Origin of the sequence: Curtobacterium sp. MCBA15_008, from assembly GCF_001865065.1 — a bacterium.
Lineage (GTDB): Bacteria > Actinomycetota > Actinomycetes > Actinomycetales > Microbacteriaceae > Curtobacterium.
In genome coordinates, this window is record NZ_MJGN01000008.1 from 1 (window position 1) to 54,685 (window position 54,685).

59 protein-coding genes (1 of these 59 cut by a window edge) are annotated in these 54,685 nt (G+C 71.6%); 27 read left to right on the forward strand and 32 right to left on the reverse strand.

The annotated features are described in order from the left end of the window. Positions 1 to 34 precede the first annotated feature (34 nt). Together BIU96_RS19315 and BIU96_RS03655 are read right to left on the reverse strand one after the other, a co-directional pair. A complete protein-coding gene (locus tag BIU96_RS19315) occupies positions 35 to 211 on the reverse strand; it encodes a CsbD family protein (protein WP_139199762.1) in 177 nt (58 codons plus the stop codon). A 104-nt stretch (positions 212 to 315) separates the two neighbouring features. After that, positions 316 to 1,413 (reverse strand): SDR family oxidoreductase, encoded by a 1,098-nt coding sequence (locus tag BIU96_RS03655; protein ID WP_071291264.1) that lies wholly within the window; start codon positions 1,411 to 1,413, stop codon positions 316 to 318. 121 nt (positions 1,414 to 1,534) lie between these two features. Between BIU96_RS03655 and BIU96_RS03660 the strand changes: the two genes are divergently transcribed. Continuing rightward, positions 1,535 to 2,128, forward strand: a complete 594-nt coding sequence (locus tag BIU96_RS03660; protein ID WP_071291265.1) for a nucleotidyltransferase domain-containing protein — start codon at positions 1,535 to 1,537, stop codon at positions 2,126 to 2,128. Continuing rightward, on the forward strand, positions 2,128 to 2,526 hold the full coding sequence (locus BIU96_RS03665; protein ID WP_071291266.1) for a hypothetical protein: 399 nt from the start codon (positions 2,128 to 2,130) through the stop codon (positions 2,524 to 2,526). Before BIU96_RS03660 ends, BIU96_RS03665 begins: the two co-directional genes overlap by 1 nt. Positions 2,527 to 2,539: 13 nt before the next feature. On the opposite strand, the gene BIU96_RS03670 is transcribed toward BIU96_RS03665, so the two are convergent. Then, positions 2,540 to 2,938 carry a DUF3253 domain-containing protein gene (locus BIU96_RS03670; protein WP_071291267.1) on the reverse strand — a complete coding sequence of 133 codons (399 nt, stop codon included), beginning with the start codon at positions 2,936 to 2,938 and terminating at the stop codon, positions 2,540 to 2,542. Between the two features lie 123 nt (positions 2,939 to 3,061). On the opposite strand from BIU96_RS03670, the gene BIU96_RS03675 reads away from it, so the two are divergent. Next, positions 3,062 to 4,342 carry an alpha-amylase family glycosyl hydrolase gene (locus BIU96_RS03675; protein ID WP_071291345.1) on the forward strand — a complete coding sequence of 427 codons (1,281 nt, stop codon included), beginning with the start codon at positions 3,062 to 3,064 and terminating at the stop codon, positions 4,340 to 4,342. Between the two features lie 80 nt (positions 4,343 to 4,422). On the opposite strand, the gene mmsB is transcribed toward BIU96_RS03675, so the two are convergent. The 3 genes from mmsB to chvE form a co-directional block, all read right to left on the reverse strand. Next, positions 4,423 to 5,604, reverse strand: a complete 1,182-nt coding sequence (mmsB, locus tag BIU96_RS03680; protein ID WP_071291268.1) for a multiple monosaccharide ABC transporter permease — start codon at positions 5,602 to 5,604, stop codon at positions 4,423 to 4,425. Then, the gene (mmsA, locus tag BIU96_RS03685; protein ID WP_071291269.1) at positions 5,591 to 7,144 is read right to left on the reverse strand and encodes a multiple monosaccharide ABC transporter ATP-binding protein; all 1,554 of its coding nucleotides are present in this window, start codon (positions 7,142 to 7,144) and stop codon (positions 5,591 to 5,593) included. The genes mmsB and mmsA overlap by 14 nt, the downstream gene beginning before the upstream one ends. A gap of 103 nt (positions 7,145 to 7,247) precedes the next feature. Next, positions 7,248 to 8,378: a multiple monosaccharide ABC transporter substrate-binding protein gene (gene chvE, locus BIU96_RS03690; protein WP_071291270.1), complete on the reverse strand. Its 1,131-nt coding sequence runs from the start codon at positions 8,376 to 8,378 to the stop codon at positions 7,248 to 7,250. Between the two features lie 179 nt (positions 8,379 to 8,557). On the opposite strand from chvE, the gene BIU96_RS03695 reads away from it, so the two are divergent. Beyond that, on the forward strand, positions 8,558 to 9,607 hold the full coding sequence (locus BIU96_RS03695; RefSeq protein ID WP_071291271.1) for a substrate-binding domain-containing protein: 1,050 nt from the start codon (positions 8,558 to 8,560) through the stop codon (positions 9,605 to 9,607). A 235-nt stretch (positions 9,608 to 9,842) separates the two neighbouring features. Here BIU96_RS03695 and BIU96_RS03700 read toward each other — a convergent pair whose 3' ends face one another. The 4 genes from BIU96_RS03700 to BIU96_RS03715 are packed head-to-tail and all read right to left on the reverse strand — an operon-like array spanning position 9,843 to position 15,101. Continuing rightward, entirely contained in the window at positions 9,843 to 10,793 is a 951-nt protein-coding gene (locus BIU96_RS03700) for a carbohydrate ABC transporter permease (RefSeq protein ID WP_071291272.1), read from the reverse strand. Between the two features lie 3 nt (positions 10,794 to 10,796). Further along, a complete protein-coding gene (locus tag BIU96_RS03705; protein WP_071291346.1) occupies positions 10,797 to 11,765 on the reverse strand; it encodes a carbohydrate ABC transporter permease in 969 nt (322 codons plus the stop codon). A gap of 47 nt (positions 11,766 to 11,812) precedes the next feature. Further along, a complete protein-coding gene (locus tag BIU96_RS03710) occupies positions 11,813 to 13,120 on the reverse strand; it encodes a sugar ABC transporter substrate-binding protein (RefSeq protein WP_071291347.1) in 1,308 nt (435 codons plus the stop codon). A gap of 4 nt (positions 13,121 to 13,124) precedes the next feature. Then, entirely contained in the window at positions 13,125 to 15,101 is a 1,977-nt protein-coding gene (locus BIU96_RS03715) for a glycoside hydrolase family 127 protein (protein WP_071291273.1), read from the reverse strand. 171 nt (positions 15,102 to 15,272) lie between these two features. On the opposite strand from BIU96_RS03715, the gene BIU96_RS03720 reads away from it, so the two are divergent. From BIU96_RS03720 to BIU96_RS03765, 10 genes are all read left to right on the forward strand, one after another. Then, complete coding sequence (locus BIU96_RS03720) at positions 15,273 to 16,286, forward strand: LacI family DNA-binding transcriptional regulator (protein WP_071291274.1); 1,014 nt, start codon at positions 15,273 to 15,275, stop codon at positions 16,284 to 16,286. A gap of 293 nt (positions 16,287 to 16,579) precedes the next feature. Beyond that, positions 16,580 to 18,310, forward strand: a complete 1,731-nt coding sequence (locus tag BIU96_RS03725; RefSeq protein ID WP_071291348.1) for a xylulokinase — start codon at positions 16,580 to 16,582, stop codon at positions 18,308 to 18,310. Then, the gene (locus BIU96_RS03730) at positions 18,307 to 19,017 is read left to right on the forward strand and encodes an L-ribulose-5-phosphate 4-epimerase (RefSeq protein ID WP_071291275.1); all 711 of its coding nucleotides are present in this window, start codon (positions 18,307 to 18,309) and stop codon (positions 19,015 to 19,017) included. The genes BIU96_RS03725 and BIU96_RS03730 overlap by 4 nt, the downstream gene beginning before the upstream one ends. Then, entirely contained in the window at positions 19,014 to 20,531 is a 1,518-nt protein-coding gene (araA, locus tag BIU96_RS03735) for an L-arabinose isomerase (protein WP_071291276.1), read from the forward strand. Before BIU96_RS03730 ends, araA begins: the two co-directional genes overlap by 4 nt. 16 nt (positions 20,532 to 20,547) lie before the next feature. Then, the gene (locus BIU96_RS03740; RefSeq protein ID WP_071291277.1) at positions 20,548 to 21,822 is read left to right on the forward strand and encodes a D-arabinono-1,4-lactone oxidase; all 1,275 of its coding nucleotides are present in this window, start codon (positions 20,548 to 20,550) and stop codon (positions 21,820 to 21,822) included. Positions 21,823 to 21,919: 97 nt separating this feature from the next. Then, positions 21,920 to 22,897, forward strand: coding sequence for a hypothetical protein (locus BIU96_RS03745; RefSeq protein WP_071291278.1), 978 nt, complete (start codon positions 21,920 to 21,922; stop codon positions 22,895 to 22,897). Positions 22,898 to 23,554: 657 nt separating this feature from the next. Further along, positions 23,555 to 25,222, forward strand: a complete 1,668-nt coding sequence (locus BIU96_RS03750) for an ABC transporter substrate-binding protein (RefSeq protein ID WP_071291279.1) — start codon at positions 23,555 to 23,557, stop codon at positions 25,220 to 25,222. Continuing rightward, positions 25,219 to 26,889 carry an ABC transporter ATP-binding protein gene (locus tag BIU96_RS03755; protein WP_071291280.1) on the forward strand — a complete coding sequence of 557 codons (1,671 nt, stop codon included), beginning with the start codon at positions 25,219 to 25,221 and terminating at the stop codon, positions 26,887 to 26,889. Before BIU96_RS03750 ends, BIU96_RS03755 begins: the two co-directional genes overlap by 4 nt. Then, positions 26,886 to 27,824, forward strand: a complete 939-nt coding sequence (locus tag BIU96_RS03760) for an ABC transporter permease (protein WP_083402636.1) — start codon at positions 26,886 to 26,888, stop codon at positions 27,822 to 27,824. Before BIU96_RS03755 ends, BIU96_RS03760 begins: the two co-directional genes overlap by 4 nt. Beyond that, positions 27,821 to 28,819, forward strand: coding sequence for an ABC transporter permease (locus BIU96_RS03765; protein ID WP_071291281.1), 999 nt, complete (start codon positions 27,821 to 27,823; stop codon positions 28,817 to 28,819). Before BIU96_RS03760 ends, BIU96_RS03765 begins: the two co-directional genes overlap by 4 nt. Before the next feature lie 83 nt (positions 28,820 to 28,902). Here the strand turns inward: BIU96_RS03765 and BIU96_RS03770 are convergent, their stop codons facing one another. From BIU96_RS03770 to BIU96_RS03795, 8 genes are all read right to left on the reverse strand, one after another. Beyond that, a complete protein-coding gene (locus BIU96_RS03770; protein WP_071291282.1) occupies positions 28,903 to 29,382 on the reverse strand; it encodes a DUF2087 domain-containing protein in 480 nt (159 codons plus the stop codon). Further along, positions 29,379 to 29,705 (reverse strand): MazG nucleotide pyrophosphohydrolase domain-containing protein, encoded by a 327-nt coding sequence (locus BIU96_RS03775; protein ID WP_071291283.1) that lies wholly within the window; start codon positions 29,703 to 29,705, stop codon positions 29,379 to 29,381. The genes BIU96_RS03770 and BIU96_RS03775 overlap by 4 nt, the downstream gene beginning before the upstream one ends. Then, on the reverse strand, positions 29,705 to 31,024 hold the full coding sequence (locus tag BIU96_RS03780; RefSeq protein ID WP_071291284.1) for a GNAT family N-acetyltransferase: 1,320 nt from the start codon (positions 31,022 to 31,024) through the stop codon (positions 29,705 to 29,707). Before BIU96_RS03780 ends, BIU96_RS03775 begins: the two co-directional genes overlap by 1 nt. Before the next feature lie 146 nt (positions 31,025 to 31,170). Next, on the reverse strand, positions 31,171 to 32,124 hold the full coding sequence (locus tag BIU96_RS03785; protein ID WP_071291285.1) for a helix-turn-helix transcriptional regulator: 954 nt from the start codon (positions 32,122 to 32,124) through the stop codon (positions 31,171 to 31,173). A gap of 66 nt (positions 32,125 to 32,190) precedes the next feature. After that, the gene (locus BIU96_RS03790) at positions 32,191 to 32,787 is read right to left on the reverse strand and encodes a TetR/AcrR family transcriptional regulator (protein WP_071291350.1); all 597 of its coding nucleotides are present in this window, start codon (positions 32,785 to 32,787) and stop codon (positions 32,191 to 32,193) included. Beyond that, positions 32,787 to 32,909, reverse strand: coding sequence for a hypothetical protein (locus BIU96_RS20365; RefSeq protein ID WP_302847712.1), 123 nt, complete (start codon positions 32,907 to 32,909; stop codon positions 32,787 to 32,789). The genes BIU96_RS03790 and BIU96_RS20365 overlap by 1 nt, the downstream gene beginning before the upstream one ends. 12 nt (positions 32,910 to 32,921) lie before the next feature. Beyond that, positions 32,922 to 33,095, reverse strand: coding sequence for a hypothetical protein (locus BIU96_RS19700; RefSeq protein ID WP_175477448.1), 174 nt, complete (start codon positions 33,093 to 33,095; stop codon positions 32,922 to 32,924). Positions 33,096 to 33,219: 124 nt separating this feature from the next. Continuing rightward, positions 33,220 to 34,095: a helix-turn-helix domain-containing protein gene (locus BIU96_RS03795; RefSeq protein ID WP_083402644.1), complete on the reverse strand. Its 876-nt coding sequence runs from the start codon at positions 34,093 to 34,095 to the stop codon at positions 33,220 to 33,222. Positions 34,096 to 34,230: 135 nt separating this feature from the next. Here BIU96_RS03795 and BIU96_RS03800 point away from each other — a divergent pair, with 135 nt between their 5' ends. Then, positions 34,231 to 34,971 (forward strand): SDR family oxidoreductase, encoded by a 741-nt coding sequence (locus tag BIU96_RS03800; RefSeq protein WP_071291286.1) that lies wholly within the window; start codon positions 34,231 to 34,233, stop codon positions 34,969 to 34,971. Positions 34,972 to 34,993: 22 nt separating this feature from the next. Here the strand turns inward: BIU96_RS03800 and BIU96_RS03805 are convergent, their stop codons facing one another. Further along, the gene (locus BIU96_RS03805; RefSeq protein ID WP_071291287.1) at positions 34,994 to 35,746 is read right to left on the reverse strand and encodes an ABC transporter permease; all 753 of its coding nucleotides are present in this window, start codon (positions 35,744 to 35,746) and stop codon (positions 34,994 to 34,996) included. Between the two features lie 167 nt (positions 35,747 to 35,913). Here BIU96_RS03805 and BIU96_RS03810 point away from each other — a divergent pair, with 167 nt between their 5' ends. Continuing rightward, the gene (locus BIU96_RS03810) at positions 35,914 to 36,366 is read left to right on the forward strand and encodes an NUDIX hydrolase (RefSeq protein ID WP_071291288.1); all 453 of its coding nucleotides are present in this window, start codon (positions 35,914 to 35,916) and stop codon (positions 36,364 to 36,366) included. Here the strand turns inward: BIU96_RS03810 and BIU96_RS03815 are convergent. After that, the gene (locus tag BIU96_RS03815) at positions 36,329 to 36,940 is read right to left on the reverse strand and encodes an AAA family ATPase (RefSeq protein WP_071291289.1); all 612 of its coding nucleotides are present in this window, start codon (positions 36,938 to 36,940) and stop codon (positions 36,329 to 36,331) included. The genes BIU96_RS03810 and BIU96_RS03815 overlap by 38 nt on opposite strands. Before the next feature lie 102 nt (positions 36,941 to 37,042). Between BIU96_RS03815 and BIU96_RS03820 the strand changes: the two genes are divergently transcribed. The 4 genes from BIU96_RS03820 to BIU96_RS03835 all read left to right on the forward strand — a co-directional run bounded on the left by BIU96_RS03820 (position 37,043) and on the right by BIU96_RS03835 (position 38,727). Beyond that, positions 37,043 to 37,387 (forward strand): cupin domain-containing protein, encoded by a 345-nt coding sequence (locus BIU96_RS03820; protein ID WP_071291290.1) that lies wholly within the window; start codon positions 37,043 to 37,045, stop codon positions 37,385 to 37,387. A 51-nt stretch (positions 37,388 to 37,438) separates the two neighbouring features. After that, positions 37,439 to 37,843 carry a VOC family protein gene (locus BIU96_RS03825; RefSeq protein ID WP_071291291.1) on the forward strand — a complete coding sequence of 135 codons (405 nt, stop codon included), beginning with the start codon at positions 37,439 to 37,441 and terminating at the stop codon, positions 37,841 to 37,843. After that, complete coding sequence (locus tag BIU96_RS03830; protein ID WP_071291292.1) at positions 37,840 to 38,154, forward strand: helix-turn-helix domain-containing protein; 315 nt, start codon at positions 37,840 to 37,842, stop codon at positions 38,152 to 38,154. The genes BIU96_RS03825 and BIU96_RS03830 overlap by 4 nt, the downstream gene beginning before the upstream one ends. Before the next feature lie 117 nt (positions 38,155 to 38,271). Continuing rightward, on the forward strand, positions 38,272 to 38,727 hold the full coding sequence (locus tag BIU96_RS03835) for a DUF4396 domain-containing protein (protein WP_071291293.1): 456 nt from the start codon (positions 38,272 to 38,274) through the stop codon (positions 38,725 to 38,727). A 35-nt stretch (positions 38,728 to 38,762) separates the two neighbouring features. On the opposite strand, the gene BIU96_RS20055 is transcribed toward BIU96_RS03835, so the two are convergent. Both BIU96_RS20055 and BIU96_RS20060 read right to left on the reverse strand, forming a co-directional pair. After that, positions 38,763 to 39,440: a cation transporter gene (locus BIU96_RS20055; protein ID WP_071291294.1), complete on the reverse strand. Its 678-nt coding sequence runs from the start codon at positions 39,438 to 39,440 to the stop codon at positions 38,763 to 38,765. Continuing rightward, positions 39,437 to 39,790: a helix-turn-helix transcriptional regulator gene (locus BIU96_RS20060; protein WP_071291295.1), complete on the reverse strand. Its 354-nt coding sequence runs from the start codon at positions 39,788 to 39,790 to the stop codon at positions 39,437 to 39,439. The genes BIU96_RS20055 and BIU96_RS20060 overlap by 4 nt, the downstream gene beginning before the upstream one ends. Positions 39,791 to 39,935: 145 nt before the next feature. On the opposite strand from BIU96_RS20060, the gene BIU96_RS03850 reads away from it, so the two are divergent. Then, positions 39,936 to 40,943: a hypothetical protein gene (locus BIU96_RS03850; protein ID WP_071291296.1), complete on the forward strand. Its 1,008-nt coding sequence runs from the start codon at positions 39,936 to 39,938 to the stop codon at positions 40,941 to 40,943. 25 nt (positions 40,944 to 40,968) lie between these two features. On the opposite strand, the gene BIU96_RS03855 is transcribed toward BIU96_RS03850, so the two are convergent. Further along, positions 40,969 to 41,706, reverse strand: a complete 738-nt coding sequence (locus BIU96_RS03855; RefSeq protein ID WP_071291297.1) for an SDR family oxidoreductase — start codon at positions 41,704 to 41,706, stop codon at positions 40,969 to 40,971. 63 nt (positions 41,707 to 41,769) lie between these two features. Here BIU96_RS03855 and BIU96_RS03860 point away from each other — a divergent pair, with 63 nt between their 5' ends. From BIU96_RS03860 to BIU96_RS03870, 3 genes are all read left to right on the forward strand, one after another. Then, positions 41,770 to 42,321, forward strand: coding sequence for a TetR/AcrR family transcriptional regulator (locus tag BIU96_RS03860; protein WP_071291298.1), 552 nt, complete (start codon positions 41,770 to 41,772; stop codon positions 42,319 to 42,321). A gap of 146 nt (positions 42,322 to 42,467) precedes the next feature. After that, the gene (locus BIU96_RS03865) at positions 42,468 to 44,024 is read left to right on the forward strand and encodes an MFS transporter (protein WP_368072964.1); all 1,557 of its coding nucleotides are present in this window, start codon (positions 42,468 to 42,470) and stop codon (positions 44,022 to 44,024) included. Further along, on the forward strand, positions 44,017 to 45,075 hold the full coding sequence (locus BIU96_RS03870) for an alpha/beta hydrolase (protein ID WP_254785940.1): 1,059 nt from the start codon (positions 44,017 to 44,019) through the stop codon (positions 45,073 to 45,075). Before BIU96_RS03865 ends, BIU96_RS03870 begins: the two co-directional genes overlap by 8 nt. On the opposite strand, the gene BIU96_RS03875 is transcribed toward BIU96_RS03870, so the two are convergent. Together BIU96_RS03875 and BIU96_RS03880 are read right to left on the reverse strand one after the other, a co-directional pair. Further along, positions 44,994 to 45,488, reverse strand: coding sequence for a GNAT family N-acetyltransferase (locus BIU96_RS03875; RefSeq protein WP_071291352.1), 495 nt, complete (start codon positions 45,486 to 45,488; stop codon positions 44,994 to 44,996). The genes BIU96_RS03870 and BIU96_RS03875 overlap by 82 nt on opposite strands. A 29-nt stretch (positions 45,489 to 45,517) precedes the next feature. After that, entirely contained in the window at positions 45,518 to 46,423 is a 906-nt protein-coding gene (locus tag BIU96_RS03880; protein WP_071291299.1) for a LysR substrate-binding domain-containing protein, read from the reverse strand. A 69-nt stretch (positions 46,424 to 46,492) separates the two neighbouring features. Here BIU96_RS03880 and BIU96_RS03885 point away from each other — a divergent pair, with 69 nt between their 5' ends. Next, the gene (locus tag BIU96_RS03885) at positions 46,493 to 47,653 is read left to right on the forward strand and encodes a TDT family transporter (protein ID WP_071291300.1); all 1,161 of its coding nucleotides are present in this window, start codon (positions 46,493 to 46,495) and stop codon (positions 47,651 to 47,653) included. 23 nt (positions 47,654 to 47,676) lie between these two features. Here the strand turns inward: BIU96_RS03885 and BIU96_RS03890 are convergent, their stop codons facing one another. The 6 genes from BIU96_RS03890 to BIU96_RS03915 all read right to left on the reverse strand — a co-directional run bounded on the left by BIU96_RS03890 (position 47,677) and on the right by BIU96_RS03915 (position 52,612). Further along, a complete protein-coding gene (locus BIU96_RS03890) occupies positions 47,677 to 48,213 on the reverse strand; it encodes a hypothetical protein (protein WP_071291301.1) in 537 nt (178 codons plus the stop codon). Then, positions 48,210 to 49,538 (reverse strand): DUF58 domain-containing protein, encoded by a 1,329-nt coding sequence (locus tag BIU96_RS03895; RefSeq protein ID WP_071291302.1) that lies wholly within the window; start codon positions 49,536 to 49,538, stop codon positions 48,210 to 48,212. Before BIU96_RS03895 ends, BIU96_RS03890 begins: the two co-directional genes overlap by 4 nt. After that, positions 49,535 to 50,542, reverse strand: coding sequence for a MoxR family ATPase (locus tag BIU96_RS03900; protein WP_071291303.1), 1,008 nt, complete (start codon positions 50,540 to 50,542; stop codon positions 49,535 to 49,537). Before BIU96_RS03900 ends, BIU96_RS03895 begins: the two co-directional genes overlap by 4 nt. 23 nt (positions 50,543 to 50,565) lie before the next feature. Further along, on the reverse strand, positions 50,566 to 51,066 hold the full coding sequence (locus tag BIU96_RS03905; RefSeq protein ID WP_139199768.1) for a hypothetical protein: 501 nt from the start codon (positions 51,064 to 51,066) through the stop codon (positions 50,566 to 50,568). Continuing rightward, positions 51,063 to 51,797 (reverse strand): DUF4129 domain-containing protein, encoded by a 735-nt coding sequence (locus BIU96_RS03910; RefSeq protein ID WP_071291305.1) that lies wholly within the window; start codon positions 51,795 to 51,797, stop codon positions 51,063 to 51,065. The genes BIU96_RS03905 and BIU96_RS03910 overlap by 4 nt, the downstream gene beginning before the upstream one ends. Before the next feature lie 203 nt (positions 51,798 to 52,000). Next, positions 52,001 to 52,612 carry a TetR/AcrR family transcriptional regulator gene (locus BIU96_RS03915; RefSeq protein ID WP_254785942.1) on the reverse strand — a complete coding sequence of 204 codons (612 nt, stop codon included), beginning with the start codon at positions 52,610 to 52,612 and terminating at the stop codon, positions 52,001 to 52,003. Between the two features lie 200 nt (positions 52,613 to 52,812). On the opposite strand from BIU96_RS03915, the gene BIU96_RS03920 reads away from it, so the two are divergent. Together BIU96_RS03920 and BIU96_RS03925 are read left to right on the forward strand one after the other, a co-directional pair. Further along, positions 52,813 to 53,415 (forward strand): hypothetical protein, encoded by a 603-nt coding sequence (locus tag BIU96_RS03920; RefSeq protein ID WP_217642233.1) that lies wholly within the window; start codon positions 52,813 to 52,815, stop codon positions 53,413 to 53,415. A 139-nt stretch (positions 53,416 to 53,554) separates the two neighbouring features. Next, positions 53,555 to 54,202, forward strand: coding sequence for a hypothetical protein (locus BIU96_RS03925; protein WP_071291307.1), 648 nt, complete (start codon positions 53,555 to 53,557; stop codon positions 54,200 to 54,202). A gap of 53 nt (positions 54,203 to 54,255) precedes the next feature. Here the strand turns inward: BIU96_RS03925 and BIU96_RS03930 are convergent, their stop codons facing one another. Further along, on the reverse strand, positions 54,256 to 54,685 hold the 3' portion of the coding sequence (locus BIU96_RS03930; protein ID WP_071291308.1) for a hypothetical protein. 98 nt of this gene lie beyond the right edge of the window; the window shows 430 of its 528 coding nt (coding positions 99-528); its start codon lies off the right edge, out of view — the gene reads right to left on this strand; it ends in the stop codon at positions 54,256 to 54,258.

Genomic DNA, 54,685 nt, shown 5'->3' on the forward strand with positions numbered 1-54,685 from the left:
ACGTCGGGCCGTTGCGGTGTCCACGAGCAAGTGCTCACTTGTCGTCGACGGCGTCCTTGGCCTTCTCGGTCTGCATCCGGGCCTCGCCCATGTGCTGGTCCTTCTTGCCCTGGGCGTGCAGTTCGGCGTCGTCCGTGTGCTCGCCGACCTTCTCCTCGACCTTGCCGACGATCTTCTGGGTGGCGTCCTTGGCCTTGTCTCCGAGCGACATGGGGTTCCTTCCGGTGGTCATCACCGGTGGTCCCGACGATGTGGACCCGACAGTACGGCCGCCCCTGTACCCCGTTCGAAGCCGGAGGACATGTGCGCCGCCGATCAGGGGACGAGCCGCTCCGCACGGTACCGGTCGAACAGGTCGGTGAAGGACCGCTCGGTCCGCCGGAACCCGGTGAACCCGGCCTCACGGCTCTTCCCCATGTCGGTGACGACCTCCATCGTCCGGCCGAGGTCGGCGTCGGTGTGCCACCACGACGCGAGCCGACCGATGTCCGGCTCGACGAGGCCGTAGCGCTCCGCGATGCCGACCCACTCGGACTCGTACGGCGCCATCTGCTCCTCGAGGGGGCGGGGACGGTCCTGGTAGCCGACGACGCGTGCGGGGTCCACGCCGAGGTGTGCGGCCAGCCGAGGCCACATCCACCGCCAGCGGAACACGTCGCCGTTCACGATGTTGAACGGCTCGTCCGCGCCCTCCGGGGAGGTCGCCGCCCAGACCATGTGCTCGGCGAGCAGCCCCGCGTCGGTCATGTCGGTGAGGCCGTTCCACTGCGCCTCGCTGCCCGGGAACACGAAGTCGAGGTCGAGCTCCTTCACGAGCGTCGCCTGCACCGCGAGCGTCAGTCCCATGTTCATGGCGTTGCCGACGGCGTGCCCGATGACCGTGTGCGACCGGTGCACCGACCAGGTGAACCCCTGCCGTTCGGCGGCGGCGAAGAGCTCGTCCTCCTGCGCGTAGTAGAAGTTCGGGGTGTCGAGGCGGGGCTCTTCCTCGTGGAACGGGGTGTCGGGCATCTCGCCGGCGGCGTACGCCTCGAACGGGCCGAGGTAGTGCTTGAGACCGGTGACGAGCGCCACGTGCGCGAGCGGCGCGTGCCCGAGGGCCGCGAGCAGGTCGCGGACCATCCCGCCGTTCACGCGGATGTTCTCGGCCTCGGTGTCCTGCCGCTGCCACGCGGTGAAGAAGACGTGGGTCGGGCGTTCGTCCGCCAGGGCGACGGCGAGGTCCTCCGGGTCGCGGAGGTCGGCGGGGACCGTGCGGACGCCGTCACGGGCGACGGGCCGTCGCGAGAGCGCCGTCACCCGCCACCCGTTGCCGAGCAAGCGATCGACCAGGGCCGAGCCGGTGATGCCGCTGGCACCCACGACGAGGGCGTGGCGGTCGGCGGACTGCTGGGTGGTGTCGTCGAGAGTCATCGGGTTCCCCAACACATGTCGTCTCGCCGGTGTTCCCTCACTGCGGTTGGCGGATGCGGTTGTGTACACAAAAACGCACCACATGTACCGGAAATCGGTACACTTTCCGCGGAGGTCCCCCATGCAACTCGTCACACCACTCGCCACGCTCCTCGGCCCCACGCAGGCCGACGCGCTCCGCGTGCTCGCGCGCACCGATGCCGGCATGACCGGTCGGCAGGTGGCGAGAGTCGCCGGAGCGGCGCAGCACACCGGCATCAAGCGCGCGCTCGACAAACTGGAACAAGCGGGCCTGGTCCGCGTCGATCGTGGGCTGCAGCACTCGGCCTACCGGGTGAACCGTGAACACCTCCTCTGGCCGGCCGTCGAACTCGGGCTCGGTGCCGGGGACGAGCTCGAGCGTCGGATCGGCGACTTCGTCGAGTCCGTGGACGCCGGCGTGCTCTCGGTCTCGGTGTTCGGTTCCGTCGCTCGTGGCACGGCCACCCCCACGTCCGACCTGGACCTCCTCGTCGTCTTCGACGCTGTCGTCGACACCGACGTGGTCGTCCGTCTCGGCGACCTCGTCCGCCGCTGGACCGGGAACGACTGCCAGGTGTTCGACGTCACGCGCGCCGACCTCCGCCGTTTCGTCGCGGAGGGGGACCCGCTCGTCGGGTCATGGCGTGACGAGGCGCGGACGGTCTTCGGGGAAGAGATCAGGACCTTCATCTGATGGACGCGCGCGTGCGCGCCGTCGATCGGCACGCCGTTGAGATGCGACGCGACGAAGCCGTGACGTACCTCGAGGTCGCGCTCCTGTACGTCGAGTCGACGAACCACGCCGACTGGAAAGCCGCCGGCGCGAATGCCGTACTCGGCGGAATCGCCGCGTCGGACGCGATCTGTGGGGCCGTCCTCGGGCACCATCACCTCGGTGACGACCATGCCGCAGCTCGACGTCTGCTGGACCGCGCGTGCTCGCCGGACACTCGTCCTGGAATGCACTTCAAGCGCCTGACCGACGAGAAGACGAACTCCCAGTACTCATCGTCACGGGTGACACAGGAGAAGACCCGCGCGCTTGTGACAGCACTCGAGCGGCTCGTCAGCGTGATGCGCGATCGCATCTGAGACGAGCGGCGCCTCAGCGCGGTCGGCGGATGCGGATCGGCCCCTTCGCGGTGGACGGGTCGACGACGCTGCCGTGTTGCGTGATCTCGACCTCGCCCCGGGCGACCATCCGCCGTGCCGCCCGACGCGCCGGCTCCATCAGCGGCCGCCAGTCGTCCGGGTCGATCGAGCGCGCGACCTCGGACGGGCAGATGCTCGACGTCCGCGCACGCGCCGCGAGCAACTCGTCGATCCGCTGTTCGAGGGCGCGGTCGGTCTCGTCGATCCCGTGCTTGCGGCAGGCTCCGGAACACCACTTCGTCTCGGGGGCGGCCGAGGACGGCATCCGGCGCCCGCACGAGGCGCAGGTCCGCTCGGCGTGCTCCGATTCCGACGCCGCGGCGTCCGCTTCCGTCCTGATCGCCCGTCCCATGGCTCCATCCTCGTCCCACCGCACCCGCCAGCACACAGCCCAGGTACGGCTGGCACCATCGCAGTGGTGAACCCCGACACCGCACCGGTCCGACCGTCCGAACCCGACTGGGTCCAGCACGTGATGTGGTGGCACGTGTACCCGCTCGGCTTCGTCGGGGCCGAGGTCCGACCGGAGACCGCGGTGGCGGACCGCCCCGTCGAGCACCGGCTGGACCGGATCGCCGGGTGGCTCGACCACGTCGTCGACCTCGGGCTGAACGGTCTGCTGCTCGGTCCGGTGTTCGCGAGCTCGACCCACGGCTACGACACCGTCGACCACTTCCGGATCGACCCGCGCCTCGGCGACGACGACGACTTCGACCGCCTGGTCGCCGCGGCGCACGAGCGGGGCGTCCGCGTCCTGCTCGACGGGGTCTTCAACCACGTCGGGCGCGAGCACCCGGCGTTCCGCGCGCTCGCCGCCGACGGGCCGGACGCGGCGACCGCCGACCTGTTCGCGGTGGACTGGGACGGGTGGCAGCCCGGCATGCCGGTGCGCGTCGGTGACTTCGAGGGGCACGACATCCTCGTCGCCCTCGACCACGGGTCCTCGACGACGGAGGACCTGGTGGTCGAGGTCATGACCCACTGGCTCGGCCGCGGTGTCGACGGGTGGCGCCTCGACGCGGCCTACGCCGTCGCCCCGGCGTTCTGGGCGCGCGTGCTCCCGCGGGTGCGCGAGCGCTTCCCAGACGCCTGGTTCAGCGGCGAGGTGATCCACGGTGACGCCGCCGCGATCGTCCGCGAGTCGACGATGGACTCGACGACGCAGTACGAGCTGTGGCAGGGGATCTGGCACGGCATCGCGGACGGCAACTGCCACGAGCTGGCGCACGCGATCGAGCGGCACGACGCCCTGCTCGAGACGTTCGTGCCGACCACCTTCGTCGGCAACCACGACGTCACCCGGATCGCCAGCGCGGTGGGGGAGGGCTTCGCGCCGCACGCCGCCGCGGTCCTGTTCACGGTTGCCGGGACGCCGATCGTCTACGCCGGTGACGAGTACGGCTGGACCGGGGTGAAGGAGGAGCGCCTGGGTGGCGACGACGCCGTCCGCCCGGAGTTCCCGGACGCCCCGCCGGCACCGACGGCGATCACGCACGACCACGAGGCGCTCGTCGCGCTCCGACGGCGCAACCCGTGGCTGCACCGGGCGCACACCGACGTCGTGCACCTGACGAACTCCGCGGTCGTCCTGCGGACGGCGACCTCCGACGCCGCCGTGGTGACCGCCCTGAACCTGGCGGCCGATCCCGTCGACCTGCCCGCAGCGGACGCGACGCAGGTGGAGGCGGGCGGCGGCGATCTCGGGGACGGGACCCTGCGCCTCCAGGCCGGCGGTTGGGCCGTCCTCACGAAGTGAGGGAGCAGGAATCGTCGGGTGCCCGAAGGCGACCCGACGATTTCTGCTCCCTCGATGGGATGGGCAAGCGACCCCGCGCCCTACTTGCGCGCGTACGCCGCCCGGCGCTTGTTGAACACGTCGAACGCGACGGCGGCGAGCAGCACCAGGCCCTTGATGAGGGACTGGAACTCGGTGCCGACACCGAGGATCGACATGCCGTTGTTCAGGATGCCGATGATGAGACCACCGACGATCGCTCCCGGCACGGTGCCGATGCCACCCGTCACCGCCGCGCCGCCGATGAACACGGCCGCGATGGCGTCGAGCTCGAACCCGTTGCCCGCGCCCGGTGCCGCCAGGTTGAGCTGGCCGGTGAAGACCACGCCCGCCAGCGCCGAGATGACGCCCATGTTGACGAACAGCAGGAACGTGACGCGCTTGGTCTTCACGCCGGACAGCTGCGCGGCGAGGGCGTTGCCACCGATCGCGTAGATGTGACGGCCGAAGACCGCGCTCCGCATGACGACCGAGTAGATGACCACGAGGGCACCGAGGATGACGAGCACGATCGGGGTGCCGTTGTAGCTGGCGAGCAGGAGCGCCACGTAGATGACGAGCACCGCGCCGAAGGCCGTCTTCACGATGAACCAGACGAACGGCTCGCTCTCGAGCTGGTACTTCCGCCGCGTGATCCGGCCGCGGAAGGCTGCGACCACCATCACGACGGCCGCGGCGAAGCCGAGGATCATCGTGAGCGGCTCGTACCCGGTGGTACCGAAGGACGGCAGGAAGCCGGAGCCGAGCGAGCGGAAGCCGGCGGGGAACGGCGAGATCTGCTGGTTCTGCAGGACGATCTGCGCGGCACCGCGGAACGCGAGCATGCCCGCGAGCGTGACGATGAAGGCCGGGATCCCGAAGTACGCGATCCAGAAGCCCTGCCAGGCCCCGACGAGCGCGCCGACCACCAGGCACAGCACGACCGCGATCGGCCACGGGATGCCCCACTGCGTGATCATCACGCCGGCCATGGCGCCGGTGAACGCGACGACCGACCCGACGGACAGGTCGATGTGCCCGGCGATGATGACCATCACCATGCCGATCGCCAGGATCAGGATGTAGCTGTTCTGGACGATCAGGTTCGAGACGTTGATCGGGGCGAGGGTGATGCCGTTCGTCGTCACCTGGAAGAAGAGGACGATGACGATCAGCGCGATGAACAGGCCGATCTGTCGGAGCTGCCCGGTGAGGTAGCCGACGGCGGACTTAAGCGCGTTCATTGACAGGGGTCTCCCGTTCCTGGGTCATGTACTGCATGAGGACCTCTGGAGTGGCCTCGGAGCGGGGCACGTCGGCGGTGATGGTGCCCTCGGACAGGGTGTAGATGCGGTCGCAGATCCCGAGGAGCTCCGGGAGTTCGGAGGAGATCACGATGATCCCCTTCCCCTGGTCTGCGAGCTGGTTGATGATCGTGTAGATCTCGTACTTCGCGCCGACGTCGATGCCACGGGTCGGCTCGTCGAGGATCAGGACGTCCGGGTCGGCGTACATCCACTTCGACAGGACGACCTTCTGCTGGTTCCCGCCGGAGAGCTTGCCGGTGATGACGTCGACGTTCGGCGCCTTGATGTTGAGGCTCTTGAGGAACTGCCCCGCGACGGTCGTCTCCTCGGCGGCGTTCACGAAGCCCCAGTTGGCGAGCTTCCCGAGCGCGGACCCGGAGATGTTCCGCTTGATGTCGTCGATCAGGTTGAGGCCGTAGCGCTTCCGGTCCTCGGTGACGTACGCGATGCCGTTGTCGATCGCCTGCGAGACGGTGTGCGTCTTGATCGGGGTACCGCGCTTGTACACGGTGCCGCTGATGCCGGCGCCGTAGGACTGCCCGAACACGCTCATCGCGAGTTCGGTCCGGCCGGCGCCCATGAGGCCCGCGATGCCGACGACCTCGCCGGCCCGCACGTCGAGGTTCGCGTGGTGGATGATCTCGCGGGAGGCGTCGAGCGGGTGGTGGACGGTCCAGTCCTCGATCCGCAGGAGCTCCTCGCCGATCACCGGGTTCTCGCGCTCCGGGTACCGGTTCGACAGGTCGCGGCCGACCATCCCGCGGATGATCCGGTCCTCGGACACGTCGTCGGCGTGCATGTCGAGCGTCTCGATGGTCTGGCCGTCGCGGATGATCGTGACCTTGTCCGCGATCGCCTTGATCTCGTTGAGCTTGTGGCTGATGATGATCGCCGTCATGCCCTCGGCCTGCAGCGACCGGATGAGTTCCAGCAGGTGCGCGGAGTCGTCGTCGTTGAGCGCCGCGGTGGGCTCGTCGAGGATGAGGAGCTTCACCTGCTTCGACAGCGCCTTCGCGATCTCGACCAGCTGCTGCTTGCCGACGCCGATGTCGACGATCTTCGTGACCGGGTTGTCCTTCAGACCGACGCGCTGCAGCAGTTCCGCCGCGGCGAGGTTCGTCTTGTTCCAGTCGATGAAGCCGCCCTTGGACTGCTCGTTGCCGAGGAAGATGTTCTCGGCGATCGACAGGAACGGGCTGAGCGCGAGCTCCTGGTGGATGATCACGACCCCGGACGCTTCGGAGTCGTTGATGTCGGAGAACTGCACGGGCGACCCGTCGAGCAGGATCTCGCCGTCGAACGTGCCGTGCGGGTAGACCCCGGACAGCACCTTCATCAGGGTGGACTTGCCGGCGCCGTTCTCGCCGCAGATCGCGTGGACCTGTCCGCGCTCGACCGCGATCGAGACCCCCTGGAGGGCCTTGACGCCGGGGAACGTCTTGGTGATGTCACGCATCTCGAGGATGGTGTCCGTCACGTCGACCGCCTTCCGTAGTGCACGCTCGCGCGCGCAGGTGGGGACGGACTGGAGGCGCGGTGCGGTCTGGCACCGCGCCTCCAGTCCGTCGGATGGGTTGCGACTACTTCAGGTCGGCTTCGGTGTAGTACCCCGAGTCGACGAGGACTTCCTTGTAGTTGTCCTTGGTGACGACGGTCGGCTGGAACAGGAAGGTCGGGACGACCTTGACCTTGTTGTCGTAGCTCTTCGTGTCGTTGACCTCGGGCTTCTTGTCCGTCAGCAGGTCCTCGGCCATGGTGACCGACTGCTTGGCGAGCTTGCGCGTGTCCTTGTAGATGGTCGAGTACTGCTGACCGGCGATGATCGACTTGACCGAGGCGGCCTCGGCGTCCTGACCCGTGATGGTCGGGAGCGGACGGTCACTGCTGCCGTACCCGGCGCCCTGGAGCGCCGAGATGATGCCGATCGACATGCCGTCGTACGGGGAGAGCACGCCGTTCAGCGTGGTGCCGCCCGAGTAGGACTTGGCGATCAGGTTCTGCATGCGGGCCTTGGCGGTCGCCGGGTCCCACTGCTGCGTGGCGGCCTGCGTGAAGCCGTCCTGGCCGGAGCCGATCTTGATGGTGCCGGCCTCGATGTACGGCTTCAGCGTCTTCATCGCGCCGTTGAAGAAGAACGTCGCGTTGTTGTCGTCCTGCGACCCGGCGAAGACCTCGATGTTGAAGGGGCCCTTCTCGTCGGTCTTCTTGCCGTCCGCGTCGAGCAGACCGAGACCGGTGAGGAGCGAGTTCGCCTGGTCGACGCCGACCTTCTCGTTGTCGAACGACACGTAGTAGTCGACGTTCTTGTTGCCGGTGAGCAGGCGGTCGTAGGAGATCACCTTGATGCCGGCCTTCGCGGCCGCGTCCAGCTGGTCGGAGAGGGCACCGCCGTCGATCGACGCGATGATGAGGACCTTCGCGCCCTTCGTGATCATGTTGCTGACCTGCTGCGCCTGCTGCTGGACCTTGTTGTCCCCGTACTCGAGGTCGACCTTGTAGCCGGCCTTCTCGAGGTCGCTCTTGACGGCGTTGCCGTCCTTGATCCAGCGTTCGGACACCTTCGTCGGCATCGCGACGCCGACCAGTGCACCCTTGTTGTCCCCGCTGCCGCCACCGCTGCCGGTGTCGCCGCGTCCGCCGGCCGAGCATCCGGCCAGTGCGATGGCGATGCCGAGGGCGGCGACGCCCGCGACGATCTTGCGCTTCATCATCGAAGTACCTCTGTTCCTGCGCGACGACGTCGACGCGCTCGGGTGACGGGGCTGCTGTGCCCCCGGTGAGTGCTCGTGTGAGCGCTCACATACTGAGGGTTCCGTGACGGGGTGTCAACTCGTCGTGACCGTTTCGCGATCTTGCGGCGGCGGACCGACCGCGCGGTACGGTTGGCCTCGTGACCACCACGACCGCCCCAGGGGGCAAGGGCGGCAATCGCCGGAAGGCGCCCACGATCTTCGACGTCGCCGAGCGCGCCGGGGTGTCGCACCAGACCGTCTCCCGGGTCATCAACGGCGACCCGACGGTGCGCGAGCAGTACCGCTCGCAGGTCACCGACGCCGTCACCGAGCTCGGGTACCGCCCGCGCGCCGCAGCCCGGGCGCTCGCCGGGGGGCGCAGCCGGGCGCTCGGCATCATCACCGCGGGCGACGCGCTGTACGGCCCGTCGAGCACCGCGATCGGCTTCGAGCGGGCAGCCCGTTCGGCCGGGTACCACGTGCTTCTGTCGACCCTGCCGGACGACCCGCGGCCGGGCGACCTGTCCGCCGCGATCACGACCCTGCTCGCGCAGGACGTCGCTGCGATCGTCCTGGTCGCCGCCGACAACCGGGTGCTCGACGCCCTCGCCTCGTTGACGGTCCCGGTGACCGTGCCCGTCGTGGTGTCGAACGCCGTGCAGCGTGACGCGGCCCGAGCGCCGGTCGCCCCGAGCGTCGCCGCCGTCGCGATCGACCAGGTCGCCGGGACGTCGCTCGTGATGGAGCACCTGTTCGGTCGCGGACACCGGCGCATCGTGCACATCGCCGGGCCGGGGGTCTCGCAGGAGTCCGAGGTGCGCCGCGAGACCTACGTCCGGATCATGCGCGAGGCCGGGCTCGACCCGGTCGTGCTCGACGGTGACTGGACCCCGGCGAGCGGGTTCGCCGCGGCCCGGACCATCGACGTGCACACCGTCGACGCGGTCTTCGCGGGGAACGACCAGATGGCGCTCGGGGCGCTGCACGCCTTCGCCGACGAGGGACTCCGGGTGCCCGACGACATCGCCGTGGTGGGGTTCGACGACGTCCCCGAGGCGGCGCACTTCACGCCGCCGCTGACCACCGTGCGGCAGGACTTCCGGGCGATGGGGGAGCGGGTGCTCGACACCGTGAAGGCGCTCATCGAGGGGGAGCCCCGCGACGAGACGCTGCTCGCGCCCGAGCTCGTGGTGCGCCGGAGCGCGTAGCGCCCGCGCGCCGCGCGCCGCGCCGCCGCGCCGAGCGCCCGCCGCGCCGTGCCGCCGCGCCGCCGTCGCGCCGCCGAGATCGCACTTCGGCACCCGACGTTCCGGCGGAACCACGCCGAAGTGCGATCTCACGGAACAACACGGAACAACACGGAACAACACGGAACAACACGGAACACCAGGGCGGCGCCCCTCGCACGGTGCGAGGGACGCCGCCGGCGAGCCGACCCGACCGTCAGCCCTTCAGCGCGCCCGACGACAGGCCGGCGACGTAGAACCGCTGCAGCCCGACGTAGAGCGCGATGCACGGGATCATCGCCACCACCGACCCGGCGACCAGGTTCCCGTACGACACCTGCCCGTAGGCGCCGGTCTGCAGGTTGAGCAGCGCGACCGGCAGCGTGTAGAGCGAGTCCTTCGTCAGGAAGGTCAGCGCTCCGAGGAACTCCGTCCACGACGCCAGGAACGCGTAGAGCGCGGCGGTCGCGGCGCCCGGTAGCAGCAGCGGGCGGAGCACCGACACGACGACCCGGAAGCGCGAGGCGCCGTCGACGAACGCCGAGTCCTCGAGCTCGGTCGGGATCGACTCGAACGCGTTCCGCATCACGAACACCCCGAACGGCAGGTTCACCGTCGTGTAGAAGAGCACGAGCCCGAGCAACGAGTTCGTGAGCTTCATCGCGTTCAGCTCGAGGTACAGCGGCGTGAGGATGGCCTGGAACGGCACCATCATCGTCAGCAGCACGAGCCCGAACACCACGCCGGACCCACGGAACCGGAAGCGGGCGAACCCGTACCCGGCCATCGTCGCGATCACCGCGGTCAGGACGGCGGTCGCGATCGACACGATCAGCGAGTTCACGACGCCGGTGAGCAGGTGCGACGACGAGCTGAACACGGCGGCGAAGTTCTGCCAGCCGAGCTGGAAGAACGTCGCCGGGTCGGCGGCCTGCGTGATGACGGCCTCGGACTGGAACGCCCGCAGGATCGACCAGATGAGCGGGACCCCGAACACCAGCGCCGACCCGACGCCGGCGATGACGTAGAGGGTGCGCTTCACGGCGGTGTCCCGCGGGTGCCGGACGCTGCCCTGGTGGTGGCGTCGCCGACCACCGTCTCCGGTGGTGGTGAGCGTGCGGGTGGACAGGTCCGGAGCGAGGCCGGCCCGGGAGGTCGTGGTGCTCATGGCTCAGTCCTTCTCTCGCAGTGCCCAGAACTGGAACACCGTGACGGCGGCGATGACGACGACCAGGGCGATGGACTCGGCGGTCGCGGCGCCGAGCTGCAGGTTCACGAAGCCGCGGTTGTAGATCGCGTTGACGATCGTCGTGGTCTCCGTCCCCGGCCCGCCCTGGGTCAGGATGTAGAACTGGTTGAACGCCAGCAGGGACCCGATCACCGAGATGATGACGCTGAGCGCCACCGTCGACCGGATCATCGGGAGCGTGATGAGCCGCTCGGTCTGCCACCAGGACGCGCCCTCGAGCTGCGCGGACTCGTACACCTCGTCGGGGATGCCCTGCATCGCCGACATGAGCAGCACCATCGTCAGCCCGGAGACCGCCCAGACGACCAGCACGCAGATCAGCAACGTCGCGAGCGGGCCGTTCACGAGCCAGGCCGTGCTGCCGTCGGTGATCCCGAGCCAGCGGAGCACCATGTTCACGGCACCGGAGTTCGGCTGCGCCTCGAGCACGAGCATGAACGACAGCGTGGTCAGGCCCACCACGTACGGCAGGAAGAACACCGTCCGCAGCAGGGTGCTCCCACGCCGCCGTGCCCGGATCAGCACGGCGAGGAAGTAGCCGAGCGCCAGGATCGGCACCGTCACGATCGCGGTGTACAGCAGCGTGTACCCGATGGCGTGCACGAACGTCGGGTCCTGGAACAGGGTGAGGTAGTTCTGCAGCCCGATGAACCGGTACGGGCCGATCAGGGGCCAGTTCGTGAACGAGATGTAGAGCGCGAACAGGAGCGGCACGAGCACGAACACCGCGACGAACAGGATCGCCGGCGCGACGAGGACCGCCCCGGTGCGCGGCGGGTGGGTGAGCGAGTTGCGGGACGGGCCGCGGCCGCGGCCGACGGTGGGCCGGCCGGCACCGGTCCGGCCGGGTGCGGCCCGGCTGGCGGAGCGCCGGGTGGAGATGGTCGACATGACGTGCACCTCTCTGTGCAACAAACGAGCGAACGAGCGACGGACGGTCAGGCCTGGACCTGGTCGAGGATGCGGGTGTAATCCGCCTGCGCCGTCTTCATCGCGGCGGCCGTACCGGACCCGAACACCGCCTCGCGGAACATCGCGAAGTAGGGCGACGACGGCTGGTTGTTGAGCAGGTTGTACGCCAGCGTCTGCGGTGCGTACCCCTTGTCGATGGCGTCGAGCGGGCCGAACGCGAGCGGGTACTTCTTCCGGTACGCCGGCGTTGCGGCATCCGAGCGGGTGGGGAAGTACCCGCCGTCCGGCAGCGCCTGCTGCTGCTGCAGCCCGTTCGCGTACTGCATGAACGCCCAACCGCCGGACGGGTTCGCCGCCCCGTTCGGGATGCACATGTTGTCGCCGCCGTCGAAGAACGACCGCTTGCCGTCCCACGAGGGGATGAGCACGGTCTGCATCTTGGCCCGCATCGCCTTGGTCGCAGCGGGCACGGTCGCGCCGTACGACGTGGGGAAGATCCCGACCTTGCCGGCCCGGAAGTCGGCGCCCCACGTGGTGCCGGCGTCGGAGTACGTCGCCTTCGAGAGCACGCCGTCCTTCCACATCTGCCGGTAGAACTCGAGCATCCGTTCGAGGGCCTCGTTGCCGGTGATGTTCGCCTGCTGCTTGCCGACCTCGCCGGACATCATGTCGACGCCGGTCGCCCAGACGTGCGGCTGGGTGACGAAGCCGATGATGCCCGCCGCGTTGCCGGAGATCGACCACCCGTAGACGTCGTCGCCGGTCTTCCGGATCGCCTTCGCCGCGGCGAGCAGCGAGTCGAGGTCCTTCGTCGAGTCCTCGACGTCGAGCCCGGCCTGCTCGAACAGCTCGGTGTTCACGAACAGCTGCGAGTTGTCGGCCAGGTACGGCAGCCCGTAGTACCGGTCGCGGTACTCGAGCAGCCGCAGGTGGCCGGGGGAGATCGCGTCGAAGTAGTCGAGTCCCTTGACGACGTCGGTCAGGTCGGCGAACGCCTCGCGGAAGATGAACAGCTGCGAGTTGATGTCGTCGATGTCCACGACGTCCGGCGGCTCACCGCCGCGGATCGCGGTCGCGAGCTTCGTCACGTACTGCCCGTCGGGCACCGGGGTGAGCTCGACCTGCAGCTTCGGGTTCGCCTTGTTGAAGCCGGCGACCGCCGCCGTCAGGCCGGCCTGGGTCGCCGACCGGCACCAGACGTGCACGGTGCCGGTCGCGTTCCGGCCGAACGACGCCACCTTCGCGTCCACCTTGGGCAGCGTGCCGGAGCACGCCGTCAGGGTGAGGGCCGCCCCGCCGGCGAGACCGCCGACGAGGAACGCTCTGCGCAGCATCACGTCACCGCGCCAGCGGGAGCCAGACGCGCATCGGCGCGGCTCCGCGGTTCGCCCAGGCGTAGTACGGGACCGCCGTCGCGGTGACGGCCTGGAGGCCCGTGGCGGGGTCCGAAGCGCCAGCCACGTCGTCGACGCTGGTGGCGTCCACGGCGCGATCCGCGCCTCCCGGCCCGTCCAGACGCCGGTACGGCCACGCTGCCTGCGCGTGCTCGGCAGGGGCGTGCCCCTGGATCCGCAACGTGACCACGCCGTCGAGGAGTCCGTCCTGGCGCTCCTCGGTGATCGGCGCGTCCGCGTCGACCGTCAGGTCGTCGACCGTGAAGCCCTGCTGGTCCGCCTGCTCGACCGCGTACACCAGCGGGCCGCGCTCGATCGCGACCTGCCCGCGGGCGGCGTCGATGCGAGTGTCGGCGACGTACCGGTGCGGCGTGGTGTCGAACGCGAGCTCGACGGTGTCGCCGGCGGTCCACTCGCGGTCGATGACGTGGAGCGTGCCCGCTGCAGGACTCGCGTCGCCGCCGGCGCCCGTGACCGTCGTCGTGTCCGACCACGCCGGGATGCGGAGGCCGAGCGCGAGCGGGCCGTCCTCGGTGACCGTGACGACCACGCGGCCGTCGTGCGGGTAGCCCGTCTCGACGCGCACCGGCCCGAGGTCTGCCGTCGCGTACTGGTGGATCTGCAGCCCGCCGTCGGTCGCGGTCGCGAGGTAGCCGTCGAGGCTCGCGAACGTCCGCATGATGTTCGGCGGGCAGCACGCGCAGTCGAACCAGCCGCGACGCCCATGCGCGGGGGAGCGGTTCTCGTCCTGGTGCGCGTGGTCACGCTGCTGGAGCGGGTTAACGTAGAAGTACTCGGTGCCGCCCAGGCTGACGCCCGCGAGGAACGCGTTGTAGAGCAGGCGCTCGATCGCGTCGGCGTAGACCGGCTTGCCGGTCGCGAGCAGCAGGCGCCAGGCCCACTGGACGCCACCGATCGCGGCGCAGGTCTCGGCGTAGCCGCGGTCGGTCGGGAGCTCGTACGGGTCGCCGAACGCCTCCCAGTCCCAGCGTGCGCCGAGGCCGCCGGTGATGAACGCCTTCGTCGCCATCATGTCGGCGAACTGGCCCTCGCTCGCCGCCAGCAGCTCGGTGTCGCCGGTCTCGATCGCGACGTCCACCGCACCCGCCGCCAGGTACACGGCGCGGACGGCGTGCCCCTCGACGGTCGTGGCCTGCCGGCTCGGCACCCGGTCGGAGAAGTACGTCGGCTCGCCGCCGGCGCGCTCGATGATGCCGTGGCCGCGGGCGTCGACGAACCAGTGCGCCAGCTCGAGGTAGTCGCGGTTGCCGGTCTCGCGGTAGAGCTCGACGAGGCCCATCTCGACGACGGGGTGCCCGTCGATGTCGGTCGTCTTGCCGTCGCCCTCGCCGAACGTCCGGACCAGGTGGTCGGCGTTCTTGATCGCGACCTCGAGCAGGCCGGTGTCGCCGGTCGCACGGTGCTGGGCCACGGCCGCCTGGTACAGGTGCCCGGCGCAGTACATCTCGTGGCTCCACTTGAGGTCCGTGTACCGCTCGCCCTTCCCCCGGATCTGCTGCACGGAGTCGAGGTAGCCGTCGTCGGCCTGCGCCTGGGCGTAGAGGGCGGTGACCTCGCGCTGGAGGTCGAGCAGGTCCTCCGACGGCGCGCGGCCGTACTCCCACGCCACGGCCTCGAGCCACTTCGTCACGTCGGAGTCCATGAAGATCGGGCCGGTGGCCTCGCCCTCCTCGAGCCCGGCGGCGATCCGGAGGTTCCGGAAGTTCCCGGCCGTCTCGAGCAGCGCGTACCCGCCGCGGACCGCATCACGGCCGTTGCGCTCCTGCCGGAGGGCCCAGAAGCCGCCGGTGATCCGGGCGTCGCCGGTCGGCAGTGGCCGGAGCGTGAGGTGGGCGTCGGCGGTCGGGAGGACCGGCGTCGCGGTCTGCGCACGGCTGTCGGTCGCGAGCGTGGTGGTCATGTCGCCTCCTTGCGATGTGACTGGGGCCGTTCCGGTGTCCGCCGTTCGTGCAGCGTTCGGAAAACGGTTTCTGCGGTGGACAGTACGACACCGACCGCCGGGGCGCAAGTGTCCGATTGCTGTTGTGCGTATGCTCATCCACACGCCACTCGATCCGGAAAGGAGCTTGCCGTGACCCTCGAACGCAGCTCCCTCGACCGTGCCGCGCAGCCCGTCCGGATCACCGACGTCGCGGCGCTCGCCGGGGTGTCGATCGGCACCGCGTCGAAGGCGCTCAACGGCACCGGCCAGCTCCGCGACGCCACACGACTCCGGGTGAAGGAGGCCGCCGAGAAGCTCGGGTTCGTCGGCGACGCCCGGGCGCGGGCGCTCTCCTCCGGCCGGACCTACACCGTCGGCATGATCACCACCGACTCGTTCGGCCGGTTCTCGATCCCGGTGCTGCTCGGCGCCGAGGACGCGCTGTCCGCCGGCCAGATGGCCGTGCTGCTCTGCGACACCCGCGACGACCACGTGCGCGAGACGCACTACCTCCGCTCGCTCGCCGCCCGCGGGGTCGACGGCATCATCGTCACCGGACGCTCGGCCGACCCCCGCCCACCGATCGACGCGGCGATGCCCGTCGTCTACGCGTTCACGCCGTCGACCTCGGCGTCGGACGTGTCGATCACCCTCGACGACTCGGCGGGCAGCGCGGCCGTCGCCTCCCACCTGCTGACGCTCGGGCGCTCGCGGGTCGCCATCGTGACCGGGCCCGAGCGGCACCGTTCCGCCGAACGTCGAGTCGCGGGGGCGGTGTCGGTGCTCGGGTCGCGGGTCGTCGCTCCGCCGATGTACGGCGAGTGGACGGAGCGGTGGGGGCGCCAGGCGGTCGACGTGCTGGCGCGGGGATCGGTGGACGTCGACGCGATCGTGTGCGGGAGCGACCAGATCGCCCGCGGCGTGTGCGACCGGCTGCGGGAGCTCGGTCGGTCCGTGCCGGAGGACGTCGCCGTCACCGGGTTCGACGACTGGGACGTGATGGCGCTCGCGAGCCGTCCGCCGCTCACCACGGTGGACCTGCGGCTCGAGGAGCTCGGCCGGGTGGCGGGGCAGGCGCTGCTGAGTCTCATCGACGGGGGACCGGCGGCGTCGGCCGCGGTCACCCCGACCCTGGTCGTCCGCGAGAGCACCGTCGGCGCGTAGGCCGGGCCGCGCGAGGTCGTGCGCGGGGCCGTCCGGGCGTCGCGCGGGGTCGCGCCTCGGGTCGAGGTCGCACGACATGCCGCGTGCACGTCGTCGAAGTCGCACGAAGTGCCGCCGTGCGAGCTGGCGGGCGGCACTTCGTGCGACCTCGCGGGACGTGAGCGGCGTTTCGTGCGACCTCGCGGGCTCGGGTGGGCGGCACTTCGTGCGACCCGCGAGCCGCATTGCGGGAGTGAGCGCTCACGTGCCAGGATGTGAGCGCTCACGGGGACGACGAGGTCTGGGAGGACTGCATGAGCGACGACCGCCGACACCAGGTCGAGGACGGCCGCACCACGCTCGGCATCGAGCTCGGCTCCACGCGCATCAAGGCGTGCCTGGTGGACGAGGACCTCGTGCCCATCGCCGCCGGCTCGCACGAGTGGGAGAACGAGTTCGTCAACGGCCGCTGGACCTACTCGCTCGACGCCGTCGAGACCGGACTCCGCGCCGCCTACGCCGCCCTCGTCGCCGATGTCGAGGCGCAGTACGGCGTGACCCCGACGACGTTCCGCGCCGCCGGCGTGAGCGCCATGATGCACGGCTACCTCGCGTTCGACGCCGAGGACGACCTGCTCGTGCCGTTCCGGACCTGGCGCAACACCTCGACCGGCCCGGCAGCCGAACGGCTCAGTGACGCGCTCGGGTTCAACATCCCGCTCCGCTGGTCGGTCGCGCACCTGTACCAGGCCGTCCTCGACGACGAGCCGCACGTGCCGCAGATCGCCGGCATCACCACGCTCGCCGGGTACGTGCACCGCCGGCTCACCGGCCGCGACGTCCTCGGCGTCGGCGACGCGAGCGGCGTCTTCCCGATCGACAGCAGCCCCGCTGACAGCGGCCCCGGCGACCCCGGCACGCGCGACTTCGACACCGAGATGCTCGCCGTCACGCAGGACCTGCTGGGCGACGCCGTGCCGGACCTCCGCGCGCTCCTGCCCGAGGTCCTCGTCGCCGGGGACGACGCCGGCACCCTCACCCCCGAGGGCGCCGCGTGGCTCGACCCGACCGGATCGCTCCGCCCCGGCGTCCCGCTCTGCCCGCCGGAGGGCGACGCCGGCACCGGCATGGTCGCGACGAACGCCGTCGCACCGCGGACCGGCAACGTCAGCGTCGGCACGAGCATCTTCGCGATGGTCGTCCTCGAGCAGCCGCTCGGGTCCGCGCACGAGGAACTCGACGTCGTCACCACCCCGTCCGGTGACGCCGTCGCGATGGTGCACTGCAACAACGGCGCGAGCGAGATCGCGAGCTGGGCACGGGTCTTCGGACGCTTCGCCGAGGCATCGGGCAGTCCGATGGCGACGGACGACGTGTTCCGGGTCCTGCTGGACGAAGCCGAACACGCCGACCCCGACGCAGGCGGGCTGCTCTCCTTCAACTACCTGGCGGGCGAACCCGTCACCCACGTCGAGGACGGCCGGCCCCTGCTGCTCCGCACCCCCGACGCGCGCTTCACCCTCGGCAACCTCGTGCGTTCCGAGGTGCACGGTGCGTTCGCCACCCTCGCGATCGGCATGGACGTGCTGCACGGGGAGCAGGTGCAGGTCGACCGGATGACCGCGCACGGCGGACTCTTCCGGACGCCCGGCGCCCCGCAGCAGCTGCTCGCCGCGGCACTGCGGGTCCCCGTCGCGCTCGAGGAGACCGCGGGCGAGGGCGGTGCCTGGGGCATCGCCGTGCTCGCCGCGTACCTCGAGCACACCGAGCACCACCTCGCCGACTTCCTGGCGGACAGCGTCTTCGGCGGGGACACGGTCCACGTCGCGGACCCCGAGCCGCGCGACGTCGAGGGCTTCCAGACGTACCTCGGCCGGTACCGCGCTGCGCTGCCCGTCCAGACCGTGGCGGCAGCGGCGACCCGACCAGACGCGACCGGAACCGGTGCGGCAGCCGCCCCCGGCGCCGACGCGACCACGACCCGAGGCGAGGGGACGGCGGGAGCCGAGCCGCGCCTCCCGGCAGAGCAGGAAGTGACCAGATGACCAGCGCAACCGACCCCGACACCCAGCGGGCCGTCGCGGCCACCCGTGAACGCGTCGCCCGCCTGCACGGCGAGCTCGTCCGCTACGGCCTGGTCATCTGGACCGGCGGCAACGTCTCCGAGCGCGTGCCCGGCACGGACCTGTTCGTCATCAAGCCGAGCGGTGTGTCGAGCGACGACCTGACGCCGGAGAACCAGGTCGTCTGCACGCTCGACGGCGTGCCCGCCGACGGTTGGGGCAACGAGCACGGACCGAGCTCCGACACCGCTGCGCACGCCCACGTGTACCGGAACATGCCCGAGGTCGGCGGCGTCGTCCACACCCACTCGACGTACGCGACGGCCTGGGCCGCGCGAGCGGAACCCATCCCGTGCGTGATCACCGCGATGGCCGACGAGTTCGGCGGGCCGATCCCGGTGGGACCGTTCGCGATCATCGGCGACGACTCCATCGGCCACGGCATCGTCGAGACGCTGACCGGCCACCGATCCCGCGCGGTCCTCATGCAGAACCACGGCGTCTTCACGATCGGCAAGGACGCGAAGGACGCCGTCAAGGCCGCCGTGATGTGCGAGGACGTGGCGCGCACCGTGCACATCGCGAAGCAGGGCGGCGAGGTCGTCCCGATCGCACCAGCAGACATCGATCGACTCTTCGATCGCTACCAGAACGTCTACGGACAGAACCCCGAAGGAGCCATGCAATGACGCAGGAGACCACCGTCGAGACACTGGCGGGCTACGAGGTCTGGTTCCTGACGGGGAGCCAGGGGCTCTACGGCGAGGAGACCCTCCGCCAGGTCGAGGAGCAGAGCAAGCAGGTGCACGCGGAACTGGCCGCGGCGCTGCCCGTGAAGCTCGTCTGGAAGCCCGTCCTCAAGGACGCCGACGGCATCCGCCGCGCCCTCATCGAGGCGAGCGCCGACGACAAGGTCATCGGCGTCACCACGTGGATGCACACCTTCAGCCCCGCGAAGATGTGGATCGGCGGCCTGCAGGCACTCACGAAGCCGCTGCTGCACCTCCACACGCAGGCGAACGTCACGCTGCCGTGGGCGGACATCGACTTCGACTTCATGAACCTCAACCAGGCCGCGCACGGCGACCGTGAGTTCGGCTACGCCCTCGCGCGCCTCGGCGTCCGGCACGCCACGGCCGTCGGCCACGTGTCCGACCCCCGGGTGCAGCAGCGTGTCGCGAACTGGACCCGTGCCGCCGCCGGTGCCGCCGCCGTCCGCGAGTTGAAGCTGACCCGTTTCGGCGACAACATGCGCTACGTCGCCGTCACCGAGGGCGACAAGACCGAGGCCGAGATCGAGCTCGGCGTGCAGGTCAACACGTGGGCCGTCAACGAGCTCGCGGCAGCGGTGGAAGCCGCCTCGGACCACGAGATCGACGCGCTGCTCGCCACCTACGACGCGTCCTACGACCTCGTACCGGAACTCCAGGAGGGGGGCGAACGCCGAAGCGCGCTCCGCGATGGCGCCGCGATCGAGATCGGCCTCCGCACCCTGCTCGCGCAGAACGGCAGCGCCGCGTTCACCACGAACTTCGAGGACCTCGGCTCGCTCAAGCAGCTGCCGGGCCTGGCCGTGCAGCGCCTGATGGCCGACGGCTACGGCTTCGGCGCCGAGGGCGACTGGAAGACGGCGGTCCTGGTCCGCGCGATGAACGTCGCGGGCGCCGGCCTGCCCGGTGGTGCGAGTCTGATGGAGGACTACACCTACGACCTCACCCCGGGCGCCGAGAAGATCCTCGGTGCCCACATGCTCGAGGTCTCGCCCACGCTCACGACGACGAAGCCGACGCTCGAGATCCACCCGCTCGGCATCGGCGGCAAGGACGACCCGGTCCGCCTGGTCTTCACCGCCGACCCCGGCGAGGCCGTCGTCGTGGCGCTCTCCGACACCCGCGACGGCTTCCGCCTCACCGCGAACGTCGTCGACGTGGTGCCCCCGACCGCGGCGTTGCCCAAGCTGCCCGTCGGCCGTGCCGTCTGGGAGCCGCGTCCGTCCTTCCCGGTCGCCGCCGAGGCCTGGCTCACCGCCGGCGCCGCCCACCACACCGTGATGACGACCGCCGTCGGCCTGCAGGTCGTCGAGGACTTCGCCACCATGGTGGGTACCGAGTTCCTCGTCATCGACGAACACACCACCGCTCGCGGGTTCCGCGACGAGCTGCGTCTCCAGCAGACGTGGCACCGTCTCGACCGCGGCTTCTAGGAGTCAGGACCCCACGATGAGCGACGTGATCGCGGCCGAGCGCACGCGGACGAACTGGGCGGGCAACGTCACCTACCGGGCGTCCGGTCTGGCGCGTCCGACGTCGGTGGCCTCGTTGCAGGAACTGGTCGCCTCGACCCCGCGCCTGACGGCGCTCGGCTCGCGTCACTCGTTCAACACCATCGCCGACACCGACGCGGTCCAGGTCTCGCTGGCAGACCTGCCGCCAGTGCTCGACATCGACACGTCGCGTCGCGTGGTCCGGGTCGCCGCCGGGATGATCCACAGTCAGGTGGCGGCCGGCCTGGAGGCACGTGGCTGGGCCCTCGCGAACCTCGCGTCCCTGCCGCACATCTCCACGGCCGGGGCGGTCGCCACCGGCACGCACGGATCCGGTGTGCGCAACCCGTCCCTCGCGCAGGCGGTGGTCGGCCTCGAGGTCGTCCGGGCCTCCGGCGACCTGGTGCGGGTCGATGCGTCGACGGCGGACGGTGCGCTCGACGCCCACCGTGTGGCACTCGGGGCGCTCGGTGTCGTCACCGCCGTGGAGCTCGCGATCGAGCCGACGTTCCAGGTCGCCACGACCGTGCACCTCGACCTGCCGTGGGAGGCCGTCGCCGAGCACTTCGACGAGATCGTGTCCGACGCGTACTCGGTGTCGATGTTCACGTCGTTCGACGACCGGGGCGCCCGGCAGGTCTGGGTGAAGCAACGCGTCGACGAGCCGGCGCCGGCCGTGGACCTCGTCGCGCTCGGCGCCCGCCCCGCCACCGGCCCCGTGCACCCGGGGGAGAACGACCCCGCCGGCGTCACGGAGCAGGGCGGTGTCCCCGGGCCGTGGTCCGAGCGGCTGCCGCACTTCCGGTCGTCGTTCACCCCGTCGACCGGTGCCGAGATCCAGGCGGAGTACCTGATCCCCGCAGCCTCGGCCGTCCCCGCCCTGCAGGCCCTCCGCCCGCTCCGCGAGCTGTTCGCCCCGATCCTCATCGCAGCCGAGGTCCGGACGATCGCGCCGGACACCGCGTGGCTCGCGCCGTCGTCGGGCCGGCAGTCGGTCGGGATCCACTTCACCTTCCGCCGGGACGCCGAGGCAGTGGCCGCCGCGGTCGCGCGGATCGAGGACGTCCTCGCGCCGTTCGACGCCCGGCCGCACTGGGGGAAGGTGTCGGCGACGAGCGTCGAGCGCCTGCACGAGGTGTACCCGAGGCTGTCGTCGTTCGCGGCGCTCGCGCGGGACCTCGACCCCACCGGGCGGTTCCGGAACCTGTTCCTCGCGCGTGTGCTCGCCTGAGGCCGGAGCGCGGTTCACAGCACATCCGGATGGGATCTCGGGGTGGCACACCGCGTCGTCCCTGAGCGTCCACATGTGAGGACGCAAAGGTCGGGGCATGGCGAACCTCAACCGCATCCTCGGCATGGCCTCGAAGGTCATCGACAAGCAGCTCCAGAAGCGCGGGCAGGGTGACGGCGCGCCTGGCTCCGGTCCGCAGCAGGGTGGCTCACAGCAGGGTGGCTCCGACTGGCGGGACATCGTCCGGACGGCGGCGGACCGGCTGACCGGCGACGACCGTGGGCAGCAGCAGCAGCAGGCGCAGCAGCGGCCGCCGCAGCCGCAACAGCAGTACGGCCAGCCGGTGTCGGGCCACCAGCCGGCGCCCGGCCAGCCCGCGCCCGGCCAGCCCGCGCCTGGTCGGTACGGTCAGTCGCAGTCGGGTGGGTCCGTCGACTCGGACAAGGTCGCCCTGGCGAAGTACGACTACCTCCTCCGCACCTCGTCCCCGGACCAGCTCGAACAGGTCCACCACGACGCCTTCGCCCGCCTGACCCCGGCGCAGCGCCAGCAGGTACGGAACCGGCTCAACTCCGAGCTCCCGCCGCACGAGCACCTCCGCGACGACTCGGCCGGCGGGATGGCCCGCGCGATGACCCGCGGCGAGGTCGCACGTCCGGGACTCATCCGACGCGTCCTCGGCGGCTCCGGCTCCGGCTCCGGTCGCGGCGGCGGTCGTGCCGGCGGCGGTCGCGGTGGCGCGTTCGCCGGCGGTGCCGCGGTCGGTGCCGGAGCGATGGCGCTCGGGGGTCTCGGTGTGGCCGTGGCCGGTGGGGCCGTGCTGAGTGCTGCGGCCGGACCCGTGTTGGCCGAGGCGGCGAACGTCGGTGTCGACTTCGAGGGAATCGCCTCGGGCATCGGCGACCTCGGCCTCGCCGACCTCGGCGGTGGCATCGAGGGGCTGGCGGGCGAGGGGGAGCAGCTCCTCGGGGGCTTCGGCGAGCAGTTCTCCGGGCTGGGGGAGCAGGCATCGGGCCTCGGCGAGCAGGCGTCGAACCTCGGCAACGACTTCCTCGGCGGCCTCTTCGACCGTTGACCTCGGTGGCGGATGGAGCGCCCCCACATCGCTCGTCGCGGTGCGGGGGCGCCCGTGTCCCTAGGCCTTGCGGATCAGGTCGAGCAGGAGCCGGGTGAGGTTCACGAGCAAGCTCGCGATCCCCAACCACAGCGCCTGGCGCCTGGTCCGGCCGTCGTCGTCTCGCGACATCGATGACCTCCTTGTGTCGTCGCCGGCTGACACGAGGAGCTTCGACCGAGGGATGCGGAGCCGAGCGGGCTCGGCTACCATCGGTTCCGAGCGATTGACTCGGGATGGTCACTGCATCCCTTGGCTTCCACTCGGAAGGCAAATCGAGGCCCGGAAACTGTTCCTGCAGTTCCGGGCCTCGCTCATTCGCCCAGGTCGTGCTCCGGCGGGTGACACGACCACGAGCAGCCTACGACGAACTGTTCGCTGGTACGTCGTATTCCACCAGGTGGTTCCTCGCCAAACTCCGTGCGGACGCATCGGGAATAGCGGGACGTCGCCCAGGACTTGGACCGTTACGTCGTGCGACGTCCGTCGCGCGCAGGATTCGGACGGGCGACCACCGCGGTGTCAGGATGGACGCCGCCCGGTGCCCCGAACCCGCGGTCCCGCAGCGACCGTCGCCGGTCGACACCACACCCCTTCCCCACGAGGAGCAGCATCGTCATGAGACGCCCCAAGCGCCTGACCATCACCGCGGCGGTCGCCGCAGCAGCAGCACTGGTGCTCACCGGCTGCTCGGGCGGGGGATCCTCGGACGACGCCTCGAGCGGCACGAGCAAGGGCGGCACGCTCAACGTCCTGACGACCGCCACCGCGGTGCACCTCGACCCCGCGACGAGCCAGAACCTCAACATCACGACGCTCGGCCTCGTGCTGCGTCGTCTGACCGCGTGGGACGTCGAGCCCGGCAAGACGGCGAAGGTCGTCCCGGACCTGGCGACGAACACCGGCGACTCGAGTGACGGCGGCAAGACCTGGACCTACCACCTGAAGAAGGGGCTGGAGTTCCAGGACGGCAAGGCCATCACCACGAAGGACATCAAGTGGGGCATCGAGCGCTCGTTCGCGCCGACCCTCACCGGTGGCCTGAGCTACCACAAGTCGCTCCTCGTCGGCGGTGACTCGTACAAGGGTCCGTTCGACGGCAAGACCCTCGACAGCATCGAGACTCCCGACGACTCGACGATCGTCTTCAAGCTCAACGCGGCCTACGGCGACTGGCCGTGGATCGTCTCGATGCCGGCGTTCGCTCCGGTCCCCGAGGGCGACGGCACCGACACGGGCGCCTACGACACCAAGCCGGTCGCGTCCGGCCCGTACCAGGTGCAGTCGAACACGCAGGGCTCGCAGATCACCTTGGTCCGGAACAAGTCGTGGAGCGCGAAGACGGACGACGTCCGCACCGCCGGCCCGTCGAAGGTCGTCTTCAAGGAGAGCCAGGACCCGTCGACCGTCACGCAGACGCTCATCGCGGACAACGGCGACGCGAAGGACTCCTTCGGCGCGACCTACCTCGGCGCAGCCGAACTGAACCAGGTCCGGTCGAACCCGGCCGCCCAGGACCGCCTCGCCACGTCGAAGGCCGGCCCGATCAACTACCTGGCGATCAACACGCAGAAGGGCTCGCTCAAGGAGCTCAAGGTCCGTCAGGCCCTGCAGTACGCGGTCGACAAGAAGTCGTACCGGATCGCCGCGGGCGGTGCCCTCGCCGGGACCTACGCCTCGACCCTCATCACGCCGGGGATCGCCGGTCGCCAGCAGTACGACCTGTACGAGCCCGGTGCCACGGGTGACGTCGCCAAGGCGAAGAAGCTCCTGCAGGAAGCAGGCGTCTCGGACCTCAAGCTGACGCTCGCCACCCAGAACGACTCGGCGAACCTGGCTGAGGCGCAGGCGATCCAGGCGGGTCTCAAGCGCGCTGGCATCACGGTGACGCTGAAGCCGTACGACATCGACTCGTTCTACACGGCGACCACGGACGGCTCCGACTTCGACCTCGCGATGTTCAGCTGGCAGCCCGACTTCCCGAGCGCCAACGCCAACATCCAGCCGCTCTACGACTCGTCGCAGATCGGAGGGGGCGGCTACAACGTCTCGAAGTACAGCAACCCCGAGGTGGACGCCCTCATCGACCAGGCGAGCGGCACCGTCGACCAGAAGGACGCGCAGAAGCTCTGGGCCGAGGCGGACAAGAAGATCATGGAGGACGCCCCGATCGTCCCGCTGACCTACGCGAAGCAGTCCTTCCTGGCCGGCTCGAACGTGCAGAACTTCCAGATCGCTGACTTCCCGGCGTACCCGAACTACCTCAAGGTCACGCTCGCGAAGTGAGTTCTCCGCTGCTCGAGGTCGAGGGGCTCCGCGTCGCGTTCGGCGACGCGGAGCCCGTCGTCCGTGACGTCTCCTTCTCGCTGACGCCCGGCCGCGTGCTCGCCCTGGTCGGCGAGTCCGGCTCGGGCAAGTCGGTCAGCGCCATGAGTGTGCTCGGACTGCTGCCGCCCGAGGCACACGTCTCCGGCAGCATCCGGTTCCGCGGCGAGGAACTCGTCGGCGCAACCGCCGACCAGCTCCGAGCCGTGCGCGGCGCGGGCATCGGGGTGGTCTTCCAGGAGCCGATGAACTCCTTTACGCCCGTGCTGTCGATCGGCACCCAGATCGCCGAAGCCGTCCGGGCCCACCCGACGGGCCTCCACCGTGCCGAGGTGTCGGCTCGGATCGACGAGCTGCTGCGCTCCGCGGGCCTCACCGATCCGGAGCGGATCCGGAAGGCGTACCCGCACGAGCTGTCCGGTGGGCAGCTGCAGCGCGCGATGATCGCGATGGCGCTGGCGGGCGACCCGGTCGCCCTCATCGCGGACGAGCCGACGACGGCGCTCGACGTCACCGTGCAGGCGGGGATCCTCGACCTGCTGCGCCGGCTCGGCCGCGAGCGCGGCCTCGCGGTGCTCCTCATCACGCACGACATGGGCGTGGTGGCGGACGTCGCCGACGAGGTCCTGGTGCTGCGACGCGGCGACCCGATCGAGCACGGGAGCGTCGCCGAGGTCTTCGCCCACCCCGCGGCCGACTACACGCGTCAGCTGCTGGCGGCCGTTCCGAGCCTGGAGGCGCGTGGCGGGTCCGAGACAGCGACAAACGAACCGTCGCTGGTCGCCGCTGCGGACGCGAGTCGCGCCTCCCGGCCGCTGGTCGCGCAGCTGCGCGACGTCGCCGTCCGGTACGGGCGTCGCGGCGAGCCGACCGTCTCGGGGGTCGACCTCGACCTCCACGCCGGCGGGACCGTCGGCCTGGTGGGCGAGTCGGGGTCCGGCAAGTCGACCATCGGACGTGCCCTCGCCGGCCTCGTGCCGGTGGTCGGGGGCTCGGTCGAGGTGGACGGCAGCGACCTCCGCACCGCTCGTGGCAAGCGCCTCCGCGAACTGCGCAGCCGCGTCGGCATCGTCTTCCAGGACCCGGCCTCGTCCCTCAACCCGCGGCAGACCATCGGGTGGAGCATCGCCGAGCCGCTCCTCGTGCACGACGCCGCGTCGGCGGACTCCCGCGCCGACCACGTCCGCGAGCTCCTCACCGCCGTGCAACTCGACCCGTCGTGGGCCGAGCGGTTCCCGCACCAGCTCTCCGGCGGACAGCGGCAGCGCGTCGCCGTCGCCCGTGCGCTCGCGCTCCGGCCGGCGCTGGTGATCGCGGACGAACCGACCTCGGCGCTCGACGTCACCGTGCAGGCCGCCGTGCTCGACCTGCTCTCCTCGCTGCAGCAGGACTTCGGGTTCGGCATGCTGCTCATCAGCCACGACCTCGCCGTCGTCCGGCAGCTCGCCGACGAGGTGGTCGTCCTCCGCGACGGACGCGTGGTGGAGCGCGGCACGACCGACGCGGTGCTCGACGACCCGCAGCAGGACTACACGCGCATGCTCCTCGCCGCAGCGCCCGTCGCCGACCCCGTGCGACAGGCTGCTCGCCGCGAGGCCTGGCGTGCATGGGAAGGAGTGGCCTCGTGACCGCCAACGTCGTCGACCGTCCGGTGTCGACCGCCGCGGCCCGGAGCACCGGGTTCCGCGCCGTCGTGCGCCGTGTCCGGAAGGACCGCTGGGCGGTCGCGTCCGCCGTCGTGATCGTCGTGTTCGTCGTCGTGGCCGTCGCCGCGCCGCTCATCGCCGCCGTGACCGGGGAGGATCCGTACGGCTACAACATCGACGCGCTGAACTCGTTCGGGGCGCCGAAGGGCGTCGGCGGCGGGATCAGCGCCGAGCACTGGTTCGGCGTCGAGCCGCTGACCGGCCGCGACCTGTTCGCGATCGTCACCTACGGCGCCCGGACCTCGCTCGGGATCGGACTGGCGGCGACCGTCGTGTCGATCGTGATCGGCGTGCTCGTCGGCGTCACCACCGGGTTCTTCGGCGGCTGGTACGACCGCGTGCTCTCCCGCGTGGTGGACGTCATCTTCGGCTTCCCGTCGCTGGTCTTCATGATCGCCCTCACCGCGATCGTGCCGACGTCGTTCCCGAAGCCCGTGCTGGTCGTCCTCGTCATCGGGTTCTTCGGGTGGCCGTCCGTCGCTCGTGTGGTCCGGGGACAGACGCTGTCGCTCGTGCACCGGAACTACGTCGTCGCGTCGACCGCGATGGGCGCCGGCCGGTGGCACGTGATCCGGACCCAGTTGCTGCCGAACCTCGCCGCGACGATCACCGTCTACGCGACGATCTCGATCCCGTCGATGATCGGGGCCGAGGCCGCGCTGTCCTTCCTCGCCGTGGGGGTGACCCCGCCGACGCCGTCGTGGGGCCGCAGCATCGGCGACGCCGTCGGGTGGGTGCAGACCGACCCGGCGTACCTGCTGTTCCCCGGCCTCGCACTGTTCCTGATCACCCTGGCCTTCAACGTGCTCGGTGACGCCCTGCGCGACGCCCTCGACCCACGAGGAGGGAACCGGTGAGCACCTTCCGCTTCATCGCCATCCGCGTCCTCGGCGCCGTCGTCGTGCTGTTCGTCGTCGCCGCCATCACCTACGCGCTGTTCATGCTCCTGCCGACGAACCCGGCACGGGCGATCTGCGACAAGCCCTGCACGCCCGACCGGCTGCGCGAGGTGCAGGCATTCCTCGGCACCGACAAGCCGTGGATCGCCCAGTTCGGCGCGTACCTCGGCGGGATCTTCGCCGGCCGGACGTTCGGTTCCGGTGCGTCCGTCATCGACTGCGCCGCACCGTGCTTCGGGTACTCGTTCCAGCTGCACGACAGCGTGACGAACCTGATCCTGACGCGCCTGCCCGTCACCGCGTCGATCGCGGTCGGCGCGGCCGTGCTCTGGCTCGTCGCCGGGGTCGCCGGGGGTGCGCTGTCGGCACTGCGCCGTGGCACCTTCGTCGACCGGGCCGTGATGACCGTCGCGGTCGCCGGGGTCTCCGCGCCCTCGTACCTGGTCGGGCTGCTCGGCATCCTGCTGTTCGGCTTCGTGCTCGGGATCCTGCCGACGAGCGGCTACGTGTCGTTCGCGGACGACCCGGTCGGGTGGTTCACGCACCTGATCCTGCCGTGGTGCGTGCTGGCGTTCATCAGCGCGGCGATCTACGCCCGGTTGACCCGTGGCGAGATGCTCGAGTCGATGTCGCAGGACTTCGTCCGGACCGCCCGCGCCAAGGGGCTGCGCGAACGCCAGGTCGTCGTGCGGCACGGGTTGCGGACCGCGATCCTGCCCGTGGTGACGCTGTTCGGGCTCGACCTGGGGTCGCTGCTCGGCGGAGCGGTCATCACCGAGAAGGTGTTCGCGATGCAGGGCCTCGGCGCGCTCCTCATCGACGCGGTGCACACGCTCGACCTGCAGGTCGTCGTCGGCTTCACACTGTTCTCGGCGCTGCTGATCGTCACCGCGAACGTGATCGTGGACGTGGTCTACGCGTTCGTCGACCCGCGGGTGCGTCGCCGGGCGTAGCGCTCGGGCCGGACGCGCGCCCGGATACCGCCAGCACAACCGAAGTCACCCCGAACCGTCCGATCGCGCGGTTCGGGGTGACTTCAGTTGTGCCGGACCCCGGTGGCACCGACGAACCGGTAGGCGGCGCCGTCGTCCGTGCGCTCGAGCACGCCGAGGTCGACCGCATCGCGCCGGACGATCGCCACGTCCTCGGCGAACATCGCGATGGCCGCGTTGAGCACGGCCTCGGGCACCGTGCGTGCGACGCCGAGGCGCTCGAACACGAGTCCGACGATCCGCACCGACAGCGGGTGTCGCTCGTCGTCCTTCACGGGCATGCGCGCGATCCGGTCGAAGGCGAGCAGCGCCGACGGTTCCTGCAGTCGTCGGAGGTCCTGCGCGGTCCGTCCGAGCAGCGGGGTGTCCGGCCCGTCGTCCCCGAGCCAGTCGAAGGCGGCGATGGCTGCCCGCGTCCGGTCGTCGAGGTCCGCGCCGCCCACGACCGCCGCGCGCAGCGTCGGACTGGCCAGCACGCCGACGGCCTGTCGTGCCCGCCCGATCGACTCGTGCAGCTCGGTCACGAACCCGCCGCCAGTCGATCGGGGTGCCACTTCGACCACTTCTCGCGGACGGCGTCGTCGATCGGCACCTCGAAGTGCCGGGCGACGAGCAGGATCTGCGCCAAGACGTCGGCGATCTCGTCGCGGAAGTCCTGCTCGAGTTCGTCGTCGGTGCGCCCCTTGCGACGCGCCTGCCCGGCCCGGGCGCGGAAGGCCTGCGTGAGCTCGCCGACCTCTTCCCCGAGCTTCAGGACGAACCACTCGTCGGTGCGGTCGATGCCGTGGCGCTCGGCGTAGAACGCCGAGACGGCCTCGACCTCGTCGCTCAGGTCCCGCACGTCCATCAGAAGTAGGTGATCCCGTGCGGCGTCCGCGGCGGCGTCAGCATCGCGCGGAGAAGCGCCGGCGCAGCCGCGTCCACGGAGCGGAGCAGTCCGGCCGCGGCCAGCGTGACCGGGCTCACCGACCCGATGAGCAGCGCACCCAGGTCGGCCACGTCGAGCTGGAGGTCGGAGCCAGCCACGTCGGCGTCGTCGGCGATGCGCGTGACGCGGCCCCGTGCCTCCTGGACGTCCAACCGGTACGTGCCGGCGGCGAACCCGAGTGCATCGGTGACCGCGAGGGTCAGCGACCCGTCGACGGCGTACGGGCGGGACGCGAGGACGGCCGGGACGTCGAGGACGCGCAGCCAGACGTGGTCCTCCTCGTGGTCGACGTCGTACGCGCGGTTGTCGCCGAGTGCCGCGACGATCGGGTCGTCGAGGCGTGAGCGGCTGTACTTGACGACGTCGTTGAGGTCGACCGAGAGCAGGAACTCCCACAGCGACAGGTAGGCGGCGTCGGTCGCGTAGACAAGGTCGACGACCTCGAGCGTGGTGTCGCCGTCACGGCTCTCCTTGACGCGCCAGGTGACGTAGCCGTCGACCTCGTCCGAGTCGTCGGGGCGGTGGACGGCGGCGCGGACGTCCTTCGCCGGTTCGCCCTCGCCGGTGCGGAGCCCCAGGGCCACGGGCCAGGTGCCGGCGTTCCGCACCATCGACCCGGGGGTGCGTGCGTCGAAGCGGTCGAAGACCGACCGGGCCGGACCGCCTGCGAGCCACGCGGGCGTGACGACGCTGACCGTGCCGGTCGTGGGCGCGAGGAAGGGCAGGGCACGGTCGCGGCGGACGCTGATCGCCCGCTCGCGGATCGCGCTGCCGAAGCCGAAGCGGCGGTAGATGGTGCCCTCGGACGCGGTGAGGGAGGCCATCGCGTACCCCTCGGCGACGCCGCGCTCGAGCGCGTGCGTCATCATCCGGCGGAGGATGCCACGGCGGCGCTCGGTCGGTCGGACCGTCACGGCGGAGATCGCCTGCGTGTCGATCGACGAGCCGTCACCCCAGCTCAGCGGCTTCCGGAACCACGCGAAGGTGCCGGCGGGCCAGGTCTCGTCGACCGAACCGGGAGCGGGCCGACGCACGTAGGCGCCCAGCCAGGTGTTGCCGTCCTCGACGAAGTGCTCGACCATGCGGGCCGCCGCTTCGTCACCGGGGTGCGTCTCGTGGAAGCCGAGTCCGACGGCCTGCATCCAGGCCTCGGTGTCGGCGTCCGGCGCACCCTGGCCGTCCGTGCCGGGCGCGAACTCGCGCAGGTCGTAGCGGTCGTCGAATGCCTCGTTGCTCACGGTCCGACACTATCGGGGAGCGCTGACGTCGTCGACGGATCCGGGTCGGCCGGGAGGCGCGGCTCGCCTCCGCCCGACAGGAGCGCCCCGGCACGGGCTCGCGTCCCAGGCGCCGGGTCGGCCCCGGCGGATCGGCTGACGTCGCGTCAGGCCCGCCGGAGCGTCTCGCTCGGGTACTCGCCGAACTGCTTCGCGTACGCGGCCGAGAACCGTCCGGCGTGCGCGAACCCCCAGTGCCGCGCGACGTCGGCCACGGCCGTCGCCGACGGTTCGCCGCGGACGAGTTCGGTGCGGATCCGGTCGAGCCGGACGGCGCGGATGTAGGCGTTCGGCGACATCCCGAGCACCCGCCCGAACGACGCCTGCAGGGCGCGGAGGCTGAGGTTCGCCAGGGCGGCGAGGTCGGTGCTCGTGATCGGCAGGTGTGCGTGCTCGTGGACGTACTCGACGACGTGCCGGATCCGTGCGTTGCGGGGCAGCAGCAGCGCGGAGGGGAAGTCCGCGGTGGCCTGGGGGTAGAGCTCGAGGAAGGAGACCGCGGCGAGCCTGCCCATCTCGGCCTGCAGCAGCGGCGAGGCAGCGCGGTCCATCGTCGTCGCCGAGATGAGGTGCACCGTCTGGCGCCACTGCCGCATCGCGGTGTCGCTCGGCTGTGCAGTGTGGTCGAAGCGGGTCCCGGCGACCGTGACCCCGCGCTCGGAGGCGACCTCGTCGACGGCGTGACGGTTGACCTGGACGAGCCGCTGGTCGTAGTCCCGGAAGTCGAACCGGAACGCCTGGTTCGGCCACATCTGGGGCCGACCCGCCTGCACGTGGAGCTCCTGTCGGCCGAGGTCGAGGATGCCGCTGCCCCGGGTGATCCACTGCACGACGAAGTCCTCGCCCGCGGGCATCTCGCCGGTCAGGCGTCCGTCGAACTGCACGGCCCGCAGGGTCATCGCGTCGTCGCCGGCCGCGGCGTACCGGTAGGTGAACGGCACGTCCGTGGTGTCCGCCGTCCACGAGATGCCTGCGTACGCGGCGGCCAGGGTCTCGCGGGCGCGCACGACGTCGTCGCCGCGTTCGTCGACGCGGATGCGAGCAGGCGGTTGGTCAGTCATCGGGCACCGCGGATCAGTGTCACATCCCGATGTACCCGAGGACGGTGGCTGTCCGGTAAGCGTCGCTCAGAACCGGTCGGCGCCGTCGTACACGGACATGAGCATCGCGGCCGCCGTCCGGGCCGTGCGCGCGGGGTGGACGACCCCGTGGATCGCGGCCTCGACCTGCGCGCCCTGCACGAGGAGGGTGAGGGCCGGCGCGAGGTGGGCGGGGAGCTCGGCGGCGTCGCAGAGCATCGCGATGTGCTGCTCGCACTGCCCGAGGTGTTCACCTGCGAGCCGGGCGATCAGGGGGTCGACACGACCGAGTTCGCCGTAGCCGTTGATGAACGCGCACCCCCGGTAGCCGTGGTCGGTGAAGCAGGTCTCGAGGTACCCGAACAGGGCGAGGATCTTGTCCCGCGGGTCCTGCTGGTGGGACTCGGCGTGCAGGAGTCCGTCCATCCACTCGCGGTGCCGGTACCGGAGGGCCGCCACGACGAGCTGCTGCCGCGACGGGAACGCTGCCTCGACGTCGGCGACGGTGATCCCCGCGCCGGACGCGATCCGTTCGATGGGCACCGAACCGACCCCCTCGGCGGTGAAGAGTGCGTCGGCGCTCACGACGACGGCCGCCTGCGCCGCGGAGAGCGCCGGAGCCGCGTCGGTGAGGGTCGCCGGCATCATGCGACGGTGTCGGACGACGAGCGGTCGGTCGACAGGGGAGCGGCGAGGGCGATCGTGCGGAAGTACACCAGGCGGTCCCAGGTCGCCCGGTGCTGGGCGGTGAGGGGATGCGGGTCCACGATGAGCACGGGCTAGGCGCCGGCGAAGAAGTCGGCGTACGAGGGGTCGACCGGCAGGCGCGAGCCGGGGGTGTTCGCGACCCGGGCGGCGACCATGGCGTCGAGCTCGGCCGGGGGCGTCAGGCCCCGTCGGCGCCACTCGGTCGGGTGGGCTCGGAGCATCTCGAGGGTGATCGTGTCACGCATCGGTGCGGTCCTGTTCTGCGGAGGGTGGGTCGTCCCGGTCACCCGGGACCCTCCGACCCTACGAGTCGGGACGGACGCGTCCGGCACGATCCCGCGAAGACGACGAAAGGCGGACAGCGTCAGGTCACGGGCCTGGAGGCGCGGTGCCAGCTGGCACCGCGCCTCCAGGCCGACCGTCGTCACCCGTCGGCTGCGCGAGCGACCCGAGGAGCCGCAGCTTGTCCGCCGCGTCGCTGCCCGCCTCCGGGTAGTAGAGGACGAGGATGAGCCCACCGACGGGCAGCTTCTCGCGGTGCAGCCGGAGCGACCCGAGGGCCGGGTGCTCGATCTCGGCGGTGTTGCCCTCCAGCCGCCGGACGTCCTGACGGGCCCACAGCGTGCGGAAGCGAGCACTGGCGAGACTCAGTTCGCCGACCACCTCGACCGCCCGCGGATCGGAGACGTCGTTGCCGATGCTGCGCCGGAACGCGGCGACCATGTCGACGACCGCCTGCTCCCAGTCCGCGTGGAACGCGCGCTCCTCGGGGTCGAGCAGCAGGGAGCGGAGCCGGTTCTGCCCCGGCGTCAGCCGCGGCGAGAGCGCGACGGCCAGGTCGTTGGCGGCGAGGACGTCGAAGTGCCGCCCCTCGACGAAGGCCGGCACCGCGATCGTGGCGAGCAGGTGCTCGAGGCGTGCCGGCACGCGTTCGGCTCGCCGTGGACGTCGGGCCCGTGGGCGACCGCTCGCGAGGGTGATCAGGTACTCCGTCTCGACCTCGTCGAGCAGGAGCACCCGGGCCAGCGCCTCCAGCACCTGCGCCGACGGGTTGTCGTCCCGCCCGCGCTCGAGTCGGAGGTAGTAGTCCGCGCTGATGCCGGCGAGCATCGCGACCTCTTCGCGACGCAGCCCGGGGACGCGTCGGCGTGCGCCGGAGGGCATGCCGACCTCCTCGGGCGAGACCAGCGCCCGGCGTGCGGCGAGGTACTGGCCCAGTCGGTTCGTGTCGGCGCGGTCGTCCATGTCCGTCACGCTAGCGATCCTCCGGCGGCGAGAGGGGGCCCTGCCACTCCCCGGATCACGGGGGCCTCGCCGGCGGTCCGGTCGGCGGCGGACGATCGTCCGGTACCGGCCGCCGGGCCGGATGAAGGAGTCGTCATGGACATCACCGACCGCACCGTCCTCATCGTCGGAGGGACCTCGGGCATCGGCCTGGGCCTCGCCCGCCGCTTCGCCGACGCCGGGTCCACCGTCGTCGTCGGCGGTCGCGACACCGACCGGGTCGAGGGCCTCGAGACCGTCACCGTCGACGTGTCCGACCCGGAGTCCGTCACCCGCGCCCGCGACGAGGTCCTCGCCGCGCACCCCGACCTCGACCTCGTCGTCACGATGTCCGGCGTGATGCTGCTCGAGGACCTCCGCGACCCGGCACACATCGCGCAGACCGAGACCACCATCGCGGTGAACCTGCTCGGGACCATCCGCGTCGTCGACGCCTTCACCCCGCACCTGATCGCACTCGGACACGGCGACGTGATGACCGTCACGTCGGGGATCGCGTTCCTGCCGTTCCCGCTCATGGCGAGCTACGGCGCGTCCAAGGCCGGGGTGCACGCGTACACCGAGGCGCTCCGCGCGCATCTCGCGGGGACCGGTGTCGGCGTCACCGAGCTCGTCCCGCCGGCGGTCGCGACCGCCGGCCAGGAGCAGGTGAACCCGAACGCGCTGCCCCTCGACGCGTTCCTCGACGAGGTCGTCGGCCTGCTCACGCAGACCCCGACCCCGGACGAGATCGTCGTGGAGCGCGCCCGGGCGCTCCGGTGGGCCGAACGGGACGGCACCTACGCCGACCTGCTCGCGCAGCGGTCGCAGGCGCTGGCGTCGTTGCCCGGCCGCTGATCGCCGTCGTCAGCGCTTGTCGTCAGCGCCCGCCAGCGGGGTCCGGTCGTGTCTGCACGGGTGCGAGCCAGCGCGTGAGCAGGACGGCCGTGACGCTGCCGGTCGCCATGATGGCGGCGAGGACGACGATCTGGAACCGACCGGCCTCGAGCGGGGAGACACCGCCGAACACCGCGCCGACGAACGCGCCGGGCAGGGTCACGAGGCCGGTCGTCTTCGTCTGGTCGACCGTCGGGATGAGCGCCGCGCTCACCGCACGCCGCACCAGGTCGGTCGTCGCCCGACGCGGAGCCGCGCCGAGGGCGAGCCAGCCCTCGACCTCGTCCCACCGGTCGTCGACGAGTTCGCGGAACCGCCGCCCGGCGATCGTGGCGATCGACATCGCGTTGCCGATCACGATCCCGCCCACCGCGAGGGCGTAGCGCGGGGAGAGCTCGATGGCTCCGGTGCCGAACACCACGACACCGGTGACGAGGATGCCGGACGCCATCGAGACCGCGACCGGCAGCGCCATCGACCGGAACCCGCCGAGCCGTCGCGCCGAGGTGACGACGGCGACGCTGAACATCACGCCGAGTGCCAACCCGATCAGGACGGGGGAGCGGATGACGCCGGTCAGGACGAGGCTGATGGCTGCGAGCTGCAGGACGCCCCGGGCGATGGCGGCCGCCGGGGCCCACGGCGCCGAGGCCCGTGCAGCGAGGAGGACGCCGGTGGCGATCGCGACGAGCACCAGCACACCGAGCAGGGTGTGGGCGAGCGCGTCACCGTTCACGCATCACCGTGGCCTCCAGCCGTCCCGTGCACCGAGCGTCACAGCACGCTACCGCGTGCGGGCCGGGAGGCGCGGTGCCGGCTGGCACCGCGCCTCCCGGCCCTGGTCGGTGCGGTCCCGGGCCCTGGCCGGTTCCGCGGCGTCGACGCGCGTGGCAGGGTGAGCGGATGCCGAGCATCAGGAACATCGCGGTGGGACTGCCGGTCCGGGACGGCCACGTCCTGGTGTCCGAGTCCCACGACGCCGTCCGCGACCTGGTCTTCTTCCGCGCCGTCGGGGGCGGCGTCGAGTTCGGCGAACGCGCCGACCAGGCACTGCGACGCGAGTTCCGCGAGGAGCTCGCCGTCGAACTCGACGAGGTCGGACTCCTCGGGGTCATCGAGAACCTGTTCACGTTCGAGGGGCAGCCCGGGCACGAGTACGCACACGTCTTCGCGGTGCGGTCGAGCGAGCTCGACGCCGTGCCGCTCGACGCCGAGCTCGTCGTGCTGGACGAGGGCAGCCCGGTGCGGTGGGTGCCGCTCGACACGGGTGTCCCGGTGTTCCCTGACGGCGTCCTGGAGTTGCTGCGGGCGTCCGGCGTCAGCCAGCCGCGGGGTCCGGGTCCGGGCCCGGTCTGAGCCGACGTGTGACGCCCGGTCGGTGCACCGGCAGTCGGAAGCGGTCGCTGGCGATCGCCGCCGCGACTGCTCCGAGGGTCTCCGGCGGTGACTGCGTGGTCGTGTCGATCACCGACGGCTCGAGCCCGCCGAGGTCGGCGAACTGGTCCCAGAGCGCGAGGACCGGGCCCTCGTCGACCAGGGCGTCCGGATCGCTCCGACGTCGGGCGCGGTCGAGCGCGACGGCTCGAGCGGGCCGGAGGACGACGTAGTGCACCGCGACCTGCGGGTGCACGGGCACGGCCTGCCGGTAGCGGCCGAGCATCCACGGACCGACGATGCCGTCGACCACCACGGTGAACCCGCCCTCGGCGTAGGCGAAGGCCGCCGCGACGATCGCCCGGACCACGGTGTGGTTCTGCGCGTCGGCCTCGGGGAGGTACGGCGGCACGGCACCCGAGACGACGGCGTGCCAGAAGTCGTCCGTGTGCAGGTGGACCGCCCGGTCGAACTGCACGGCCAGCTGTCGTGCCGTCGTCGTCTTGCCGGAGCCCGGCGGTCCGGTGAGTACGATGACGGTCCCGGGGGAGTCCATGCGGGAAGTATGCGCCCGTGGCAGCCTCCGTGGCGCACCGTCCGGCGTCGACGAGAGCACCATGTCCGTCACGGCGACACCCGAGCGGAAGCGAGTCCCACCATGACCGCAGACGATCCCATCGAGACGGACCCGCAGCACTACCGGCTGCTGTGGGAGAACGAGCACGTCCGGGTGCTCGACTACTCCGACGAGCCGGGCGACCAGACCCACCCGCACCGGCACCCGAACAGCGTGATGGTCACGCTGACGGCGTTCGAGCGGCAGCTCGCAGCCGACGACCGCAGTGTCGACGTCGCGCTGCCCGCGGGCGCCGCCGTCTGGTTGGCGGCCCAGCGACACTCCGGCCGCAACACCGGCACGACGCCGACCCACACGGTCCTGATCGAACTCAAGGACGTACCGGACGACGGCGCGCCGACGTCCGTCCTCGGTCCGGTGAGGTGACGACGCCACACTTCCTTGACGTGGCACTTGTATTTTGCAAGTGTTGCGCCCATGAGCCTCTTCATCACCTGTCCGGTCGACAGCGTCGAACGCGCGACCGCCTTCTACACGGCCCTCGGCTGGGTCCTCAACCGGGACATGTCCGACCAGAACGTGTCGTGCTTCGCGATCGCGCCCGAGCAGTACGTCATGCTCGGCACCCGTGCGATGTACGCCGCCGTCGGGGGAGTCGAGGACCTCGTCGGCGGGCCCGACACCCCGTCGAAGGTGACGGTCTCGTTCGACCTCCCCAGCCGCGAGGCGGTCGACGAGCTGATCGAACGCGCGGGTGCTGCCGGGGGTCGGATCGGTGACACCGACGACTACCCGTTCATGTACCAGCGCCAGTTCGACGACCCGGACGGCTACCACTACTCGCCGTTCTGGATGAAGCCAGAGGCCGACCCGGAAGCGTGAGTGACCTCGCCGCCGCGCTGGACGTCGTCGGCGCACGGTGGGCGCTGCTCGTGGTCGAACGGCTGCTCGAGGGGCCGCAACGGTACGGCGACCTGCAGCGTGAGCTCGGCGTGCCGACGAACGTGCTCGCCACACGGCTGCGCGAACTCGAACAGGCCGGGGTGCTGACCCGGCTGCCGCTCCGGCACAACACCCGCGCGTACGCGTTGACCGAACGCGGGCTCGCACTGCGCCCGGCGATCGCCGCGCTCGGGCAGTGGGGTGCCGAGCACTCCCCGGACGATCCCGTCGAGGAGGACGAGCGCGCCTGACCACGGGTCGCGCGCCCCGCGGTGCTCGTCCGGGAACACCACACGGCGTCGCGCGTTGCACGGCTGAGGGACCCCGACGTCCGCACGGGGTGCCGACGGTGAGCAAGGAGGAACACGATGGACGCGCACGAGCACCACGGCACGAGCTGGACCGCGGCCGCACAGGCGACGCTGCACTGCCTGACCGGCTGCGCGATCGGTGAGGTCCTCGGCATGGTCATCGGCACCGCCACGGGCCTGCACAACACCGGCACGATCATCCTGTCGATCGTGCTGGCGTTCGTGTTCGGCTACGCGCTCACGATGCGCGGCGTCATCCGCTCCGGGCTGACCTTCGCCGCCGCGTTCACGGTCGCCCTCGCTGCGGACACGGTCTCCATCGCCGTCATGGAGCTGATCGACAACGCCGTCATCGTCGTCGTCCCGGGTGCCCTGGACGCTCAGCTGGACGACTGGCTGTTCTGGGGTTCACTGGCGTTCTCGCTGGTGATCGCGTTCATCGTCACCACCCCGGTCAACCGGTGGATGATCAGCCGGGGCCGCGGCCACGCGGTCGTCCACGGCCACCACTGAGTCGTCCGCCCCGGTGCGGGGTGTCCCCGGACCGGTCAGCAACAGTCGCAGGGCTCCTCGCCGGGGCGTTCTCCGGTGAGGACAGCGGTCGGGACGGCGCAGGTCTCACCGCGCCACGCTTCGAGCCCCTCGCGCAGCGCGAAGACCACGATGACGAGCCCGGCGACGGCGTCCGCCCACGCCCAACCCAGCAACGTGTTCGCCAGCAGGCCGACCAGGACGGCGGCGGACAGGTACGAGCAGATCAGGGTCTGCTTCGAGTCAGCGACCGCGGAGGCGCTGCCGAGCTCCGTGCCCGTCCGCCGCTCGAGCAGGCTCAGTCCGGGCATCACCAGCAGGGACACCGCCGCGAGGACGATGCCGACCGTCGAGTGGTCGGGGCTCCGCAGGCCCGCGAGGGCGAGGACGGCGTCGACGGTGACGTAGGCGGCGAGGCCGAAGAACGACACGGCGATCACCTTCAGCGCGACGCGCTCCCGCGCTTCGGGGTCGCGCCCGGAGAACTGCCACGCGACCGCTGCCGCGGAGAGCACCTCGACGACGGAGTCGAGGCCGAACCCGATGAGCGCGGTCGACGACGCGACAGACCCTGCAACGATGGCGACGACCGCTTCGACGACGTTGTAGGTGATGGTCGCCGCGACGACCCAGCGGATCCGACGCTGGAGCACCCGCTTCCGGTCCGTCCCGACGACCCCGACCGCGGCGGTCATGCGCCTGGCCCGCAGCAGAGCGGGACGTCGCAGTACTCGTCGACGCAGGCGGCGCCGTCCTCGACGGCGAGGACGACGTCGAGGAGCGACCGGAGGGCGGCCGTGAGGTGGGCATCCGCGATCTCGTACCGGGTCGAACGTCCTTCGGGAACGGCGACGACGATGCCGCAGCCGCGGAGGCAGGCGAGGTGGTTGGACACGTTCGAACGCGTCAGGGTCAACTCGGACGCCAGACGGCCCGGGTAGACCGGTCCCTCGAGCATCTCTAGCAAGATGCGGGAGCGAGTGCGGTCGGCCATGGCCCGGCCCAACCGGTGCATGACGTCCAGGCGTGGCGCAGTGGTCAGCATGAGCTGACATTACAGCGGTGACTGACCAGTGTCGAGACCTGTCGACACCGCGCACACGGCTGCGGAGAACCGCACGGTCCGGACGAACGGGGCCTGCGGCGGTTCATGATGAACGCCGTGGGCCGCCGAGCCCGAGGGAGCAACGATGCGAGTCCTGGCCTACCTGTTCGTGATCCTGGCGTCGACGGCGCTGTCCCTGGGAGCGGCACTCCTCATCGGGCTCCAGTTCGACGACGCGCCGAACGGACTGCTCATCGCGACGGCCTTCACGTCGCCGTTCCTTGTCATGGGGCCGCTCGTGATCGGAGCGCTCGCGGCGTACTGGGACCACCGGGCATCCCCGGAGAGCCGGCGGTACCTGGCGTGGTGGTTCACCGGCGTGGTCGTGGTGGACGTCGTCGCCGCCGTCCTCATCGTGCTCGCAGCGTTCGCGGCGCGGGCGCCGGTCTGGGTCCCGGGGCTGCTCATCGTCGGCACCGCGGTCCTGCTCGCCGTCGCTCGGCCGCTCGGTGGCCTGTTCCGCCGCACCGAGCGCCCGATCGCGGACGACCTGGACCGATCGCTCCCCGACGCGCGCGCCATCCGCGGCAAGGTCCGGGCGATCGGTACCACGTTCGTGATCGCCGCGGTCCTGGCGACCCTCGGAGCGGCGCTGCTCGCATCCGTCGGAGGAGAGCGTGGGAGCGATCTCCTGCAGTCGGTGCTCATCGCCGGGCAGCTCACGTTCACCGCGACGGCGATGGCGACGATCTTCGTCACGTTGCCGCTCAACACCGCACTCCGTGACGCCGGCGGGCGTGACATCGGGCGACTGCGTCGGTTCGCGAAGGTCGTGCTCCGGGGCAAGCCGATCCCCCTCGACGACGCCGAGGAGCGGGGTGCGGTGCAGTACGCGCGCATCGTGCCGGTGACGCAGCAGTTCCAACTCGCCTACATCGGGCTGCTGTACATCGGGATCGCGTTCCAGTTCGTGTCGGCGGCGATCCGCGGAGAACTCGGCGTGCTGCCGGACTTCTTCCTGGCCGCCCAGGTCGTGGTCCTCGTCATCGTGGTGCCGCTGACGGTGCGTCGGATCCAGCGCGCCCGGACGTACGCCGAGCAGCACGGCGGGTCCGCCGGGATCGCATCGGGGGCTGCCGCACCGCTCCGGTGAACGAGCCCGTGCGGGTGCGGCGGCGTCAGCGCTGCGCCGTCGGCCGGACGACCACCTCGCCGATGTCGACCCCCGCGGGCTGCGCGATCGCGTACGCCACCGCGGCGGCCACGGCGTCGGCGGGCATGGCGATCGCGTCCCGCTGCGCCTCCAGCAGTGCGCGCTGTTCGAGGTCGTCGGTCTTCGTGACGCCCTCGGTCGCGGTGAACCCCGGCGAGACGACGGTGACGCGCAGACCGGTGCCGTTCTCCTGACGCAGTGCTTCGCTGAGGACCCGGACCGCCGTCTTGGTCGCCGCGTACACGCCCTGCGCCGGCACGATGCGGTGCGCGGACGTCGACGCCGTGTGGACGAAGTGGCCGGACCCCTGCTCGCGGAACACCGGCAGTGCGGCCGCGATCCCGTTGAGCACCCCGACCAGGTTGACGTCGACCATCTGCTGCCACCCGTCCACGTCGAGCGCGTCGAACGGCGACACCGCCATGGAGCCGGCGTTCTGGTGCAGCACGTCGAGGCGACCGAAGCGCGACCGGGCCGACGCGACCAACGCATGCAGCGCCTCCCGGCTGCGCACGTCGGTCTCGACCGCGATCGCCTCGCCACCAGTCTCGGTGATGCGCTCGACGACGGACCCGAGCCGCTCGACGCGACGCGCGGCGAGGACGACGCGCGCGCCGCGCGCCGCCAGGTGCAGCGCAGTCGCCTCGCCGATGCCGCTCGATGCGCCGGTGATCACGACGACCTTCCCCTGGATCCCCTCCATGGTGTTCCCTTCCGCTAGTCTGAAACGGACACACGTCCGATTCGTCGAGAGGTTACCGGACACTTGTCCGTTTCGCCACCACCACGTCGCGCCGACGCCGCGCGGAACCGCGCCCGACTCGTCGACGTCGCCCGCGCGGCGCTCGCCAGCGACCCGGAGGCGACGCTGCAGTCGATCGCGCGGCTGGCCGGCGTCGGCCAGGGCACGATCTACCGTCACTTCCCCAGCCGGGAGGCGCTGCTCGCCGAGGTCTACCGCGACGACTTCCAAGCACTGGTCGCGTCCGCACGCGCGCTCGCAGCGAGGTCGCGACAGCGGGGCGCGCTGCGGTCCTGGCTCGACGAGCTCGCCGCGTTCGGGTACCAGAAGCACGCGCTGGCCGAGGTGCTCGACGCCGCCACGCGGCAGGAACTGCACGACGAGCAGTACGACGAGATCGTCGACGCGATCGGGGCGCTGCTCGGTGCCGGAGTCCGCGCGGGGGAGCTCCGGTCCGACGTCGGTCCGGCCGACCTGCTGGCACTGGTCGCGTTCCTCTGGCAGCTCGGGTCGTCAGCGGCGGAGCGGGTGCCGCACCTGCTGGGCCTGGTGGTGGACGGGCTCCGCGCCTCCTGACCGACGGGCCGTGCGCGGCTGACTTCGCCGTCGCCGGCAGTCCGTGTAGGATCTCGACCACTGAGGTAAAAGGCGCCGCGATCTGCGACGCACCCGCACGCGGCATCGAACGAGTCGCCACTTCTTCCCCGAAGGAGTGCGCCATCGTGTCGCCCCGTTCCTCGTCCTCCACCGAGCGTCTGCCCGCCGGTGACCCGCCTCCTCGTCTCGTCGACGCCTGGATCGCCCTCGCCGGGCTGTCGGCGGTGTTCCTCTTCGAGATGCTCGACAACTCCGTGCTCAACGTCGCCCTGCCGACGATCGGCCGCGAACTGGGGTCGTCGACGACGGGCCTGCAGTGGGTCTCGGGCGCGTACTCGGTCGCGTTCGGCGGCCTCATGCTGCTGTTCGGCGCCGTCGCCGACCACGTCGGGCGGCGCCGTGTGATGCTCACCGGACTCGTCCTGCTGGCCGTCGCCAGCCTCGCGACCGCTGCGGTCACGACGACCGAACAGCTGATCGCCGTGCGGGTCGCGATGGGCGTGGCCGCCGCGATGACGACGCCGGGGTCGATGGCGCTGGCGTTCCGGCTCTTCGAGGACGAGGGGCTCCGGGTCCGCGCCCTCACCGTCATCTCGACCGCGGGACTCGTGGGGCTGGCGGTCGGTCCGACGGCCGGTGGGTTCGTCCTCGCCGTCGCACCGTGGCAGGTGCTGCTGCTGGCGGACGTGCCCATCGCGGTGCTCGCGATCGTCGGCATCCGATTCGGCGTCACCCGTGACGAACCCGCAGGACTCCGGCGCGACCGCGTCGACGTGGTCGGCGCGTCGCTCGGCACGCTGGCCACTGCGGGCGCGCTCGTGACACCGACGGTCGTCGTCGAGTCCGGTGCCGCCGCCGTGTGGGGGTGGCTCGTGCTCGCCGTGACCGTCGTGTGCGCGGTCGGGTTCGTGGTCCGGGAACGGACGGCGCGGCACCCGCTGATCGACCTGCGTCTGATCGGCCGGCCCCTGGTGTCCAGCGGCCTCGCGTTCAAGGCCGCGTCCGGCCTCGCCGTCGCCGGGCTGGCGTACCTCGTCACCCTGCAGCTGCAGTTCGCCTGGGGGTGGCCGCCGGCCCTGGCCGCCGTGGGGACGCTGCCGCAGGTCGTCGTGCTGCTCGCGGGCGGCCGTCTCGTCGGACCGTTCGTCCGGCGGGTCGGCTTGAGCCGGGCGGCGTGGATCAGTGCGACCTCCGTCGTCTCCGGCCTCGCCGTCTTCGGCGCGCTGAGCCGTCACGGGTACGTGTGGGTGCTCGTCGCGCTCGTGCTCGTCGCCGCCGGCATGCGCGTCGTCGGCGTCGTCGCGGGCGCCTCGGTCCTCACCGGGCTCCCCGCGGACCGCACCTCGGTCGGAGCGGCACTCGTCGACACGTCGAGCGAGCTCGCGGGAGGTGCCGCGGTCGCCACCGCGGGCACGATCGTCGCCGCCCTCGTGTCCGGCAGCATCACCACGACCACCTGGACGGCCCCACGGCTCGCGACGTTCGAGGACGCCCTGACCACCGCCGGGGTCGGTCTCGCCGCCGTCGCCGCCCTCCTCGTCGTGGTCGGCATGCTGCGGGCCCGTGTGACCGGTCCGTCGGCCGGCGGGCCCCTCGACGACCACCCGCCGGCCCCGACCGCCGTGCAGCCATCGACCACCACCATCGCGACACCCCTGACCGAGGAGACGACCCGTGCCTGACACCACCACCCTGCCCCGCCCACCGTTCGACCCGGAGTTCGTCCCGTTCCTCACCGCCCTGGACGAACGCGGCGGCTTCCACCTCACGACGGAGATGCTGCCGCGGATGCGCCAGCTCGACGTGACGGAGGCGCAGCTCGACGACGGACTCCACGCCCGCGGGCTCGAGCGGCGCAGCGTCACGATCCCCGGCCACCGCGGGGAGCCGATCACCCTCGCCGTGATCCAGCGCATCGGGCGGACGGGTCCCGCGGCCTGCGCCTACGCGATCCACGGTGGCGGCATGATGTTCGGCCACCACCTCGGCAACCTCGACTCGTACGACGAGTGGCTGCTCGTGCACGACGTCGTCCTGGTCAGCCCCGACTACCGCCTCGCCCCCGAGCACCCCGACCCGTACCCGGTCGAGGACTGCTACGCCGGTCTCGTGTGGACCGCGGAGCACGCCGACGACCTCGGTATCGACCCCGAGCGCATCGTCCTGGTCGGCCAGAGCGCCGGTGCCGGCCTCGCCGCCGGGGTCGCGCTCCTCGCCCGCGACCGGCAGGGTCCGGCCGTCATCGGGCAGGTGCTCGTCAGCCCCATGCTCGACGACCGCGACGCGACCACGTCGGCGCGGCAGTTCGACGGTGTCGGCGTGGCCGACCGCGAGATGACCCGGATCGGTTGGGACGCGTACCTCGGCGACCGCCGTGGAGGAGACGACGTCTCCGTCTACGCCGCGCCCGCCCGGGCGACGGACCTGACCGGGCTGCCGCCGGCGTACGTCGACTGCGGCAGCACCGAGGTCTTCCGGGACGAGACCGTCGCCTACGCCAGCGCGCTCTGGGCGGCAGGCGTGCAAGCGGAGCTCCACGTCTGGCCGGGGGCCTTCCACGGATCGACGAGCATGATGCCGGAAGCGACGCTGTCGCGGCGGGCGGTGGGAGCCCTGCGGGAGTTCACCGGGCGCCTCCTCGGCTCCGTCGTTCAGCGGACGAGTCGTACCGTCGCCGAGATCGGACCGAAGCTCGAGGTCGCGCCGTCCGGTGCGAAGCCGTTCCGCCGGTAGAAGGCGTGGGCACGGGGGTTGTCGGCCGCGACCCAGAGCGACGCCGGACGTGTTCCGAGCACGGCGTCCAGCAGCGCTTGGCCGGCTCCACTCCCGTGCGCACGGGCGAGCACGTAGAGCATGGTGAGTTCCTCGGGGCGGACGGCGCCGGGCTCGTCGGTGGCCTGGACAGCGGCGAACCCGATGATGCCCGTCTCGTCCGCTGCGACCACCGTTCCGAAGGTCGCCTGCTCGAGGTTCGACCGCCACATCCCGATCCGCCGTTCGACGTCGAACCACGGATCGGTGTCCGGATCGTCCACGAAGCGGCCGTACGTCTCGCGCCAGGAACCGGCGTGGACGCGTGCGATCCCCTCGGCGTCGTCGAGGGTCGCCGGTCGGACCACCACGGCGGCTGCGTCGCGCTCTGTCATGTCCCGACCGTACCGGTGGGCCAGCGGGGTCACCGGCTCGTGCGCGCGACCTCCAGCAGCGTCGACGCGAGCGGCGTGCGGTCGCCCGCCCAGATCGCACGGAGCGGCCGGACCAGCGGCGCCCCCGCGAGCGGGATCCGGACGAGGGCACCCGAGGCGAGGTCCGTGTCGACCGTCCGGACACTCATCACCGCCGGCGCGATCCCCGCACGGGCGTTCGCCCGGACGATCCCGGTCGTCTCGAGCACCGCCGCCGGGACCGCGGGCGTCGCCCCTGCCTCCCGGAACCACGCCTCGATGGTCGCCCGGGTCCCGGAGCCCTCCTCGCGGAGCAGCAGCGGCGTCGCGGCCAGCCGTTCGACGTCGATGCTCGTGGCACCGCTCCAGGGGTGTCCCGGTGCGACGACCACGACCAGCTCGTCCTCGGTGATGACGACCGAGGACACCCCAGCTGGCTCCGCCGGCATCTCGACGAACCCGACGTGGGCGACGCCGGTCCGGACGAGCTCGGTGACCGTGGTGGAGTTCCCGGCGACGAGCCGCACGGTGACGTCCGGTTCGCGGCGCTGGTACTCGATGAGCCAGCCCGGCAGCAACAGCTCGGCGATCGTCTGGGAAGCAGCGATCACGAGTGCGCCGGTCGGTTGTTGCAACGCCGCCAGGCCGGCCGCGAACCGGCGCGACGCATCCAGCACGGGCCCCGCCAGGCCGAGCAGCAGACGCCCGGTCTCCGTCATCGTGGAGCCGGACGACGAACGGTGGACCAGGGGCTGACCGACCGCGCGCTCCGCCAGGGTGAGTCGCGCCGAGACGGCCTGCTGGGTGACACCGAGCGCCTCCGCCGCGCGCGAGAGGGAGCCGGCCTCGGCGATGCGTTCGAGCACCTCCAACGTGTCGAGGTCCAGGGTCCGGTCCGTCAGTCGCCGCGTCGCCACAACGAGCCATTGTGCCCCGCCAAGCAGACCGCCGTTCCGCGGACCGCCGCAGATGCGCAGGCTGATCACATGTCCGTTGCGATCGCTCCCACGCCCGATCCCCTCGAGCACCGCGAGGGACGCCCGAGACGGCTGTTCCGAGAACTGGAGCGTCCGGGGCAGATCGTGTCGAACCTGACACCGAACTGGTTCGCGTCGATCATGGGCACGGGCATCGTCGCGGTCGCCGCCGCGTCGCTGCCGGTGCAGTTCCCGGGCCTGCGCACCGGCGCGACCGTCGTCTGGGCGATCGCCGCGGTCCTGCTGGTCGCACTCACGATCGCGACCGGCCTGCACTGGCTGCGCTCCCGGGACGTCGCCGCACGGCACCACCTGAACCCGGTGATCTCGCACTTCTACGGCGCCCCACCGATGGCGAGCCTCACGGTCGGCGCGGGCACGCTCCTCCTGGGCCGGGACTGGATCGGCCTGCCGGCCGCTGTGACCGTTGACTGGGTGCTGTGGACCGTCGGCACGATCGGCGGTCTGGTCACGGCTGTGCTTGTGCCGTACCTCGCGTTCACTCGGCACGAGAACGGGCCCGACTCCGCGTTCGGCGGCTGGTTGATGCCGATCGTGCCACCGATGGTGTCCGCGTCCACCGGCGCGCTCCTGCTGCCGTACGCCCCCGCCGGGCAGGTGCGGGCGACGCTCCTGTGGGGCTGCTGCGCCTGTTTCGGCCTGAGCCTGATCACGTCCCTCGTCGTGATCACCCTGATCTGGAACCGGCTCGTCCGCCACTCGATCGGCAGCGCCGGCATGGTGCCGACGTTGTGGATCGTCCTCGGACCCGTCGGGCAGTCGATCACGGCCGTGAACCTGCTGGCGTCGAACGCGCCGACCGCCGTCGACGCCGACACCGCACGTGCGCTGATGAGCGTGGCGCTCGTGTACGGCTTCGCGATGCTCGGCTTCGCGCTCCTCTGGACCGCCCTCGCCCTCGCCGTCACCGTCCGGACGGCCAGGCAGCACCTGCCGTTCAGCCTCACGTGGTGGTCCTTCACGTTCCCCGTCGGCACCTGCGTCACCGGACTCAACGGGCTCGCCCTGCACTCGGGCCTCACCGCCGTCTCCGGCCTCGCCGTCGTGTACTACACCGGGCTCGTGGCAGCGTGGATCACCGTGGCGATCCGCACGTTCCACGGCTCCGTGATCCGCGGCAACCTGCTCGCACCGCCGCAGTCGACCTGAGCAGCACGACCACCGCCCACGGTTCAGCGGTCGGCGTCGTCCCCGGTGCGCAGCAGCGTCGGCACGAACAGGCCGAGCGCGAGTGCGAGGAGCGCGACCGCGCCGGCGACCGCGAGCCAGACGCCCCCGACCGGCCCCGCGTCGCCGAACCGCGCGACCACGATGAACGCGACCGCCTGGGTGCCGACCTGCACCGCGACGAACCGCAGCGCCGAGGGCAGGAGCGCTCGGAGCTGCACGCGGGCGGTCATCGGTGTCCACGCCCAGAGCAGGCTCGTCGCGAGCACGAGGTGCGTGGTGAGGAGGAGCACGGGGAGGTCCGTCCCGCCGAGCCCTGCGATCGCGAGCTGCACCACGAGCAGGGCGGCGAACGGTCCTCGGGGCAGCACCGCGGCGGCCACGGCGAGGAGGGCCGCGACGACGAGCCAACCGCTCGCACCGATGACGACGATCGACCCGACGAGCCCCGCGACCAGGCCGAGCGCACCGATCGTCCACGCCGGGACCGCCGCGCCGATCGACGGCGCTCCGGTCCGCGTCGCTCGCGAACCCAGCCTCATCCGGCCCGCCGCGGGCGGCTGAGGAGCCGGAGCTGCACGGCGGGGGAGCCGTCGTCGCCGGTCTGCCAGTGGATCTGCTCGACACCGGTGGCGGCCATCTCGGCGAGCCGGTCCTCGCGTTCGAGGGCGACGAGCCGGAACGCCGTGCGCTCGTGCTTGCTCGCCCGGCGCAGGTCCGGTGTCGGCAGCACGTCCACCGCGACGACCCGGTGGCCGGTGGCCGCCCACGTCATCGCCATCGTCGCGGCCTGCTCGTCGAGGAACGTCGACAGCACGACCACGAGCGACGCGGCCGGCACGAGGGGCATCCGCGTCGCCTCCGTCGCGTCGCCGGTCGGGGCGACCGAGGCGATCGTCGACCGGAGCCGCTCGAGGTGCCGCGTCCCGCCGCCGGGTTCGACCGAACGGGCGGTGCCGGCCAGGGCACGGAAGCCGACCCGGTCACCGGCGGCGACGTACGCGGTCGCGAGGGACACGGCGGCTTCGCGCGCGAGGTCGAGCGACGTCGCCTCGTGCCCGGGGCGACGGGAGCCGCCCCACTCCGTGACGTCGGAGCCGAGGTCGTCGCGGCCGTCCACGACCAGGACGACGAGCGCGTCCGCGGTGGCGAAGGTCCGCCGGACGTAGAGGTCCCCGGGGCGTTCGGCGCGACGGGCGGTGCGCCGCCAGTCGATCCGCCGGAGCCGGTCGCCGGGCGCGAACAGGGCGACGTCGCGGAACTCACCGCCGTCACCCGGTCGGGCCGAGTCGTGCGCACCGGTGATCCCGGTCACGCGCCGCGGCATCGGCAGGTGCTGCATGCGGAGGTGCGGCGGCGGGACGACCGCCTCGTGCACGGGGCCGGCCGCGGGTACCGACACCGCGGTGCCGCCCCGACCGAGGAGGGAGACGTGCGTCCGCAGGATCTCCTGAGGCCCGGAGTGCAAGACGGGCACGGTCCCGGTGAGCCCCGCCGCCGCCCGGCGATCGACCACGACGACGTGCCGGCGGTCACCCGCCACGCGGAGCTCGAGGGCGACGGCCTCGGCGGACGGTGGCAGTGCGACCTCCGTCCGGTACCCGACGCCGCGGCCCGAGTCGGACGGGGCGTGCGTCGTCACCACGCGGACGCGCTCCCGCCCGGGGCGAGGACGGGCACCGAACCCGGCGGCCACGAGTGCCGGCAGCGCCACGACGGCGAGCTCGGGGCGCCCGGTGACGAGTGCGAGACCGGCGAGGAACACGCCGCCGGCGAGCCCGAACACGAGCGCCGGGTTGCGCGCCCACACCGGCGTGGTGTCGGGCCCGGGCGCGAGGCGGGCGGGAGGCGGGTCGGGAACGCTCACCGCGCCTCCCGGTCGACCACACCGGACGCGACCGCCGTGGCGGAAGTACCTCGGCCGACCACCGGCGGCCCCGGCACCTGCGCGACGATGCCCCGGACGATCCCCGCGGGGTCCACCCCGTTCGCCCACGCCTGCGGCGTCAGCGAGATCCGGTGCGCCAGCACCGCGACCGCGGTGAGCTTGACGTCCTCCGGCGTGACGAAGTCTCGCCCGTCCATCACCGCGCGGGCGCGGCCGACGAGCATGAGCGCCTGCGCTCCGCGCGGCGACGCCCCGACCTGCACGTCGCGATGGGAGCGTGTCGCACTCGCCAGGTCGACGCAGTACATGGCGATGTCGTCGTCGACGTGCACGCCCTCGACGCTCGCCTGCATGCGGAGCATCTCGGACGCGCTGACCACGGCTGGGACCTCCGCGACCTCGCGTCGCCGACCGATCCGGTTGAGGAGCACCCGGTGCTCACCCTCGCGGGTCGGGTAGCCGACGGAGAGCCGCACCATGAACCGGTCCAGCTGGGCCTCCGGCAGCGCGTAGGTCCCCTCGTACTCGATCGGGTTCGACGTCGCGATGACGTGGAACGGTCGCGGGAGCGGGAACCCCTCGCCCTCGACCGTGACCTGCCCCTCGGCCATCGCCTCGAGCAGCGCGGACTGCGTCTTCGGCGACGTCCGGTTGATCTCGTCGGCGAGGAACATCCCGGTGAAGACGGGACCCGGCCGGAAGACGAACTCGGCGGTCGCGGGCGCGTAGACGAACGACCCGGTGATGTCGGCGGGCAGCAGGTCCGGGGTGCACTGGAGCCGACGGAAGTCGAGTCCGCACGCCGCGGCCAGGCTCCGTGCCGCCAGGGTCTTCCCGAGCCCCGGGACGTCCTCGAAGAGCACGTGGCCGCCCGCGAGGATGCTGGCGAACGCCAGTGCGAGCGGCTCCCGCATCCCGACGACGACGGCACCGACCGCGTCGAGGACGTCACGAGATCGTGCGGCGACGTCGGCGATGGGCATCGGGGCTTCGGTCTGGGGTTGGGTCACGGTCGCGGCTGCCTCTCGGTCGCGGTGCGGTCGGTGGGGGGTGCGAGCGCCTCGACGGCGCTGAGGACGGTGCCGAACGCGGCGAGGTCGAGTTCCGGCCGCCGTTCGCTCTGCAACACGGCGACGACGGTCGGCGGCAAGACCGCCTCGATCGCGGCGCGGTCGCCGGGGTCGTCCAGGTCGAGTCGGTGCAGCAGCCGGAGACGGTGCCGCGCGACCGCGCGGGCGCGGCCGAGCGCGCGCTCCGGCACGCCGCCGCGGGACCGGAGCGCCCAGGCGGTCTCGGACAGGCCGCGCCGGGCGCCGGGTGCGGATCGGACGGGAGGCACGGGCCAGGTCAGCGAGGGACCGTCGCGGATCGCGGTCCACGTCAGACCCACCGCGGCGACCACCCCGCCGACGGCGAGGGACAGCGGGACGCCGACGCCGAAGAACCAGACGATGGCGGACGCGATGACGGCGAGCACGACGACGCCGGCTGCGGCGCGGGGGTTCACGATCGGCCCGTCGGGGCGACGGCCCACTGCCGCTCCAGCGTCCGCAGGGCGGCACGGACCGCCTCGACGTCCGCCTCGGTGGCCGGGACGCCGCCGAACCGCACCGCGAGGTAGCAGCGGCGGAGGGTGCCGAGCGCGGTCTCGTCGACGTCGAGCTGCTGGAGGATGCGCGTGGTGAACTCGGTCGGGGTCTCCGCGGAGCCGCGGCGGAACCCGGCGTCCTCGGCGGACTCCTGCAGGCCGAGCCACGCTGCCGTGACGGCGTCCGACGGATCGCGGCGTTCCGACAGCACCGCGAGCGCGCGACCGAGCCCGCGGCGGATGTGCTGCAGCCCGACCTCGACCGAGGGGTCCGTGGTCACGTCGACTGCGAGTCCGGCGACGTCGATCCGTTCCGGGCGGACCCGACGGCGCCGGTGCCGGAGGACGTACAGCACCGCGAGGACGGCGAGCGCGACGAGGACGACCACCGCGACGACGAGGAGGCACGTCGTGTCGACGTGCTGGGCGGCCTGAGCGCCGAGCGGTTGTGGACCGGCGGTGGCCGCAGCGGAGGCGTCGTCCGGTGCCGGCGGCGCCGTGGCCGGGTCGACGGTCGGGGACCACCGTGCTCCGGTCAGGACGGGACGTGCGCCGAGGCCGGCCGCGACGACGACGAGACCGCCGAGGGCGAACACGATGACCGGAACGAGCAGGGGGCCACCACGATGGGGACCGTCGTCGTTCGCCATGGGGCCACGGTACCCCGCGGTGGCGTCCGGGCGGTCCGGAGGCCGCCGTCACGCAGCCGCTGGAGGCCGACGAGCCGCTGGTGCCGGGGTGGCTCGCAGCCATCGCGCCGCTCGCCGGCCCGCTGATGTTCGTGGTCGGTTGGTGGTTCGTCATGCGGCAGTCCCGGTACTCCACCAGCCCGGGGCCCGACACCCCGGTCGGTTCAGGACCGAGCCGGGCGCTGCCCCAGGACCGCGGCGACGGCGAGTCGGAGCGACCGCTCCTCGAACGGGATGCGGGAGCGCGCTCCGGGCAGCGCGCGTTCCAGCGCTAGACCGTTGACGACGGTGAGCAGGAACCGCGCATGATCCTCGAGGTCGTCGGGCAGTTCGATGCCTTCCTGACGCAGCGTGTCCAGCCACCGCCGGACGCGGCTGATGCCCAGGCGCTCCATCGCGAGGAACGTGTTCCCGGACTCGTCGGGGGTGGGCGACGCGATGTACGCCTCGTGCATCGCGATCCAGTTCTGACGAGCGTCGGCTCCGGTGCCGACGCTCGTCAGGAGCACCTGGAGGCAGGCTTCCAGTCGAGCGGCGGGGCTCTTCGACGGGTCGGCCATGGGGTCGTCCGCCATCTCGATCGTCTGCAGTCCCTCGACGACCGTGTCGAGCAGCTGCTGTTGCGTCGGGAAGAAGTGCCGGAGTGATCCGGTGCTCACCCCTGCGCGCGACGCCACCGCACGGACCGTGAGGCGTGCGGTCGGGTCCTCACTGAGCATGGTCGCCGCAGCGATCAGGATCTTCGACCTCGTGTCCGGAGTGTGCGGATCGGTCACCGGTCACCACTTCTCTTTCCCTTGACTAACACACTGTGCTAGCGTCCTGCGTGGACTAGCACATCGTACTAGCGCCTGACGGGCGCCCCGGACAAGGAGCATGACAGGTGACGCAGCCGCCCGACGGAACACCCCCGAGGAGGGTCCGCCCGACTTCGGACTCGTCGGCGACGGACACCCTGCCGTTCTGGCGACGCCCGGTGGAGATCATCCGGGACGACTCGCGGGTCTTCCTCGTCCTGAACGTCGCGACGTACGGGCTGTTCGTGCTCGGCTTCGCTGCCGGGCTGCTGTTCCCCGGACTCAGCCAGGCGCGCGCGACCACTCTGGAGGACGACGGCACGGCAGCGCTCGTGGGATCGGTGTTCGACCGGCCCCCGCTGTTCGCCCTGTTGATCCTCGCCGTGAACGTCTTCCGCCTCAGTCTGCTCACCATCGTGGTGCCGTCGCTGATCGTCCCGTTCGCCGGCCTGGCGTTCTTCGGGTACTGGCTCGTCCAGACCGGGGTCACCCTCGTGCCCGGCAGCCCCGAGGGGAGGGTGGCGCTGATCCCGCACGCACTGACCATCGTGATCGAGCTGCAGGCGTACATCCTCGTCGCCCTCGGCGTGTTCCTCATCGGCAGGTACTGGATCCGCCCGGACGCCGCCCGGGTGACACAGCGACGGCAGGGCTACCTGACCGGGCTGCGCGCGACGGGCTCCCTCGCCCTGCCGGCCCTGGCGCTGCTGGTCGTCGGGGCCGTCTGGGAGGCCTACTCCCTCCGGTACTTCGTCCACCCGCTCAGCCAGTGGCTGCTCTGACCGGACCGAGCGCAGCCCCGCACCGTCCCGCTCCACTCCACGGCCATCGCGCCTCGATCAGGACCAGTGAGGAAAGCATGTCGACCGCACACACCGCACACACCGTACCGCCGGACGCGGTGCCCGAGGCCGCACGCTGATGGCGCTCCGATTCACCGGGTGGCGGGGTCGGCGCGTCCGGGCCGGCTCCGGGGAGCCACTCCGCCGGTTCCGTTGGTGGCAGGTGTTCAGCCGGTCCCTGCGGTCGACGACCATCACCGGCCCGGACGGGGTGGCGTCGGTCTACACGGTCGACGTCCGCCACGGCGGTGACGCCAGCGACGGCGCCGTCCGGGCACGGCTCTTCGTCGACGGCGCACTGCGCTCGTACTCGACGATGCCGGCCGTGTTCACCGTGCCGGACGGTCGCATCGAAGTCGCGATCAACGGCTTCGGACTCAAGCGGTGTCACCACGTCCGCGCGGACGGTACCGAGCGGCTGCTCGCACCCGATCCCGCGTCGGCGGAGGGTCGCCGCGCGCGCCTGCACCGGGATCATCCCGGCGTGAGCCGCGTCATCGGCCTCGTCTCGATCGCCCTCGTGGCCGTCGGGCTCGGGGTCTCGGTTCCGCAGCTCGTCGAGACGATCTCCCAGATCCCACCCGTCGCCGACTCGGTCGGGACCTTCACCTCGCCGGTGCACCTGCCCCTGCACCTCAACCTGCTCGTCGGTGCGGGCGCGGTCGTCGGGAGCACCGAGCGCGCCCTGCGCATGCGATCCAGCTGGATCGACGAGCTCGCCAGCTGACACCGAGCCACACGGTGACGAGCGCCCTCGGCGCCCGACGCCCGACCCCGGCCTCAGTCCGTCGCACCCCTCGGCGGATCGACCAGGAGCCCGACCCGGTCGACCAGGTACTCCTCGAGCGGCACCGCAGCGCCGGCCGTGGGAGACCACCGCACCAGGGGGACGTCACCCTCGACGAAGAGCACCCCGTCCCACCCGACCAGCGACTCGTCGAGGGGGATCGGTGTCGCGCCGTGGTTCACGGTGTCGCCCGGCTCGAAGTGTCCCTTCGCCGCCGCCGCCCGGTACGCCCGGCGCACCTCGGCCGACACGGACACGAACTGCGACCGCCCGGCCTCGGTCACCCGGGTGATCCGTCCGGTGGCCCAGACCCGTCCGCCGGTCTCCACCGTCGAGCCGATCAGCAACGCGCCGACCCGCCACACCCGGCCGAGCGACCGGATCGTGGGCTCGCGCCGGATGCCGAGCACGGCCTTCGGCTCG

Excerpts from the sequence above, each read along its gene's own strand:
- BIU96_RS19315 (WP_139199762.1), bottom strand. The coding sequence starts at position 211 with ATGTCGCTCGGAGACAAGGCCAAGGACGCCACCCAGAAGATCGTCGGC.
- BIU96_RS03655 (WP_071291264.1), bottom strand. The coding sequence starts at position 1,413 with ATGACTCTCGACGACACCACCCAGCAGTCCGCCGACCGCCACGCCCTC.
- BIU96_RS03660 (WP_071291265.1), top strand. The coding sequence starts at position 1,535 with ATGCAACTCGTCACACCACTCGCCACGCTCCTCGGCCCCACGCAGGCC.
- BIU96_RS03665 (WP_071291266.1), top strand. The coding sequence starts at position 2,128 with ATGGACGCGCGCGTGCGCGCCGTCGATCGGCACGCCGTTGAGATGCGA.
- BIU96_RS03670 (WP_071291267.1), bottom strand. The coding sequence starts at position 2,938 with ATGGGACGGGCGATCAGGACGGAAGCGGACGCCGCGGCGTCGGAATCG.
- BIU96_RS03675 (WP_071291345.1), top strand. The coding sequence starts at position 3,062 with ATGTGGTGGCACGTGTACCCGCTCGGCTTCGTCGGGGCCGAGGTCCGA.
- mmsB (WP_071291268.1), bottom strand. The coding sequence starts at position 5,604 with ATGAACGCGCTTAAGTCCGCCGTCGGCTACCTCACCGGGCAGCTCCGA.
- chvE (WP_071291270.1), bottom strand. The coding sequence starts at position 8,378 with ATGATGAAGCGCAAGATCGTCGCGGGCGTCGCCGCCCTCGGCATCGCC.
- BIU96_RS03700 (WP_071291272.1), bottom strand. The coding sequence starts at position 10,793 with ATGAGCACCACGACCTCCCGGGCCGGCCTCGCTCCGGACCTGTCCACC.
- BIU96_RS03705 (WP_071291346.1), bottom strand. The coding sequence starts at position 11,765 with ATGTCGACCATCTCCACCCGGCGCTCCGCCAGCCGGGCCGCACCCGGC.
- BIU96_RS03710 (WP_071291347.1), bottom strand. The coding sequence starts at position 13,120 with ATGCTGCGCAGAGCGTTCCTCGTCGGCGGTCTCGCCGGCGGGGCGGCC.
- BIU96_RS03715 (WP_071291273.1), bottom strand. The coding sequence starts at position 15,101 with ATGACCACCACGCTCGCGACCGACAGCCGTGCGCAGACCGCGACGCCG.
- BIU96_RS03725 (WP_071291348.1), top strand. The coding sequence starts at position 16,580 with ATGAGCGACGACCGCCGACACCAGGTCGAGGACGGCCGCACCACGCTC.
- BIU96_RS03730 (WP_071291275.1), top strand. The coding sequence starts at position 18,307 with ATGACCAGCGCAACCGACCCCGACACCCAGCGGGCCGTCGCGGCCACC.
- araA (WP_071291276.1), top strand. The coding sequence starts at position 19,014 with ATGACGCAGGAGACCACCGTCGAGACACTGGCGGGCTACGAGGTCTGG.
- BIU96_RS03740 (WP_071291277.1), top strand. The coding sequence starts at position 20,548 with ATGAGCGACGTGATCGCGGCCGAGCGCACGCGGACGAACTGGGCGGGC.
- BIU96_RS03745 (WP_071291278.1), top strand. The coding sequence starts at position 21,920 with ATGGCGAACCTCAACCGCATCCTCGGCATGGCCTCGAAGGTCATCGAC.
- BIU96_RS03750 (WP_071291279.1), top strand. The coding sequence starts at position 23,555 with ATGAGACGCCCCAAGCGCCTGACCATCACCGCGGCGGTCGCCGCAGCA.
- BIU96_RS03775 (WP_071291283.1), bottom strand. The coding sequence starts at position 29,705 with ATGGACGTGCGGGACCTGAGCGACGAGGTCGAGGCCGTCTCGGCGTTC.
- BIU96_RS03785 (WP_071291285.1), bottom strand. The coding sequence starts at position 32,124 with ATGACTGACCAACCGCCTGCTCGCATCCGCGTCGACGAACGCGGCGAC.
- BIU96_RS03790 (WP_071291350.1), bottom strand. The coding sequence starts at position 32,787 with ATGCCGGCGACCCTCACCGACGCGGCTCCGGCGCTCTCCGCGGCGCAG.
- BIU96_RS19700 (WP_175477448.1), bottom strand. The coding sequence starts at position 33,095 with ATGCGTGACACGATCACCCTCGAGATGCTCCGAGCCCACCCGACCGAG.
- BIU96_RS03795 (WP_083402644.1), bottom strand. The coding sequence starts at position 34,095 with ATGGACGACCGCGCCGACACGAACCGACTGGGCCAGTACCTCGCCGCA.
- BIU96_RS03800 (WP_071291286.1), top strand. The coding sequence starts at position 34,231 with ATGGACATCACCGACCGCACCGTCCTCATCGTCGGAGGGACCTCGGGC.
- BIU96_RS03810 (WP_071291288.1), top strand. The coding sequence starts at position 35,914 with ATGCCGAGCATCAGGAACATCGCGGTGGGACTGCCGGTCCGGGACGGC.
- BIU96_RS03815 (WP_071291289.1), bottom strand. The coding sequence starts at position 36,940 with ATGGACTCCCCCGGGACCGTCATCGTACTCACCGGACCGCCGGGCTCC.
- BIU96_RS03820 (WP_071291290.1), top strand. The coding sequence starts at position 37,043 with ATGACCGCAGACGATCCCATCGAGACGGACCCGCAGCACTACCGGCTG.
- BIU96_RS03825 (WP_071291291.1), top strand. The coding sequence starts at position 37,439 with ATGAGCCTCTTCATCACCTGTCCGGTCGACAGCGTCGAACGCGCGACC.
- BIU96_RS03835 (WP_071291293.1), top strand. The coding sequence starts at position 38,272 with ATGGACGCGCACGAGCACCACGGCACGAGCTGGACCGCGGCCGCACAG.
- BIU96_RS20055 (WP_071291294.1), bottom strand. The coding sequence starts at position 39,440 with ATGACCGCCGCGGTCGGGGTCGTCGGGACGGACCGGAAGCGGGTGCTC.
- BIU96_RS20060 (WP_071291295.1), bottom strand. The coding sequence starts at position 39,790 with ATGCTGACCACTGCGCCACGCCTGGACGTCATGCACCGGTTGGGCCGG.
- BIU96_RS03850 (WP_071291296.1), top strand. The coding sequence starts at position 39,936 with ATGCGAGTCCTGGCCTACCTGTTCGTGATCCTGGCGTCGACGGCGCTG.
- BIU96_RS03855 (WP_071291297.1), bottom strand. The coding sequence starts at position 41,706 with ATGGAGGGGATCCAGGGGAAGGTCGTCGTGATCACCGGCGCATCGAGC.
- BIU96_RS03875 (WP_071291352.1), bottom strand. The coding sequence starts at position 45,488 with ATGACAGAGCGCGACGCAGCCGCCGTGGTGGTCCGACCGGCGACCCTC.
- BIU96_RS03885 (WP_071291300.1), top strand. The coding sequence starts at position 46,493 with ATGTCCGTTGCGATCGCTCCCACGCCCGATCCCCTCGAGCACCGCGAG.
- BIU96_RS03890 (WP_071291301.1), bottom strand. The coding sequence starts at position 48,213 with ATGAGGCTGGGTTCGCGAGCGACGCGGACCGGAGCGCCGTCGATCGGC.
- BIU96_RS03900 (WP_071291303.1), bottom strand. The coding sequence starts at position 50,542 with ATGCCCATCGCCGACGTCGCCGCACGATCTCGTGACGTCCTCGACGCG.
- BIU96_RS03910 (WP_071291305.1), bottom strand. The coding sequence starts at position 51,797 with ATGGCGAACGACGACGGTCCCCATCGTGGTGGCCCCCTGCTCGTTCCG.
- BIU96_RS03925 (WP_071291307.1), top strand. The coding sequence starts at position 53,555 with ATGGCGCTCCGATTCACCGGGTGGCGGGGTCGGCGCGTCCGGGCCGGC.